This is a genomic window from Variovorax sp. SRS16 (assembly GCF_901827165.1).
GTDB lineage: Bacteria > Pseudomonadota > Gammaproteobacteria > Burkholderiales > Burkholderiaceae_C > Variovorax.
On record NZ_LR594666.1, the window covers coordinates 4,533,769 to 4,587,406 of the forward strand.

At 67.0% G+C, this 53,638-nt stretch carries 58 protein-coding genes (2 of these 58 running past the window's edge); 24 read left to right on the forward strand and 34 right to left on the reverse strand.

Going from position 1 to position 53,638, the window contains the following annotated elements; all coding sequences use genetic code 11:
- The 7 genes in view from pxpA to E5P2_RS21975 are tightly spaced (at most 45 nt apart) and all read right to left on the reverse strand, a layout consistent with a single transcriptional unit that may run on beyond the window.
- Positions 1-145: the start of a 5-oxoprolinase subunit PxpA gene (gene pxpA, locus E5P2_RS21945; RefSeq protein WP_162569266.1), read on the reverse strand. 596 nt of this gene lie to the left of the window's left edge; 145 of the gene's 741 nt are visible here — the first part of the coding sequence; its start codon is at positions 143-145; the stop codon falls past the left edge of the window.
- The gene (locus tag E5P2_RS21950; RefSeq protein ID WP_162569267.1) at positions 135-1,178 is read right to left on the reverse strand and encodes a biotin-dependent carboxyltransferase family protein; all 1,044 of its coding nucleotides are present in this window, start codon (positions 1,176-1,178) and stop codon (positions 135-137) included. Before E5P2_RS21950 ends, pxpA begins: the two co-directional genes overlap by 11 nt.
- The gene (gene pxpB / locus E5P2_RS21955) at positions 1,178-1,837 is read right to left on the reverse strand and encodes a 5-oxoprolinase subunit PxpB (RefSeq protein ID WP_443083523.1); all 660 of its coding nucleotides are present in this window, start codon (positions 1,835-1,837) and stop codon (positions 1,178-1,180) included. Before pxpB ends, E5P2_RS21950 begins: the two co-directional genes overlap by 1 nt.
- Positions 1,834-2,337: a pantetheine-phosphate adenylyltransferase gene (gene coaD / locus E5P2_RS21960; RefSeq protein ID WP_162569268.1), complete on the reverse strand. Its 504-nt coding sequence runs from the start codon at positions 2,335-2,337 to the stop codon at positions 1,834-1,836. The genes pxpB and coaD overlap by 4 nt, the downstream gene beginning before the upstream one ends.
- 45 nt (positions 2,338-2,382) lie before the next feature.
- Positions 2,383-3,033, reverse strand: a complete 651-nt coding sequence (rsmD, locus tag E5P2_RS21965) for a 16S rRNA (guanine(966)-N(2))-methyltransferase RsmD (protein WP_174262686.1) — start codon at positions 3,031-3,033, stop codon at positions 2,383-2,385.
- A 41-nt stretch (positions 3,034-3,074) separates the two neighbouring features.
- Positions 3,075-4,424, reverse strand: a complete 1,350-nt coding sequence (locus tag E5P2_RS21970) for a M16 family metallopeptidase (protein ID WP_162569270.1) — start codon at positions 4,422-4,424, stop codon at positions 3,075-3,077.
- 14 nt (positions 4,425-4,438) lie between these two features.
- On the reverse strand, positions 4,439-5,896 hold the full coding sequence (locus E5P2_RS21975) for a M16 family metallopeptidase (RefSeq protein ID WP_162569271.1): 1,458 nt from the start codon (positions 5,894-5,896) through the stop codon (positions 4,439-4,441).
- A 29-nt stretch (positions 5,897-5,925) separates the two neighbouring features.
- On the opposite strand from E5P2_RS21975, the gene ftsY reads away from it, so the two are divergent.
- Positions 5,926-7,092, forward strand: a complete 1,167-nt coding sequence (ftsY, locus tag E5P2_RS21980; protein WP_162569272.1) for a signal recognition particle-docking protein FtsY — start codon at positions 5,926-5,928, stop codon at positions 7,090-7,092.
- A gap of 11 nt (positions 7,093-7,103) precedes the next feature.
- On the opposite strand, the gene E5P2_RS21985 is transcribed toward ftsY, so the two are convergent.
- Positions 7,104-7,430: an FHA domain-containing protein gene (locus tag E5P2_RS21985; RefSeq protein WP_162569273.1), complete on the reverse strand. Its 327-nt coding sequence runs from the start codon at positions 7,428-7,430 to the stop codon at positions 7,104-7,106.
- A 207-nt stretch (positions 7,431-7,637) separates the two neighbouring features.
- On the opposite strand from E5P2_RS21985, the gene E5P2_RS21990 reads away from it, so the two are divergent.
- Positions 7,638-8,099 (forward strand): Mpo1 family 2-hydroxy fatty acid dioxygenase, encoded by a 462-nt coding sequence (locus E5P2_RS21990; protein ID WP_162569274.1) that lies wholly within the window; start codon positions 7,638-7,640, stop codon positions 8,097-8,099.
- Positions 8,100-8,235: 136 nt separating this feature from the next.
- Positions 8,236-9,177 (forward strand): RNA polymerase sigma factor RpoH, encoded by a 942-nt coding sequence (rpoH, locus tag E5P2_RS21995; RefSeq protein ID WP_162569275.1) that lies wholly within the window; start codon positions 8,236-8,238, stop codon positions 9,175-9,177.
- Positions 9,178-9,229: 52 nt separating this feature from the next.
- On the opposite strand, the gene E5P2_RS22000 is transcribed toward rpoH, so the two are convergent.
- Genes E5P2_RS22000 through E5P2_RS22020 form a run of 5 tightly spaced genes read right to left on the reverse strand, consistent with a single transcriptional unit; the run spans position 9,230 to position 13,399 of the window.
- Positions 9,230-9,850: an SCO family protein gene (locus E5P2_RS22000; protein WP_162569276.1), complete on the reverse strand. Its 621-nt coding sequence runs from the start codon at positions 9,848-9,850 to the stop codon at positions 9,230-9,232.
- Between the two features lie 7 nt (positions 9,851-9,857).
- Positions 9,858-10,763: a heme o synthase gene (gene cyoE / locus E5P2_RS22005; protein ID WP_162569277.1), complete on the reverse strand. Its 906-nt coding sequence runs from the start codon at positions 10,761-10,763 to the stop codon at positions 9,858-9,860.
- The gene (locus tag E5P2_RS22010) at positions 10,760-11,947 is read right to left on the reverse strand and encodes a COX15/CtaA family protein (protein WP_162569278.1); all 1,188 of its coding nucleotides are present in this window, start codon (positions 11,945-11,947) and stop codon (positions 10,760-10,762) included. Before E5P2_RS22010 ends, cyoE begins: the two co-directional genes overlap by 4 nt.
- A 2-nt stretch (positions 11,948-11,949) precedes the next feature.
- Positions 11,950-12,663 (reverse strand): SCO family protein, encoded by a 714-nt coding sequence (locus E5P2_RS22015; RefSeq protein ID WP_162569279.1) that lies wholly within the window; start codon positions 12,661-12,663, stop codon positions 11,950-11,952.
- Positions 12,614-13,399, reverse strand: a complete 786-nt coding sequence (locus E5P2_RS22020; RefSeq protein ID WP_232080800.1) for an SURF1 family protein — start codon at positions 13,397-13,399, stop codon at positions 12,614-12,616. Before E5P2_RS22020 ends, E5P2_RS22015 begins: the two co-directional genes overlap by 50 nt.
- A 27-nt stretch (positions 13,400-13,426) precedes the next feature.
- On the opposite strand from E5P2_RS22020, the gene E5P2_RS22025 reads away from it, so the two are divergent.
- Positions 13,427-13,657 carry a twin transmembrane helix small protein gene (locus E5P2_RS22025; protein WP_162570607.1) on the forward strand — a complete coding sequence of 77 codons (231 nt, stop codon included), beginning with the start codon at positions 13,427-13,429 and terminating at the stop codon, positions 13,655-13,657.
- A 71-nt stretch (positions 13,658-13,728) separates the two neighbouring features.
- Here the strand turns inward: E5P2_RS22025 and E5P2_RS22030 are convergent, their stop codons facing one another.
- The 7 genes from E5P2_RS22030 to E5P2_RS22055 all read right to left on the reverse strand — a co-directional run bounded on the left by E5P2_RS22030 (position 13,729) and on the right by E5P2_RS22055 (position 19,881).
- Complete coding sequence (locus tag E5P2_RS22030; RefSeq protein ID WP_162569281.1) at positions 13,729-14,610, reverse strand: cytochrome c oxidase subunit 3; 882 nt, start codon at positions 14,608-14,610, stop codon at positions 13,729-13,731.
- A 96-nt stretch (positions 14,611-14,706) separates the two neighbouring features.
- Complete coding sequence (locus tag E5P2_RS22035; protein WP_162569282.1) at positions 14,707-15,336, reverse strand: cytochrome c oxidase assembly protein; 630 nt, start codon at positions 15,334-15,336, stop codon at positions 14,707-14,709.
- A 21-nt stretch (positions 15,337-15,357) separates the two neighbouring features.
- The gene (locus E5P2_RS37840; RefSeq protein ID WP_232077209.1) at positions 15,358-15,465 is read right to left on the reverse strand and encodes a cytochrome oxidase small assembly protein; all 108 of its coding nucleotides are present in this window, start codon (positions 15,463-15,465) and stop codon (positions 15,358-15,360) included.
- Positions 15,466-15,477: 12 nt separating this feature from the next.
- Positions 15,478-17,109 carry a cytochrome c oxidase subunit I gene (gene ctaD, locus E5P2_RS22040; protein ID WP_162569283.1) on the reverse strand — a complete coding sequence of 544 codons (1,632 nt, stop codon included), beginning with the start codon at positions 17,107-17,109 and terminating at the stop codon, positions 15,478-15,480.
- Positions 17,110-17,124: 15 nt separating this feature from the next.
- On the reverse strand, positions 17,125-18,300 hold the full coding sequence (gene coxB, locus E5P2_RS22045) for a cytochrome c oxidase subunit II (protein ID WP_162569284.1): 1,176 nt from the start codon (positions 18,298-18,300) through the stop codon (positions 17,125-17,127).
- Between the two features lie 67 nt (positions 18,301-18,367).
- Positions 18,368-18,844, reverse strand: a complete 477-nt coding sequence (locus E5P2_RS22050; RefSeq protein WP_162570608.1) for a DUF2244 domain-containing protein — start codon at positions 18,842-18,844, stop codon at positions 18,368-18,370.
- Positions 18,845-18,966: 122 nt separating this feature from the next.
- Positions 18,967-19,881: a biotin synthase gene (locus E5P2_RS22055; protein ID WP_162569285.1), complete on the reverse strand. Its 915-nt coding sequence runs from the start codon at positions 19,879-19,881 to the stop codon at positions 18,967-18,969.
- A gap of 24 nt (positions 19,882-19,905) precedes the next feature.
- Between E5P2_RS22055 and E5P2_RS22060 the strand changes: the two genes are divergently transcribed.
- The 3 genes from E5P2_RS22060 (at position 19,906) to E5P2_RS22070 (ending at position 21,558) form a co-directional block, all read left to right on the forward strand.
- Positions 19,906-20,622 (forward strand): ComF family protein, encoded by a 717-nt coding sequence (locus E5P2_RS22060; protein ID WP_162569286.1) that lies wholly within the window; start codon positions 19,906-19,908, stop codon positions 20,620-20,622.
- Between the two features lie 28 nt (positions 20,623-20,650).
- On the forward strand, positions 20,651-21,115 hold the full coding sequence (gene trmL / locus E5P2_RS22065) for a tRNA (uridine(34)/cytosine(34)/5-carboxymethylaminomethyluridine(34)-2'-O)-methyltransferase TrmL (RefSeq protein ID WP_162569287.1): 465 nt from the start codon (positions 20,651-20,653) through the stop codon (positions 21,113-21,115).
- A 152-nt stretch (positions 21,116-21,267) separates the two neighbouring features.
- On the forward strand, positions 21,268-21,558 hold the full coding sequence (locus E5P2_RS22070) for a DUF4148 domain-containing protein (protein ID WP_162569288.1): 291 nt from the start codon (positions 21,268-21,270) through the stop codon (positions 21,556-21,558).
- Between the two features lie 13 nt (positions 21,559-21,571).
- Here E5P2_RS22070 and E5P2_RS22075 read toward each other — a convergent pair whose 3' ends face one another.
- Together E5P2_RS22075 and E5P2_RS22080 are read right to left on the reverse strand one after the other, a co-directional pair.
- Positions 21,572-22,030, reverse strand: coding sequence for a MaoC family dehydratase (locus E5P2_RS22075; RefSeq protein WP_162569289.1), 459 nt, complete (start codon positions 22,028-22,030; stop codon positions 21,572-21,574).
- A gap of 8 nt (positions 22,031-22,038) precedes the next feature.
- Positions 22,039-22,659 carry a ParA family protein gene (locus E5P2_RS22080; RefSeq protein ID WP_162569290.1) on the reverse strand — a complete coding sequence of 207 codons (621 nt, stop codon included), beginning with the start codon at positions 22,657-22,659 and terminating at the stop codon, positions 22,039-22,041.
- Between the two features lie 63 nt (positions 22,660-22,722).
- Between E5P2_RS22080 and kefF the strand changes: the two genes are divergently transcribed.
- Both kefF and kefC read left to right on the forward strand, forming a co-directional pair.
- A complete protein-coding gene (gene kefF, locus E5P2_RS22085) occupies positions 22,723-23,361 on the forward strand; it encodes a glutathione-regulated potassium-efflux system oxidoreductase KefF (protein ID WP_162569291.1) in 639 nt (212 codons plus the stop codon).
- Positions 23,362-23,363: 2 nt separating this feature from the next.
- Positions 23,364-25,223 (forward strand): glutathione-regulated potassium-efflux system protein KefC, encoded by a 1,860-nt coding sequence (gene kefC, locus E5P2_RS22090; protein ID WP_162569292.1) that lies wholly within the window; start codon positions 23,364-23,366, stop codon positions 25,221-25,223.
- A gap of 178 nt (positions 25,224-25,401) precedes the next feature.
- On the opposite strand, the gene E5P2_RS22095 is transcribed toward kefC, so the two are convergent.
- Together E5P2_RS22095 and E5P2_RS22100 are read right to left on the reverse strand one after the other, a co-directional pair.
- Positions 25,402-25,785, reverse strand: coding sequence for a DoxX family protein (locus tag E5P2_RS22095; protein ID WP_162569293.1), 384 nt, complete (start codon positions 25,783-25,785; stop codon positions 25,402-25,404).
- Between the two features lie 17 nt (positions 25,786-25,802).
- Complete coding sequence (locus E5P2_RS22100; protein WP_162569294.1) at positions 25,803-26,675, reverse strand: NmrA family NAD(P)-binding protein; 873 nt, start codon at positions 26,673-26,675, stop codon at positions 25,803-25,805.
- A 115-nt stretch (positions 26,676-26,790) separates the two neighbouring features.
- Here E5P2_RS22100 and E5P2_RS22105 point away from each other — a divergent pair, with 115 nt between their 5' ends.
- A complete protein-coding gene (locus tag E5P2_RS22105) occupies positions 26,791-27,258 on the forward strand; it encodes a winged helix-turn-helix transcriptional regulator (RefSeq protein WP_162569295.1) in 468 nt (155 codons plus the stop codon).
- Between the two features lie 146 nt (positions 27,259-27,404).
- Here E5P2_RS22105 and E5P2_RS22110 read toward each other — a convergent pair whose 3' ends face one another.
- Entirely contained in the window at positions 27,405-28,274 is an 870-nt protein-coding gene (locus E5P2_RS22110; protein ID WP_162569296.1) for an amidohydrolase family protein, read from the reverse strand.
- A gap of 116 nt (positions 28,275-28,390) precedes the next feature.
- On the opposite strand from E5P2_RS22110, the gene E5P2_RS22115 reads away from it, so the two are divergent.
- From E5P2_RS22115 to E5P2_RS22160, 10 genes are all read left to right on the forward strand, one after another.
- Positions 28,391-29,164, forward strand: a complete 774-nt coding sequence (locus E5P2_RS22115) for a crotonase/enoyl-CoA hydratase family protein (RefSeq protein WP_162569297.1) — start codon at positions 28,391-28,393, stop codon at positions 29,162-29,164.
- On the forward strand, positions 29,161-31,014 hold the full coding sequence (locus E5P2_RS22120; protein WP_162569298.1) for a feruloyl-CoA synthase: 1,854 nt from the start codon (positions 29,161-29,163) through the stop codon (positions 31,012-31,014). Before E5P2_RS22115 ends, E5P2_RS22120 begins: the two co-directional genes overlap by 4 nt.
- Before the next feature lie 22 nt (positions 31,015-31,036).
- Positions 31,037-31,801 carry an SDR family NAD(P)-dependent oxidoreductase gene (locus E5P2_RS22125; RefSeq protein WP_162569299.1) on the forward strand — a complete coding sequence of 255 codons (765 nt, stop codon included), beginning with the start codon at positions 31,037-31,039 and terminating at the stop codon, positions 31,799-31,801.
- A 57-nt stretch (positions 31,802-31,858) separates the two neighbouring features.
- Positions 31,859-32,995, forward strand: coding sequence for an ABC transporter substrate-binding protein (locus E5P2_RS22130; RefSeq protein ID WP_162569300.1), 1,137 nt, complete (start codon positions 31,859-31,861; stop codon positions 32,993-32,995).
- A 34-nt stretch (positions 32,996-33,029) separates the two neighbouring features.
- Positions 33,030-34,070 carry a branched-chain amino acid ABC transporter permease gene (locus tag E5P2_RS22135; RefSeq protein ID WP_162569301.1) on the forward strand — a complete coding sequence of 347 codons (1,041 nt, stop codon included), beginning with the start codon at positions 33,030-33,032 and terminating at the stop codon, positions 34,068-34,070.
- A 1-nt stretch (position 34,071) separates the two neighbouring features.
- Positions 34,072-35,892: a branched-chain amino acid ABC transporter ATP-binding protein/permease gene (locus E5P2_RS22140; protein ID WP_162569302.1), complete on the forward strand. Its 1,821-nt coding sequence runs from the start codon at positions 34,072-34,074 to the stop codon at positions 35,890-35,892.
- A gap of 1 nt (position 35,893) precedes the next feature.
- Positions 35,894-36,622 (forward strand): ABC transporter ATP-binding protein, encoded by a 729-nt coding sequence (locus E5P2_RS22145; RefSeq protein ID WP_162569303.1) that lies wholly within the window; start codon positions 35,894-35,896, stop codon positions 36,620-36,622.
- Between the two features lie 20 nt (positions 36,623-36,642).
- The gene (locus tag E5P2_RS22150; RefSeq protein ID WP_162569304.1) at positions 36,643-38,373 is read left to right on the forward strand and encodes a tannase/feruloyl esterase family alpha/beta hydrolase; all 1,731 of its coding nucleotides are present in this window, start codon (positions 36,643-36,645) and stop codon (positions 38,371-38,373) included.
- On the forward strand, positions 38,370-40,100 hold the full coding sequence (locus E5P2_RS22155) for an acyl-CoA dehydrogenase family protein (RefSeq protein ID WP_162569305.1): 1,731 nt from the start codon (positions 38,370-38,372) through the stop codon (positions 40,098-40,100). Before E5P2_RS22150 ends, E5P2_RS22155 begins: the two co-directional genes overlap by 4 nt.
- A 106-nt stretch (positions 40,101-40,206) precedes the next feature.
- Entirely contained in the window at positions 40,207-40,689 is a 483-nt protein-coding gene (locus tag E5P2_RS22160; RefSeq protein WP_162569306.1) for a MarR family winged helix-turn-helix transcriptional regulator, read from the forward strand.
- Between the two features lie 27 nt (positions 40,690-40,716).
- On the opposite strand, the gene E5P2_RS22165 is transcribed toward E5P2_RS22160, so the two are convergent.
- Positions 40,717-41,085 carry a hypothetical protein gene (locus E5P2_RS22165; RefSeq protein WP_162569307.1) on the reverse strand — a complete coding sequence of 123 codons (369 nt, stop codon included), beginning with the start codon at positions 41,083-41,085 and terminating at the stop codon, positions 40,717-40,719.
- Positions 41,086-41,164: 79 nt separating this feature from the next.
- A complete protein-coding gene (locus tag E5P2_RS22170; protein ID WP_162569308.1) occupies positions 41,165-41,386 on the reverse strand; it encodes a hypothetical protein in 222 nt (73 codons plus the stop codon).
- Between the two features lie 107 nt (positions 41,387-41,493).
- On the opposite strand from E5P2_RS22170, the gene E5P2_RS37845 reads away from it, so the two are divergent.
- On the forward strand, positions 41,494-42,507 hold the full coding sequence (locus E5P2_RS37845) for a hypothetical protein (protein ID WP_232080801.1): 1,014 nt from the start codon (positions 41,494-41,496) through the stop codon (positions 42,505-42,507).
- Positions 42,508-42,514: 7 nt separating this feature from the next.
- Here E5P2_RS37845 and E5P2_RS22180 read toward each other — a convergent pair whose 3' ends face one another.
- Genes E5P2_RS22180 through E5P2_RS22195 form a run of 4 tightly spaced genes read right to left on the reverse strand, consistent with a single transcriptional unit; the run spans position 42,515 to position 47,581 of the window.
- Complete coding sequence (locus E5P2_RS22180; RefSeq protein WP_162569309.1) at positions 42,515-43,435, reverse strand: hypothetical protein; 921 nt, start codon at positions 43,433-43,435, stop codon at positions 42,515-42,517.
- Complete coding sequence (locus E5P2_RS22185) at positions 43,432-45,390, reverse strand: ORC-CDC6 family AAA ATPase (protein ID WP_162569310.1); 1,959 nt, start codon at positions 45,388-45,390, stop codon at positions 43,432-43,434. Before E5P2_RS22185 ends, E5P2_RS22180 begins: the two co-directional genes overlap by 4 nt.
- Positions 45,390-46,286, reverse strand: a complete 897-nt coding sequence (locus E5P2_RS22190) for a phosphoribosyltransferase-like protein (protein ID WP_162569311.1) — start codon at positions 46,284-46,286, stop codon at positions 45,390-45,392. Before E5P2_RS22190 ends, E5P2_RS22185 begins: the two co-directional genes overlap by 1 nt.
- A gap of 11 nt (positions 46,287-46,297) precedes the next feature.
- Positions 46,298-47,581 (reverse strand): N-6 DNA methylase, encoded by a 1,284-nt coding sequence (locus E5P2_RS22195; protein WP_162569312.1) that lies wholly within the window; start codon positions 47,579-47,581, stop codon positions 46,298-46,300.
- 524 nt (positions 47,582-48,105) lie between these two features.
- Between E5P2_RS22195 and E5P2_RS22200 the strand changes: the two genes are divergently transcribed.
- Positions 48,106-48,441 carry a hypothetical protein gene (locus E5P2_RS22200; RefSeq protein ID WP_162569313.1) on the forward strand — a complete coding sequence of 112 codons (336 nt, stop codon included), beginning with the start codon at positions 48,106-48,108 and terminating at the stop codon, positions 48,439-48,441.
- Positions 48,442-48,467: 26 nt separating this feature from the next.
- On the opposite strand, the gene E5P2_RS22205 is transcribed toward E5P2_RS22200, so the two are convergent.
- Positions 48,468-50,207 carry an OPT/YSL family transporter gene (locus E5P2_RS22205; RefSeq protein WP_232080802.1) on the reverse strand — a complete coding sequence of 580 codons (1,740 nt, stop codon included), beginning with the start codon at positions 50,205-50,207 and terminating at the stop codon, positions 48,468-48,470.
- A gap of 76 nt (positions 50,208-50,283) precedes the next feature.
- Here E5P2_RS22205 and E5P2_RS22210 point away from each other — a divergent pair, with 76 nt between their 5' ends.
- A complete protein-coding gene (locus E5P2_RS22210) occupies positions 50,284-51,246 on the forward strand; it encodes a Bug family tripartite tricarboxylate transporter substrate binding protein (protein WP_162569314.1) in 963 nt (320 codons plus the stop codon).
- 24 nt (positions 51,247-51,270) lie between these two features.
- On the opposite strand, the gene E5P2_RS22215 is transcribed toward E5P2_RS22210, so the two are convergent.
- The gene (locus E5P2_RS22215; protein WP_162569315.1) at positions 51,271-52,110 is read right to left on the reverse strand and encodes an intradiol ring-cleavage dioxygenase; all 840 of its coding nucleotides are present in this window, start codon (positions 52,108-52,110) and stop codon (positions 51,271-51,273) included.
- A gap of 190 nt (positions 52,111-52,300) precedes the next feature.
- On the opposite strand from E5P2_RS22215, the gene E5P2_RS22220 reads away from it, so the two are divergent.
- Positions 52,301-53,230: a LysR family transcriptional regulator gene (locus tag E5P2_RS22220; protein ID WP_162569316.1), complete on the forward strand. Its 930-nt coding sequence runs from the start codon at positions 52,301-52,303 to the stop codon at positions 53,228-53,230.
- A 50-nt stretch (positions 53,231-53,280) separates the two neighbouring features.
- On the opposite strand, the gene E5P2_RS22225 is transcribed toward E5P2_RS22220, so the two are convergent.
- Positions 53,281-53,638, reverse strand: the 3' portion of a protein-coding gene (locus tag E5P2_RS22225) for a maleylacetate reductase (RefSeq protein ID WP_162569317.1). Its footprint extends 713 nt past the window's final position; 358 of the gene's 1,071 nt are visible here — the last part of the coding sequence; its start codon lies beyond the right edge, outside the window — the gene reads right to left on this strand; it ends in the stop codon at positions 53,281-53,283.

Here is a 53,638-nt window from a genome sequence, read left to right on the forward strand (position 1 = left end):
CGATGGCCCATCGCACGCACTGCCGCATGGTGCGCGCGTCGCCGGCATGCCAACCGCAGGCGATGTTGGCCGAACTCACGAGGTCGAGCAGTGCTTCGTCGTTGCCGCAGCCTTCGCCGAGGTCGGCGTTGAGATCAATCTGCATCGCGTTCTCCTTCCCGCGGATTGTGGGCCGGCGGGGTCCAGCCTGCAGACGCGAGGCCTTGCGCGACCTGCGCCAGGTAGCGCTGCTGCGCGTCCCACGCCGCCAGCGCGGCGGCGGCATCGACCTGCACCAGCCGCAGGCGGCCGTTGAGCGGCGCCTGCGCGAGCTTCCAGAGGTCGGCGCGGATGACGACGCCGATGCGCGGATAGCCGCCGGTGGTCTGCGCATCGCCCATCAGGATGATCGGCTGGCCCGAAGGCGGGACCTGGACAGTGCCGGGAATGACCGCCGAGGACAGCATGTCGACGCTGCGCTTGCGCTTGAGTTCCGGGCCTTCGAGCCGGCTGCCCATGCGGTTGCTGCGCGGCGTGATGCGCCAGGCCTCGCGCCACAGCAGATCGCGTGAGGCCACCGTGAATTGCTCGAACTCGGGACCGGGCATCACGCGCAGCGCGATCATGCCGGTGTCGGCGTCGAAACCGCCCTCGGGCGCGCGCACACCGAAGGCGCGGCGCGCCATGCGGGCCGCATCCAGGGCCGGCTTGCCCAGCGGCAGCAGGTCGCCCTTGCGCAGCACGCGGCCTTCGTGACCGCCGAACCCCGCCTTCAGGTCGGTGCTGCGCGAGCCGAGCACCAGCGGTACGTCGATGCCGCCCGCCACAGCCAGCCAGCTGCGCAGGCCCTTCTTGGCACGCCATCGGTTCGCGCTCGCGAGCTTGAGAACCTGGCCGGCCGCGACCGGCACGCTCCAGCAGGGCCAGAGCGGCGCGCCGTCGAGCCGGGCATCGAAATCGTCGCCGGCGAGCGCGATGCGGGTCGCGGTGTCGAAGCGAAGCTCGCAGGCACCCATCGTGAGTTCGAGCCCGGCCGCGCCGTCCGCATTGCCGACCAGCCGATTGGCCAGCGTGAGCGCCAGGGTGTCGAGCGCGCCGCCCGGACAGATGCCCAGTTGACGATGGCCATGCCGGCCCAGATCCTGCACCGAGGCCATCATGCCGGGACGCAGAACGGCGATGCCCGCGGTCGGCGCCATCACGCCTCGAAGCTCTCGACGACGAAGCGCACGCGATCGCCGGGCCGCAGCAGCGTGGGCTCGGCTGCGAGCGGATCGAACAGCGCGCGCGGCGTGCGCCCGATCAGTTGCCAGCCGCCCGGAGAGACCAGCGGATAGATCCCGGTCTGCTCGCCGCCGATGCCGACCGAGCGGGCCGGCACCGCCATGCGCGGTTCGGCGCGCCGCGGCGTCGCGAGTTCGGGCGCGAGGCCGCCCATGAACGCGAAGCCCGGCAGGAAGCCGAGCAGGTACACCACATACGATCCCTGGCTGTGCCGCCGCACGACCTCGGCCGGCGCCAGGCCCGTGTGCGCGGCCACGTCGGCCAGGTCGGGTCCGGCTTCGCCGCCGTAGGCGACCGGGATCTCGATCTCGCGCCCCTCGATCGATGCCGTGGCCAGTTGCGGCCAGGCCGACAGCACCTGCATCTCGAGTTCAACGCCATCGATCTGGCCCGGGTCGAACAACAGGCTGAGGTTGTTCATGCCGGGCAGGACTTCGCGGACGCCGCGCCACTGCACGGCCTCCTGCGCGAGCGCCCAGATCCGCTGCTGCTGCGCCAGTGTCGCCGGCGGCGGCAGTTCGCACAGCAGGGCCGCCTCGCCCAGAGGATGCAGGCGCAGCGCCGGCAGACTCATTCGCGCGCGATGCTGCGCACCTTGGCGAGCAGGCTTTCCTGGACGATCGGCGATACGAACTTGTCGACCTCGCCGCCCAGCATCGCGATCTCGCGCACGAAGGTGCTGGAAATGAACTGGTACTTGTCGCTCGGCGTGAGGAACACGGTCTCGACCTCCGGCATCAGCGAGCGGTTCATGCCGGCGAGCTGGAATTCGTAGTCGAAGTCGGTCACGGCGCGCAGGCCGCGCACCATCGCCTTGCCGCCGCGCGCGACGACGAAATCGCGCAAGAGGCCGGAGAAACTCTCGACCGTGACCTGGTCGCTGAAGGGCCGCACGGCCTGGCGCGCCATGTCGATGCGCTCCTGCAGCGAGAACAGCGCCTTCTTGTGGTGGCCCGCCGCGACGGCGACGATGACCTTGGAGAACAACTGGGTCGCGCGGCGCACCACGTCCTCATGGCCCAGGGTCATGGGGTCGAAAGTGCCGGGGTATACCGCGATCACGTTGCTGGACATGGTGGCTTCCTCCTCGTTCAGCCGATGCGGCCTGGATTCGGCGGATTATGCAGCCGTATCCGCGGCGCTTTGGAGAAGGTGGGCATGCACCGCGCCTGCCTTCAAATGGCGGAAGACGGCCAGGCCCAGCGCGGCCAGCTCCTCATCGGCCCAGCGGCGAGCCGCCTCGAGGTAGATCACGCCCTCGGGGCGCAGCGCCCGCGCGGCGGCGCGCAAGGCCGGCGCGTACAGCGCCTGGTTCTCGAAGGGCGGATCGAGGAAGACCGCGTGCAGGCTGCCGGCCACCGCACGCTCCAGCGCGGTGACGCCGTTGCCGCGCTCGATGCGCACCGCTTCGGCGGCGAGCTTGGCCTTCTGCGTCTGCAACTGCGTGACCAGCGCGGCGTCCTGCTCGCACAGCAGCACCGAGGCGGCACCGCGCGATGCCGCTTCGAGCCCGAGCGCGCCCGTGCCCGCGAAGGCATCGACGCAATGCCAGCCAGGCAGTTCGCCGCCGCCGGCGCCTGCCAGGCTGGCGAGCCAGTTGAAGAGCGTTTCGCGCACCCGGTCCGGCGTGGGGCGCAATCCGGGCTTGTCGGCGACGGCGAGGCGCGTGCGCTTCCATCGGCCGCCGATGATGCGGACGAAATGCGGCGCCTTGGCCAGCCTGGCAGGCGTGACAGGTGCGGCGGCGGGTGTTCTGGGCTTCGGTTTCACGCGCACAGCTTAACGCCATGCGCGCGGCGCGCGACGCCGGTTCAAGGCTTGGCGCCGACGATGACCGTCACCATCCGATCGGGCTGCAGCTTGCGCTGGAACGCGGCCTTGATGTCGGCCACGGTGACGGCGTTCATGCGATCGATCCAGGTGTCGAGGTAGTCGAGCGGCAGGTCGTTCCAGGCGATGTTGGCGATGTTGCCGAGCAGCTTGCGGTTGCTGTCGAGCAGGAGCGGGAAGCCGCCGATCAGGTTGTCCTTGGCAGCCTTGAGCTCGGCCTCGGTCGGTCCGTCGGCGACGAACTTCGCCAGCACCTCGCGCGATACCTTCACCGCTTCGTCCGCCTGGTCGGGCCGGGTCTGGAAGGCGATGCGGAACGCGCCCGCATGCAGGCCGGGCGAGAAGGTGCTGTAGACGCTGTAGGCCAGGCCGCGCTTCTCGCGCACCTGGTCGGTCAGGCGCGACACGAAACCGCCGCCGCCGAGGATGTAGTTGCCGACCGTGAGCGCGAAATGGTCCGGATCGGTGCGCTTGTAGCCGGGCTCGCCGATGAGCACGTGCGTCTGCGCCGAATCGAAGGGAATGCGCTCTTCCTTGGGTGCGGTGAGCGGGGCCACTTCGGGCACGGCGGGCAACGCCGCGCAGGCAGTAGCGTCCGCGGGCGGCAGGCGCGACAGCAGCGTGGTCGCGATGTCCTCGGCCTGCTGCCGCGTGACCGCGCCGACGATGCTGAGCTTGGCGCGGCATGGCACGATCAATCGCTGGTAGCGCTGGCGCATCGCGTCGACGTCGATCCGCGCCAGCGTTTCCTCGGTGGCGTCGAAGCCGTAGGGATGCGTGCCGTAGACGGCCTGCGAGAAGGCGCGGCCGGCGATGGTCGCGGGCTTGGTGTTGGCCTCCTTGATGGCGGCATCCAGGCGCTCGCGCTCGCGCGCCCACACGTCGGCCGGGAATGCCGGCTCGCCGATCTCGCGCGCGGCGAGTTGCACCGCCTTGCCGAGCAGCGCCGGGTCGGACAAGCTGCGCAAGGTGAAGCTCGTGCGGTCGGCACCGGCGCCGACATCGAAATTCGCGCCCAGATCGGCCCAGGCCTCGCCCAGCGCGTTCTGGTCCATCGCGGGATCGCTGCCGCGGGCCAGCACGCCTTTCTCGACCATTTCGGCGCTCACTTCGGCCAGGCCGGACTGCGCTGCCGGATCGCGCCGGCTGCCGGCATCGAAGTCGACTTCCACGTCGACGATCGGCAGGACGCGGGTGGCGGCGAGATAGATCTTCGCGCCATTGGGCAGCGTCCAGTGCTGGATCGGGATGGCGGCCTGGGCGCCCGCGCCAAGAACCGCCGCAGCACCGGCGAACGCCACGCGAAGCACGAGTTGTCTGGGAGTGAACATGAAGAAGCGGCCTTTCAGCGCAGATCGCCGGCCGGCGCTGCGAAACCGCGCGGGCGGCGATGAGGATCGGGCGGCAGCGGCCGCAGGATGGCGACCGTCAGCTGGTCGTCGCCGAAGTACTTCGCGGCCACGGCCTGCACCTGCTCGGCCGTGACGGCCTGCAGTTTCGCGATGATGCGCGTGCTGGCATCGAGCGGCAGGCCCTCCACCCAGTTGCTGCCGAGTTCGCGCGCCTGGGCCATGACCGAGTCGAGCTTGTAGGTTTCGCTGGCAACCCATTGCGTTTTCACGCGGGCCAGCTCGGCGGCCCCGACACCTTCGCGCGCGATGCGCGCCACCTGCGCGCGCAGCGCGACTTCGACGGCCTCGGGGCTCTTGCCGGCGGCTGGCACGCCATCGAGAACGAAGAGCTGCGGGCCGCGGCCGACGAAGCCGGAATACGCCCCGGCCGAATCGGCGACGCGATCAGGGCCCTGCGTCAGCGCGCGGTCGAGCCGCGCACCGGCATAGCCGTCGAGCACGGCGGACAGCACCACCAGCGCATAGGCGTCGCTGTCGCCGTCGAAGGCCTGGCCGCCCGCGATCTGCGGCACGCGGAACGCGAGCGACACGTAGGCCTGCTCGGCCGGCGCCTTGAACTCGACGCGGCGGATGCCGCGCTGCACGGGTTCGGTACGCGGCTTGCGCTCGGGCAGCGCGCGCGCCGGGATGCGGCCGTAGTACTTCTCGGCCATGGCGCGGACCTGCGCCACGTCGACATCGCCAGCAACGACGAGGGCTGCGTTGGCCGGCACGTACCAACGCCGGAAAAAATCGCGAACATCATCCGGCTTCATCGCCTCGAGGTCGCTCATCCAGCCGACGACGGGACGGTGATAGGGCGAGGCGTTGAAGACGGCGGCGTTCTGCTGTTCGTTGAGCAATGCGCGCGGCTGGTCGTCGGTGCGCATGCGGCGCTCTTCCTTGACCACCTCGATCTCGCGCCTGAATTCGTCGTCCGGCCACTGGTTGTTCGCGAAGCGGTCGGATTCCAGCTTCATGACCTGCTCCAACTTGCCGGTCGGGATCTGCTGGTAGAAGCCGGTGTAGTCGCGCGTGGTGAAGGCGTTCTCGCGGCCACCCAGCGCGGCGACGCGGCGGGAGAACTCGCCGGCCTTCAGATCCTTCGTGCCCTTGAACATCATGTGCTCGAGGGCGTGCGCGACGCCGGAGGTGCCGTCGACCTCGTCGACGGCACCGACGCGGACCCAGACCATCTGCACCGCGGTCGGCGCGCGCCGGTCTGGCTTCACGATCAGGGTCATGCCATTGGCCAGCGTGAACTGCTGGGCGGGAACCGGCGCGATGGCGGCCGGTGATGCAACATCGGCGGGCGGAAGATTTTGCGCAAGCGCAGGCAAGGCCCAGAGCGCCATCAGCACCGAGGCCAGCACCGCACCAGACGCAGCGCGGCGTGGCGAAGGGTGTTTCATAGAATGGGTCGGATTGTAAAAAGCTTCCGATGTTCAGTTTCTTCAAGAAAAAACCCCCAGTCGAAGTTGCCGCAACGCCGCAGCCCGAGCCCGCACCGGCACCTGCGCCGACCGAGGCTCGCGTCGAGCCGCCGGCGCCCGCCAAGTCGGTTTTTTCACCGTCCAGCTGGTTCGGGAGCAAGCCGGCACCGACCGAGCCGGTGGTGGCGTCGCCGCCTGTACCCGCACCCGAACCTGTCTTTGTTGCACCGCCCGCGCCACAGGCGCCGGTCGCCGCTGCACCCGAGCCCGAACCCGAGCGCAGCAGCTGGCTCGGCAAGCTCAGGACCGGCCTGCGCAAGACCGGCAGCACCATCACCGCCGCCTTCGTCAATGCGCAGATCGACGACGCGCTGTACGAAGAGCTCGAAGAGGCGCTGCTGATGGCCGATACCGGGGTCAAGGCCACGGAACACCTGCTCGAAGACTTGCGGCGCCGAGTCCGAAGCAACATGGCGACCGAGGCCTCCCAGGTGAAAGGGCTGCTCGCCGATGCGATCACGGATCTGCTGCGGCCGCTGGAAAAGGCATTGGTCATCGGCGAGCACACGCCGACCGTGATCATGGTGGCCGGCGTCAACGGTGCCGGCAAGACCACGTCCATCGGCAAGCTCACCAAGCATCTGGCCAACGAAGGCGCGTCGGTGCTGCTGGCCGCGGCCGACACCTTCCGCGCGGCGGCGCGCGAGCAGCTGCTGGTCTGGGCCGATCGCAACACCGTGGAGATCGTGAGCCAGGAAGGCGGCGATCCCGCGGCAGTGAGCTTCGATGCGGTCAACGCGGGCAAGGCGCGCGGCAAGGACGTGGTGCTGGTCGACACGGCCGGCCGGCTGCCGACCCAGCTCCACCTGATGGACGAGCTGAAGAAGATCAAGCGCGTGGTCAACAAGGCCGACGCCACGGCGCCGCATGAAGTCCTGCTGGTGATCGACGGCAATACCGGCCAGAACGCGCTGGCGCAGGTCAGAGCCTTCGACGAGACCCTGGGCCTGACGGGCCTGGTCGTCACCAAGCTCGATGGCACGGCCAAGGGCGGTGTCCTGTGCGCCATCGCCCGCGAACGGCCGATCCCGGTCTATTTCATCGGCGTGGGCGAGAAGCTGGAAGACCTCGAGACCTTCAAGGCGCGGGAGTTCGCCCAGGCGCTGCTGGGGTAGAGGCGAGCGCCTCAGCCGACCAGGCCGAGCACGCCGGGCCGGCTCTTCACGGGCGCGTCCAGGTAGCGCAGCTCGCAGTCGCCGATGCGGATCGTGTCGTGGTGACGCAGCAGATGGCGATGGATCCGCTCGCCGTTCACGAAGGTGCCGTTGCGACTGTCGAGATCGCAGACGGAAAAGCCGCCGCCTTCGACGGCGGACAGCGCGGCGTGGATGCGGCTGAGCAAGGGCCGGTCGATGACCAGATCGCACTTCGAGGAACGCCCGATGGTCAGCCTGGGGCCGCTCAGATCGATGAGCTTCACGCCACGGGCGGTAATCAGGACCAGCTTGGCCATCCTCTTCTCCGTTGACTGTTGAAATGCCGCCCATCTGCGACAGGCCTTGGTATGACAGTGAATGTGCCGCAAGAGCGAGCGCAGGCGTTAGTAAAAAGTTAACACTTTTGACCTCAAGTGCTCCGCGCCGCCGTTCATGCGGGCTTTGCCCTGGTGCGTGGGGTCTGGCATCATCTTTCGGGCCGCCAGACCGGCCGAGGAGCCCCCATGGAAGCAGCCGCCACGCAGCCGGCCGGGATCGGCCGGAAGATCGATCGCCTGCTCGCCCACTATGGCGAAAGCCACCGCAATCCGACCAACGAAGCCATTCACATGGTCGCCATTCCGGCGATCATGCTGAGCCTCGTGGGCCTGCTGTTCGCGCTCCATCCCTGGGCGGCCTATCTTTTCGTGGCCGCGAGCCTCGTCTACTACGCGACGCTGCGCTCGCCGGCCTTCCTGATCGCCATGCTGGGCGGCACGGTGCTTCTGCTGGCTGCGGTGCACGCGATGGGGGGTCTTGCATTGCCCATTTCCGCCACCATCTTCGTGGTTGCATGGATCTTCCAATTCATCGGGCACAGGATCGAAGGCAGGAAGCCTTCGTTCTTCGAGGACATCCAATACCTCTGGGTCGGGCCGCTGTTCGTGCTTTCCCGCATATTCCAGCGCCTCGGCCTGCGCTGGTAGGCGCTCATCCGCGCCGCGTCGGCTTCTTTCCCGACAGTCTCAGGCTATCGCCTCGATTGAATAGGGGCAGGAACCCCTGGTTTAGCACTCTCTCTAACCGAGTGCTAATATGAGCATGAACGAAGGAGTTTCCCCAATGACAACAGTGTCTGGAGCCTCTGCCAACCAGCTCGCGGTCGCCAATCCCTGGTCGATGGTGCCTCCGCTGGGTAACTTGGACGCCTACATTTCGGCAGCCAACCGCCTGCCCCTGCTGACCCTCGAAGAAGAGCAGGGCTTCGCGCGCCGGCTGCGCGACGACAACGACCTCGAAGCGGCCGGTGCGCTCATCCTTTCGCACCTGCGTCTCGTGGTTTCCATTTCCCGCCAGTACCTGGGCTACGGGCTGCCCCACGGCGACCTGATCCAGGAAGGCAACGTCGGTCTCATGAAGGCCGTGAAGCGCTTCGACCCGGACCAGGGCGTGCGGCTCGTGAGCTATGCCATGCACTGGATCAAGGCCGAGATCCACGAGTACATCCTGAAGAACTGGCGCATGGTCAAGGTCGCGACGACCAAGGCCCAGCGCAAGCTGTTCTTCAATCTGCGTTCGATGAAGCAGAGCTTCAAGGCCGATTCGGCCGCAACCGACGGCGGCACGCACCGCGACACGCTGAGCCCCGACGAGGTGTCGCAAATGGCCACCCGGCTGAACGTGAAGCCCGAGGAAGTGCTCGAGATGGAAACGCGCCTGTCCGGCGGCGACGTGCTGCTCGACCCGAGCCCTTCGGACGACGGCGATGAAGGCTTCGGCCCGATCGCCTATCTGGCCGACGCCACGCAGGAGCCGACGGCTCAGCTCGAGTCGCGCCAGCGCGATCGCCTGTCGACCGACGGTATCTCGACCGCGCTCGAAACGCTGGACGACCGCAGCCGCCGGATCGTGGAAGAGCGCTGGCTGAAGGTCAACGACGACGGCTCGGGCGGGATGACGCTGCACGACCTGGCTGCCGTGTACGGCGTCAGCGCCGAGCGCATCCGCCAGATCGAAGTGGCCGCGATGAAGAAGATGAAGAAGGCGCTGGTCGAATACGCGTAAGACGCGCCCGCTCCCCGACGACAAGCCCGGCCCGCGCCGGGCTTTTTCTTTGTCAGGACGTGGCGAGCAGCGTCTTCACGTCCGCCACCATGGCCGGCACGCCCGCGCCGTAGCGCGTATAGAGGCGCAGGCGCCCCTTCGTGTCGTAGACGAAGCTTGCGGCCGAGTGATCCATCGAGTAGCTCGTCGGCGTCTTGCCCTCGACCTTCTTGTAGTAGACCTTGAAGTCCTTCGTCGTGGCGACCAGTTGCTCGGGCGTGGGGATCAGCGCCACGAAGGTCGGATCGAAAGCGCCCATGTACGCCTTCATGACCTGCGGGGTGTCGCGCGCCGGATCGACCGTGACGAACAGCACCTGCAGCTTGTCGCCGTCGGCACCGAGCTGCTGCTTGACCTGGGCCATCTCGGTCATCGTCGTCGGACAGACGTCGGGGCACTGCGCATAGCCGAAGAACAGCACGACCACCTTGCCCTTGAAGTCGGCCAGCGTGCGCGGCTTGCCGTCGGCATCGGTCAGGGCAAAGTCCTTGGCATAGTCGGCGCCCGTGATGTCGACGGCGTTGAAGCTCGGCTTGGCCTCGCTGCAGGCGGCGAGATTCCCGCCCAGCACGGCCGCGGCGCCCGCCCAGGCTGCCGTCCTGGCGATCCATCGAAGTGCGTCCCGCTTGTTCATCTGTGTGTTACCGGAGATAGTGATCGACCAGCAGCGCCGCGAAAAGAACGCTGAGATGGATCAGTGAAAAGCGAAAGGTCTTGCGCGCGAGCGCATCGGAATAGTTGCGCCACAGTGCGAAGGCGTAGCCGCTGAAGCCGATGCTCACCGCGACTGCGACCGCGAGGTAGAGCCAGCCGCTCATGCCATAAATGAAGGGCATCAGGCAGGCGGCGAACAGGACGAAGGTGTAGAGCAGGATCTGCAGGCGCGTGAATTCGTTGCCATGGGTCACCGGCAGCATCGGCAGGCCGGCCTTGCGGTAGTCCTCGACCCGGTACAGCGCGAGCGCCCAGAAATGCGGCGGCGTCCACAGGAAGATGACGAGAAAAAGGATCAGCGCCTCCGGGCCGACGTCGCCCGTCATGGCGGCCCAGCCCAGCACCGGCGGCATCGCACCCGAGGCGCCGCCGATCACGATGTTCTGCGGCGTGAGCGGCTTCAGGATCACCGTGTAGACCACGGCATAGCCGACGAAGGTGGCGAAGGTCAGCCACATCGTCAGCGGATTCACGCTGAACCACAGCAGCGCCGAGCCCGCCGCACACAGTGCGGCCGAGAAGATCAGCGCCTGCCGGTCGCTCAGCTGCCCGCGGGCGGTCGGCCGCCACGCAGTGCGCTTCATCTTGGCATCGATGCCCTTCTCGACCAGGCAGTTGAACGCCGCCGCCGCGCCGGCCACCAGCCAGATGCCGATGCACGCCAGCAAGCCATGCTGCAGGTCGGCCAGCGTCGGCACGCCAGGCACGGCCAGCACCATGCCGATCAGCGCGCAGAACACGATCAGCTGCACCACGCGCGGCTTGGTGAGGGCGTAGAACTGGCGCAGCACGCCGGCCGTCGTCACGTGATGGGTCGAAGCCGGTGCACTCATGCGATTTCCATGTCGCCGCGACGGGCGCGAGGCGCACTGGCAGTTGCGGCCGTGTGCTCGCGACGGCTTTCGCAAACCGTCCAGGTCAGCACCACCGCGAGCGCGGCTGCACCGCCGGTATGAAGGACGGCGGCGGCGAGCGGCCAACCCAGCAGCACGTTGCCCAGTCCGGTTGCGAGCTGCAACAACGCGAGGCCGGCAAGCCAGCTTGCCTGCGTGCGCAGTGGCGCGACGCGGCGCAAGCGCCACGCGAGCACGCCGATGACGACGAACACGGCATAGGCCATCAGGCGATGCACGTAGTGGATCGCGGTCAGGGCGGAGAAGTCGATCGGCGTGCCGCCGGAAGTTTCACCGAGCGAGCGCCAGATCTCGAAGCCCTGGGCGAAATTCATCGGCGGCCACCAGCTGTTCTGGCAGGTCGGGAACTGCGTGCAGGCGAGCACCGCATAGTTGGTGCTGACCCAACCGCCGAGTACGATCTGCACCGCCAGCATCGCAGTCGCAATGATCAGCAGGCCGCGCAATGCCGACGGCATGGGCGTCGGCAGGCGTTGTGCCGCAGCCTGCTGGTAGCGCACCGCCTGGATGCACAGCAGAGCCAGCAGGACGACCGCGCCGATCAGATGGAGCGTGACGATGGCAGGATAGAGCCGCCAGGTCACGGTCATGGCGCCGAAGGCGCCCTGCAGGCACACCCACGCCAGCGTTGCCGCCGGCCACCATGCACTGAGCGCGCGCTCGTGCGCATGCTCGGCCAGCCGCTGACGCCGCCGCGCGACCCAGGTCGCGATGGCCAGCACGAGGATCAGCACGCCCACGCCCGTGGCCAGGTAGCGATGGACCATCTCGACCCAGGCCTTGCCGTGCGTCACCGGCCCGGTCGGCTGCGCCGCCTGCGCCGCCGCGATCTCGTGCCGGGCGCCCACGGGGCTCGCATTGCCATAGCAACCGGGCCAGTCGGGGCAGCCGAGGCCCGAATCGGTCAGGCGCGTGAAGGCACCGAACAGAGTGAGATCGAAGGTGAGAAACAAGGTCAGCACGGTCAGCGCATGAAGCCGCCGTGCCGAGCGGCTACCGGCATTGCGCCGCCATACCCAGAACAGCGGGCCCAGCGCGACCAGTACGCCCATCGCCATGAGCCAGGCGATCGGTGTGAGGTCGTAGAGCGAGGTCGTGTTCATGGTCAACGGCCCGGTTCGTCCCAGGATGCGGAGGCGCGCAGCAGGCGGTCGAGGTCACGCTTGGCACGGCCGGCGCCGGCCGCATCCATGCGGGCGGGAAAGCGCATCATCCAGTTGCCCATCGGATCGACCACATAGAGATGTTCCGACAGCGCATGGCCTGGCGCCGGGGTCAGCCAACGCGCCAGCTCGGCGGCCGGTACGCGCAGCACGGTCGCGCCATGCAGACCGTTGGCGAGGCGCTCGGGCAGCGGTGCCGAATCGCTGACCAGCCAGACACGGTCGAGCCGCTCCTTCTCGCGCCCCAGGCTTTCGCGCAGCTGGCGCTCCAGATAGAGCTGCTGCTCGCACAGCGCGTCGCATGCCGCGTCGGCCACCACGATCAGGAGCCACTGGCCCTTGAGCGTCGGCAAATGGACCTGGGTGCCGTCGGGCGCGGTCGCCACCAGCTCGGGCAACGGACGCTGCGGATCGATCAGTTCGCCGTACGCATGCCCGCCTTCGGGCCGAACCACGTAGTAGGTGAAGTAGGAGGCGATCACCGGCGCGGCGCAGCACAACCCCACGATGATCATCTTCCATCGCCCGAGCACGGTGCGCCGCTCGACGCCGTCGAGCGCCTGGCGCGGCGACGGCATCGAGTGCACGGTCAGGCCGAGCGGCTCGTCAGCGGCGGCGTGCACGGCGGTAGGGGGCGATGAATTGGAACCAGACATAGAGGAATACGACGAGGCCCGCGAGCCCGAACCACTGGAAAGCATAGCCATAGTGCCGCTCGATACCCAGCGCCGGGGCCGGCCAGTCGCGCTGCAAGCCTTCGGAGGCCGCACCGGTCTGCTGGAGCGAGACATCGGTTCGCAGCGGAAGACCGGTTTCGGCGCGGAACGCTTCGAGATCGAGATTCTGCCGGATCGGCGAAGACCCCACCCCCGCCTGCGTCGGCGCCGCTGCATCGGCCTTGCCCAGATCGAGCAGATGCGCGGGCGGTGGTGCAATCCTGCCGGTCACTTCGACCAGCCCCGAGGGCGTCTCGACCGGCTCCAGGTGGGTTCGGTCGTTGAAGTTGCGCTGGATCCAGCCGCGCTGCACCAGCACCGTCTGATCGCTGCCCTCGAGCGCGAGCGGCGTCAGCACGTAGAAGCCGGGCACGCCGTGCATCTGGCGATTGTCCAGATAGACGGTCTGTTCCTTGAGCCAGAGGCCGCGCAGTTGCACCGGCCGTTGCAGCGACGAAGCGGGCCGGTCAAGCGCAAGAAAGGCCTGCTGGTCGAGCGGCGGCAGGCTCTGCTGCGAGTCGATCTCCGCTTGGATGGCTTCTTTCTGCGCGGCGCGCGAGAGCTGCCAGCGGCCGAGCGAAACGGTGGCCGCGATGGTGAGCACGGCAGCCACGGTGACGAGCCAGAAACGGCCACCTCGCGAGGTGCGCGAAGCCGTCTGAAAGTCGGTGTTCAAACCATGGGGCGGCCCTGGCGGCCGATAATGTGGGTCATGAAATATTTCGTCGCCCTCGCCTTCCTGGGCATTCTGGCGAGCCTCGGATTCGCGCTGTACTTCATGCTGAAGGACGGGCGCGATGGCCGCGCCAAGTCCGGCGGCATGGCGCGCGCGCTCACGGTTCGGATCGGCCTTTCGGTCGTTTTGTTCCTCTGCGTCCTCGTGGCCTGGAAACTCGGCTACATCCAGCCAGGGGGCCTGCCGCTCGGCAAGTAGGTTGTTCTCGTTCCACGAGAACCATGAAAAAAGCGCCTTGCGGCGCTTTTTTGTTTTGCCGTCCCGGATGCTCAAAGCCAATAGACCAGCATGTAGAGGCCGAGCCACACGACGTCGACGAAGTGCCAGTACCACGCGGCGCCCTCGAAGCCGAAATGACGCTCCGGCGTGAAATGGCCGCTGCGCAGCCGCAGCGTGATGAACAGCAGCATCAGCATGCCGATGAACACATGCAGGCCATGGAAGCCGGTCAGCATGAAGAAGGTCGAGCCGTAGGCACCGGAGCTGAGCTTGAGGTTCATCTCGGTGTACAGGTGGTGGTATTCGTAGCCCTGCACGCACAGGAAGCTGAAGCCGAGCGCCACCGTGAGCCACATGAAGCGCACGGCCTGCGCGCGATGATCGGCACGCAAGGCATGGTGGGCGATGGTCAGCGTCACGCCGGAACTCAGCAGCAGCGCCGTGTTGATGGTCGGCAGCCAGAAGGGCCCGACCGTCTGGAAGGGCTCGACGATGTCGGCCGGCGAGCCGGTAGCACCGATCGCCATGGTGGGCCATACGGCCTTGAAATCGGGCCACAGCAAGGCGTTGTCCAGGCTGCCGAGCGCAGGCAGGGCGTGCGTGCGGGTCCACCACAGTGCGGTGAAGAACGCGCCGAAGAACATCACCTCGGAGAAGATGAACCAGCTCATGCTCCAGCGGAACGAGAGATCGACCTTGTGGCCGTACTGGCCGCCTTCGCTTTCGGAGATCGAGCGGCGAAACCAGACGAACAGCGTGCTGAGCCACCACAGCATGCCGATCAGCAGCACCCAGGAACCCCAGTCGTTGCCGTTGACCCACTGGGCCGCACCGAAGATCACGAAGAGCAGCCCGATCGCCGCCATGACCGGGTACGGCGATGGCGCGGGCACGAAGTAATAGGGCGTGGTGCCGTGGGTGGTTGAACTCATATCAGGTCCTGGCTTTCTTCTCTCGATTCAATTCTGCGGGGATGCGTCTTCAGGGGGCGACAACCCATCGGACCCGCCGACGCGCGGCGGCCGTGGTCACGACTTCGGCTCCGCCACGGCAGCATGGGTATCGGCCGCCACGGGCGCTGGCGGTGTCTTGCTTCCGACCTCGAAAAAGGTGTATGACAAGGTGATCGTCTTCACGTCCTTGGAGATCTTCGGATCGATCACGAACGCGACCGGCCACTCCTTCTTCTCGCCGGGATCGAGCGTGTACTGGTTGAAGCAGAAGCACTGGATCTTGTTGAAGTACGGCGCAGCCTGCTGCGGCGCGTAGCTCGGAATGGCCTGCGCCGACATGCGGCGGTTCTGCACGTTCTGGAATTCGTACATCACGGTGTTGAGCTGTCCGGGATGCACCTGCATGGTGTTCAACGCCGGCTTGAAGTCCCACAGGCCGCGCACGTTCGAGTCGAACTCGACAGTGATCGTGCGGCTCATGTCGACCTGCGTGTTGTCGGGCAAACGCACGTCCGCACCGCCGCTGGCGCCCCCAGGCACCTCGAGTTCGGCCCGGGCCAGGATGTTGATCCCGGTCAGCTCGCAGATCGACCGGTAGACCGGCACCAGCGCATAGCCGAACGCGAACATGCCCGCGGCGACGACGACAAGCTTGCCGACCATGCGAAGGTTCTCGCGGCGGATGCGTTGACCGGCGGTAGCCATGATGAATATCCTTCAGCAGTCTCAGTGGACCCAGGCCATCCGCACGATGAAGCCGAGGAAGAAGATCAGCGCGATGGAGGCCAGCGTGAGCCCCATGCGCCGATTGCTTTTCTTTTGTTCAGGCGTCATTGCACGAACGGATCAACCGATGACCTTGGTCGCCGTCGGATCGAGGCGCGGCGGCGTCTCGAAGGTATGGAACGGTGCGGGCGAAGGCACTTCCCATTCGAGGCCCTCGGCAGCTTCCCACGGCTTCTGCGGCGCTTTCTCGCCCTTGCCCCTCATCGTCGGCAGCACGATGAACAGGAAGAAATAGACCTGCGCAAAACCGAAGAAGAACGCACCGATCGACACCACCGCATTGAAGTCGGCGAACTGCATCGGATAGTCGGCGTAGCGCCGCGGCATGCCGGCCAGCCCCAGGAAGTGCATCGGGAAGAAGGTGACGTTGAACGAGATCAGCGACCACCAGAAATGGATCTTGCCGCGCGTTTCGTTGTACATCACGCCGGTCCACTTGGGCGACCAGTAGTAAAAGCCGGAGAACATCGCGAACAGCGAACCGGCCACCAGCACGTAGTGGAAATGGGCCACCACGTAATAGGTGTCCTGCAGCTGTGTATCGATCGGGGCGACCGCGAGGATCAGGCCCGTGAAGCCGCCCATGGTGAACACGAAGATGAAGCCGACCGCGAACAGCATCGACGACTCGAAGGTCATCGAGCCTTGCCACATGGTGGCGATCCAGTTGAAGATCTTCACCGCCGTCGGCACCGCGATCAGCATCGTCGCGTACATGAAGAACAGCTGGCCGGTCAGCGGCATGCCGGTCGTGAACATGTGGTGCGCCCAGACGATGAACGACAGGATCGCGATCGACGAGGTCGCATAGACCATCGAGGCATAGCCGAACAGGCGCTTGCGCGAGAACGCGGGCACGACCTGGCTGATGATGCCGAAGGCCGGCAAGATCATGATGTAGACCTCGGGGTGGCCGAAGAACCAGAAGATGTGCTGGTACATCACCGGGTCGCCACCGCCGGCGGGATTGAAGAAGCTGGTGCCGAAGTGGCGATCGGTCAGCGTCATGGTGATCGCGCCGGCGAGCACCGGCATCACGGCGATCAGCAGGTAGGCGGTGATGAGCCAGGTCCAGCAGAACATCGGCATCTTCATCAGCGTCATGCCGGGTGCGCGCATGTTCAGGATCGTCACGATGATGTTGATCGAACCCATGATCGACGACGCGCCCATGATGTGCATCGCGAAGATGCCGGCATCCATCGACGGGCCCATCTGCAGCGTGAGCGGCGCATAGAGCGTCCATCCCGCGGCCGGCGCACCGCCGGGCATGAAGAACGAGCCGACCAGCATCAGCGCCGCCGGGATCAGCAGCCAGAAGCTGAAGTTGTTCATCCGCGCGAAGGCCATGTCGGCCGCGCCGATCTGCATCGGGATCATCCAGTTCGCGAAGCCCACGAACGCCGGCATGATCGCGCCGAACACCATGATCAGGCCGTGCATGGTCGTGAACTGGTTGAACAGCTCGGGATTGACCAGCTGCAGGCCGGGCTGGAACAGCTCGGCGCGGATCAGCAGCGCGAGCACCCCGCCCGCCATCAGCATCGTGAAGGAGAACAGCAGGTACAGCGTGCCGATGTCCTTGTGGTTGGTCGCGAACACCCAGCGGCGCCAGCCGGTCGGCGCGCCGTGGTGGTCGTCGTGGGCATGATCGCCGGAGGCGTGGCCGTGGGGGTCGAGGACTGCGCTCATGGGGAAATTCCTTGCTTACTTCAACTTGGCGCGTTCCGCCACGATTTCAGACGGCTGGATCAGTTGGCCGGTCTTGTTGGACCAGTTGTTCTTGGTGAAGCTGATCACGGCAGCGATGTCGGTGTCGCTGAGCGTCTTCCAGGACGGCATGCCCTTGTCGACGCGGCCGTTGAGCACGGTGTCGATCTGGTCGGCATGGTTCGCGTCCAGCACGACCGCCGAACCGTCGAGCGGCTTGATCGGGCCGCCGCCCTTGCCGTTCGCCTGGTGGCAGGCCGCGCAATTGGCCGCATAGACCTTTTCCCCGCGCGCCATGATGTCCGGCAGCGTCCAGACCTTGGTCGGGTCGTCCAGCTTGGCCGCCGCTTCCTTGCGCTTGGCGTCCACCCAGGTGGTGTAGTCGGCGGCCGAGACCACCTTCACGTGGATCGGCATGAAGGCGTGCTCCTTGCCGCAGAGCTCCTGGCACTCTCCATAGTAGTCGCCGATCTTCTCGGCGCGGAACCAGGTGTCACGCACGAAGCCGGGGATCGCGTCCTGCTTGAGGCCGAACTGCGGCACGGCAAAGGCGTGGATCACATCGACCGCCGTGGTGATGATCCGGACCTTCTTGTCGACCGGCACCACCATCGGGTTGTCGACCTCGAACAGGTAGTTGTCCGGCACGTTGCCCTTCGCGCCGCTGTTCGAGAATTCGCGATGCGACGGCAGCAGGGTCGAGATGAAGCCGATGCCCGCACCCTCGCCGGTGATGTAGTCGTAGCCCCACTTCCACTGGTAGCCCGTGGTCTTGATGGTGAGGTCGGCATTGGTGGTGTCCTTCTGGGCGACCAGCACCTTGGTGGCCGGCAGCGCCATGAGGATCACGATGATGAAGGGCACGATGGTCCAGATCACTTCGACCACCACCGACTCGTGGAAGTTGGCCGCCTTGTGGCCGACCGACTTGCGGTGCTTCCAGATCGAATAGAACATGACCGCGAACACCGCGATGAAGATGACCGTGCACAGGATCATCATCCCGTTGTGCAGCAGGTACTGCTCTTGCGCGATCTTGGTGACGCCCACCGGCAGGTTCAACTGACGCACCATCGGGCCGCCCGGCAGGTCGTTGACTGCATGCGCAGCGCCACTGAACGCCGCGCCGGCCGCCAACAGCAGATTCGCCGGCTTGTACCAAATGCTCTTCATCGTGTTCACTTCTTCATTTTCCAGTTAACCCACCGGCCCAGCCCGGGTGCCACATCGCCCAGCCGCCTCACGCGCTGCGCAGTGCCATGCGAATTTCGCGCGCCAGCGCCGCACGCAATTCCGGGCGCACATAGCGCCCCACCCTGACCGAACGACCTTGACCCGAGACCTCGATCAGCGAACGATCGCTGTCATGAGGCTCGACCCGCACCTGGTGCGGCAAGAATTCCGTGCGCTCGTAGTGCCCACCGTTTTCGAGCTCGACCACAAGGCGGCCGCCCTGCAGCGCGATCTTTTCGCCGTCGCTCGCGTGCCGTGCGTACAGCAGGAACGCGAAACCCACGGCGGCCAGCTCGAGCCACGCGAACGGCAGCACGAGACGTGCGCCATGCCACCAGAACACGATTCCGATGCCAAGCGACAGCACGCACAGCGACGCGTACAGCCAGCCGAGCTGGCTCGGCGTCACCGAGCAGTTGCGCTTCAGGAACCAGTGGATGCTCTGGCCTGACACAGTGGCAAAACGAAACACGGAATTCGACACGGGCGAGTTCGGCAAATCGGTGCGTCGAAGCGTTGTCAAACCCATTCCTGACAGGCCTCGATCACGGGACAATACCCGGGAGTTCACGCAGCGCCGGATTGTAGCGGGTCGAAGAGCGGCGCTCAGGCGCCGGGCCGCCCGCGCTGCAGCATCGAGCGCATTTCGCGCAGGGACACGGCGCTTTCGGCCGCGAGCGCCACCCGCGGCGCGGGCTTGAACGCATGACCGTAGATGATCTCGAAGGTCAGCGCGATGTGCCCCTTGCCTTCCGCCCCGGGCGCGAACCGGGGCAGCGCTTCGCACAGCGCCTGATGCCAGCGTCGGCCGCGCAATGCGCGAAAGCGCTGCGGATGGAGATTGCGTCCCAGCGTGCGCAGCTCGGCCAGTGCGCGTTCCGCGCTGGGCCAGGTCAGCACGATGTGCTCCATGTCCATCACGGGCTCGGCAAAGCCGGCACCCACCAGCATGTCGCCCCAGTCGTGCATGTCGGTGAACTCGTGACTGGGCGGCGGCCAGCCCGAAGCCTCGTGCAGCAGGCGCAGTTCGCGCAGGGTGTCGGGCCCCAGGCAGGAGAACATCAGGAAGCCGTCGGTCGCGACCAGACGATGCCAGCGCGCAATCAGCGCCTGCGGGTCGGCCGCCATGTGCAGCGCCATGTTGGCCCACAGCAGGTCCACGCCCTCTTCCGGCGGCGCCTCGAAGCGCGGCTGTGGGCCCTGCCAGCGGCGCGCGGTCCACCAGGGCGCCGCCAGCGCACGGCCGGTGACCGGCACCAGCGCCGCCTCGGGCTCGATCACGAACGACTCGGCCGTGCGATAGCGGCGTGACAGCAGCGCATGCGCCTCGAGGCCGCCATGCAGCGGTGCCCAGTCGGCCCAGCGCTTCGGTTGGGCCTTGATCCACTGCAGGCGATCCTCCATGCGGCGGCCGATTTCCTCGTGCAGCCAGGGCGAACCCGCTGCAGGCGCGAGCCGGCTCCAGCGCGCGGCCGCCGTGGCATCGATGGTCGGCGGACGCTGTGCGGGATCGGTGGTCATTAGATCGCTCAGTATATTGAGGGCATGTTCCACCGCGGGTCCGAACGGCCTTTTTCGTCCTTGCTCGAGCGCCTTCCGAGCCAGTGCGCGGTGTGCCGCGCCTGGCCTTCGCAACCGGTGTGCGACGCCTGCGTGGCGCGCTTCGCGCCGCCCACGCCGCGTTGCGCGACCTGCGCTTTGCCGGTGCCGGCGGGTGTGGCGCAATGCGGCGACTGCGTGCTGCATCCGCCGCCGCTCGATGCCTGTCTGGCCGCCTGCGCCTACGTCTGGCCGTGGCCCGAATGCCTTGCGCAGTTCAAGTTCCGCGGCGATGCCGGCCAGGCCGCGCCGCTCGCGACCTTGCTGCGCAGTGCGCCCTGGGTCGAGCCGGCCCTCGAACAGGCCGAGCTCGTGCTGCCGATGCCGCTGGCCCCCGCGCGCCTGCGGCAGCGCGGCTTCAACCAGGCGCACGAACTGGCGCGCCGGCTGGCGCCGCGAAAAGCCGATGCCCGCCTGCTGTTGCGCATCCGGGAGACGACGGCGCAAAGCGGCCTCACGCGGGCCGAGCGGCTTCGGAACCTCAGCGGCGCGTTCGCGCTCGAGCCGCTTCGCGCGCATGCGGTGCAAGGCCGGCGCATCGTCCTGGTCGATGATGTGATGACCAGCGGCGCGTCGCTGTTCGCCGCCGCGCAGGTTCTGCGCACGGGCGGCGCGCAGCACATCACCGCAGTGGTGCTGGCGCGCACCGAGCTCCCCGACTGAACGCCGGGGCCGACCGACAATCGGCGCCATGTTCCACATCGTCCTGGTCGAACCCGAGATTCCGCCCAACACCGGCAACGTGATCAGGCTCGCGGCCAACACCGGCTGCACGCTGCACCTGGTCGAGCCGCTGGGTTTCTCGATGGACGACAGGCTGCTGCGCCGCGCCGGCCTCGACTACCACGAGTACGCCGAGGTCAGGCGCCATGCCGACTGGCAGGCGCTGCTCGACAACGAGCAGCCCGCCGCCGGGCGCATGTTCGCGTTGACCACGCGTGGCTCGCGCTCGGCCTTCGACCTGCGCTTCGCGCCCGGCGACTGGCTGGTGTTCGGCTCCGAGACCCGCGGGCTGCCGCCCGCCTTGCGCGACGGCTTCTTCCCCGAGGCACAGCGCCTGCGGCTGCCGATGCGCGCCGGCCAGCGCAGCCTGAACCTGTCGAACGCGGTGGCTGTGACGGTGTTCGAGGCCTGGCGCCAGAACGGCTTCGGCTGAGGCCCGGCGCAACAAGGCCTCGGCACGAATACGCGTGCAGGTCGCATGGTTCTGCATCCACCGGCCGCGCTCCGGCGTATCCATGACATGCAGGCTCGACACATCCGTTCGAGCCGGCATGCCACCCTTCAACGCATTTCAGGAGCCACGCCATGAACACCCGAACGATCACCTTCGCCGCGCTCGCCACCCTTGCCTTCGCCGGCGCCGCGCAAGCCTACCAAGGTGAACAGAGCCCGCTGCCGCCTGCCCCCTTCCAGTCGACGCTCACGCGTGCGCAGGTCCAGGCCGAAGCGCGCCAGCCGCTGCACATCAGCAACGGCGGCACCGGCGCGATGGGCCTGCGCACCGGCAACGTCGAGCGTGCCCGGGTGCGTGCCACCGCCGTCGAGGCCGCGCGCGAAGGCTCGGCCAACTACGGCACGCTCGGCATGCCGATGTGATGCGCGCGCCGGATCAGGGGTAGCGCCGCACCACCGACTCCGCCACGCAGGCGGGCTTGGGGGCGCCCTCGATCTCGATGCTCGTTTCCCAGGTCATCTGCACGCCCTGGTCGGCGATGGGTTCGGCGCCGAGCAGCTTCATGCGCGCGCGCAGCCTGCTGCCGACCCGCACCGGCGACATGAAGCGCACCCGATTGAGGCCGTAGTTGACGCCCATGCGCGACTCGACCACCTCGATCGCCGACTCGAAGAACTTCGGCAGCAGCGACAGCGTCAGGAAGCCATGCGCGATGGACGCGCCGAACGGCCCCGCCTTGGCGCGTTCGACGTCGACGTGGATCCACTGATGGTCGCCGGTCGCCTCGGCGAACTGATTGACCTGCTGCTGGGTGACGGTGAGCCAGTCGCTCACCGCGACCTCCTGGCCGACGCAAGCGGCCAGATCCTGAAGGGTCTGGAATGTCTTTTTCATGGTTTCACTCAGGTATCGAGCCACTCGCACAAGGGCTGCCATTGCTCGAGGTCGCGCTGCGCGCGGCCCGGCGCGATGTCGAACAGCGTGAGGCCGCGCGCCGCGAGCTGCACGTAGATCTGCGCGTCGCGCAGCTCGCCCAGCACCGGCACGCCGAGGCCGGCGACGAATTCGCGCAGCCGGTCGGCCGCCAGCGTGCGCGCATCCACGCGCATGCCGACGACGCCGATCTGCGTCTTGCCCGCGTTGCGGTGACTGAGCAGCTTGTCGAGGAAGTCGCGCGTGGCGTAGATGTCGAAGATGCTGGGCTGCAGCGGCACCAGCACCTTGTCGGCCAGCGCCACCACCTCCTTGAAGCGCGAGCCATGCAGCCCGGCCGGCGTGTCGAGCACCGCATGCGTGGTGCCGCGCGGCGGCCGCACCACGCTGCTGTCGCCCGAAGCTTCCCAGGTCGTGATCGGCCGCGCCTGCGGCGGCCGCAGGCCGAGCCACAGCCGCGCGGACTGCTGGCGATCGACATCGCCCAGCATCACCGCATGGCCGCGGCTCGCGAAATAGCCTGCAACCTGCGTTGCAAGCGTCGATTTGCCGACCCCTCCCTTCGGATTGGCGACCAGAACCACGGGCATGTGAAACTCCTCGCAGGCTGAAGACAGGCGCCATGGTAGCCGCGCATGCGCTATGTTCGTGGCATGCCTACGACCAACAGCCCGGGAAACGACCCTCGCATCTACCTGATCGCGGCGCATCCGCACTGGCGCGACTCGCGCGTCAACCTGCCATTGCTGAAGGCGGCGCAGGGTATACCCGGTGTCGACGTCAACGATCTCTACGAGAGCTACCCCGACTACCTGATCAACGTCGAGGCCGAGCAGGCCCGGCTGGCCCGCGCCGAGCTGCTGGTGCTGCTGCATCCGATCCAGTGGTATTCGATGCCGGCGCTGCAGAAGCTCTGGATCGACGAGGTGTTCGCCTATGGCTGGGCCTACGGTCCCGGCGGCAAGGCGCTCGAAGGCAAGGACTGCTGGCTGGTCGCGACCACCGGCGGCCCCGAGGCGAGCTACCACCCGCAAAGCTACAACCGCTATTTCTTCGACGCCTTCCTGCCGCCCTACGAGCAGACCGCCGCGCTCTGCGGCATGCGCTTCCTGCCACCGCTCCTGTTCCACGGCGCGCGCAGCGCACCCCGCAGCGAGGTGACGGCGCACGTCGAGGTCTTCCGGCAGCGCCTCGCGTCCTATCCCGACTGGCCCGAGCTGGAAGACCTCGAAGGCTGTCCCGCCTGCGTGGTGCCCGAGGCCGACCGCCCCGTCGAACGCGAGGAGGCCTGAGCATGGAGCACGCCCCGGCCTGGCTTGTCAATTCGCTGATCTACCTCGGCGCCGCCGTGCTGGTCGTGCCGCTGTCCAAGGCGCTCGGCCTCGGCTCGATCATCGGCTACCTCGCGGCCGGCATCGCGATCGGCCCCTGGGGCCTGGGGCTGGTCACCAACGTCGAGGACATCCTGCACTTCGCCGAGTTCGGCGTGGTGCTGATGCTGTTCCTGGTCGGGCTCGAACTCGAACCCAAGCGCCTGTGGAACCTGCGCCGCCCGATCTTCGGCTGGGGCTCGGGCCAGGTGCTGGCCTGCGCGGCCGTGCTGTTCCTGGCCGGCTGGGCCGGCGGCGCGAGCTGGCGCGTCGCGCTGGTCGCGGCGCTCGGCCTGGCCCTGTCGTCGACCGCGATCGCGCTGCAAGTCTTCGGCGAGCGCAACCTGCTGCGCACCGCGAGCGGACAGGCCGGCTTCTCGATCCTGCTGTTCCAGGACGTGGCCGCGATCCCGATCCTGGCGCTGCTGCCGGTGCTGGCGGTGGGTTCGGTCACCGGCTCGGCCATCACCGGGCTCGACCGCGCGCTCGAAACGCTGAAGATCGTCGCCGTCATCGGCGGCATCGTGCTCGGCGGCCGGCTGGCGCTGCGCCCGCTCTTGCGCTGGATCGCGCGCAGCAACACGCCCGAGATCTTCACTGCGGCGTCGCTGCTGTTGGTGGTGGCGATCGCGGCGCTGATGCAGTTCATCGGTCTCTCGATGGCGCTGGGTGCCTTCCTCGCCGGCGTGCTGCTGGCCGAGAGCGAATACCGGCGCGAACTCGAAACCGACATCGAGCCCTTCAAGGGCTTGCTGCTCGGCCTCTTCTTCATCGCGGTCGGCATGAGCATCGACTTCGGTGTGCTGCTCCGGCAGCCGGGCCTGATGGTGCTGGTGGTGATCGGCTTCATGCTGTTCAAGTTCGTCGTCATCTACGCCATCGCCAAGGTGATGGGCCTGCCCTACCAGGAGCGGCCGGTGTTCACGCTGCTGCTGGCGCAGGGCGGCGAGTTCGCCTTCGTCGTGTTCCAGGCCGCCGGCCCCGAGGTGCTGCCGCCCGGTGTCGCCTCGTTCCTGATCGGTGCGGTGGCGCTGTCGATGCTGGTCTCGCCGCTCTTGCTGGTGGTGATCGACAAATGGATCCTGCCGCACTACAGCGCGCACCACGTCGTGACGATGGAAGAGATCTCGGAGCAGCAGGACGCCAAGGTCGTGATCTGCGGTTTCGGCCGCTACGGCCAGATCGTCGGCCGCATGCTGGGCTCGCAAGGCATGCAGGTCACGGTGCTCGACCACGATCCGGACACCATCGAGTCGCTGCGCGCATTCGGCTTTCGCGTGTTCTACGGCGATGCCACGCGGCTCGACCTGCTGCGCACCGCCGGCGCCGGCACGGCCAAGGTGCTGGTGGTCGCGGTCGACGACATCGAGCAGTCGCTGGCCATCGTCGACCTCGCGCGCGAGCATTTCCCCGACGCGAAGATCGTCGCGCGCGCACGCAACGTCGGGCACCTCTACCAGCTGCTCGACCGCAACGTGGAGTACGTCGAGCGCGAGCTGTTCGAATCCTCGTTGCGCAGCGCGCGCTCGGTGCTCGAGGTGCTGGGCTGGCCGGCGCACGAGGCGCGCCAGGCCGCGATGCGCTTTCGCGTGCGCAACATCCAGCTCATGCGCGAGATCTATCCGCACTACAAGGACCGCGCGAAGGTCATCGCGGTGGCCAAGGAAGGACGCCAGCAGTTCCAGGAGCAGATCTCGCGCGAGCGCGCGGAGCGCAAGGAGCGCGCGGGCCGCGACTGGGACCGGCTCGAGGAGGAGCGGATCGAGGAAGAGCAGATCCCCTGAGGCCTTGTCTTGCTCCCTCTCCCTCTGGGAGAGGGTTGGGGTGAGGGCGCCCGGGCCTTTGCCTTGCGCGTTGCGTTTGATCGAAGGCCGGAGCCGGGACTCGCCCCGGCGGGCGACTCACCTTTTTTGTCTCGCCAAAAGAAGCGACGCCGCCAGCGTGCCGGATGCAAGACAGCCTTTAGACGGCGGGAGTCGTGTCAGTCATCCCTGAGTCGGAGAGCCGCTTGCGCCAGGTAATCCAGCCGACGAAAATCGAAAGTGCCGCCACGACGAATGGGGGCGCCGCGTGCCCATATTCGCCGTGGATCGTGACGGTCCCGAGTGCCGCCAACATGACAGCGCAGCCGAGCGCGGAGCCCAGGAGGCGGCTCGGTGCCCTGGCCAGCAGAATGGCGGTGGTGAGTTCCAGTGACCCGGTCACAAAATGGAACCAATGCGGATATCCCCACCTCAGGTATTCCTCGTCGATAGATTGCGGGGCAAAAATATTGCTGAGTGACCCCACGACGAAAAACGCGGCGAGAGCCAGAGGCAAGACTTGGCGCCAAGTAGTCTTAGACATTGATCGGTCCTTCGGAACTACTTCGTGGTGGCGTTTTTTGCCGCCGCGAAGACATCGCCGGGTGACGTCGTGCCTGCGACGTGCTCCGTACCTTCGACCCCGACGTCCATCCAGCCCGAGTTGACCGCCTCGTACATCGCTTCGGCCTGTCCTGTCCGTCCCTTCGGGATGCCAAACTGCTCGAACGCCGCCGACCACCCGGCCCGCGGAACGGCAAAGGCTTTGACGTCGCGCTGAAGGACCTTGCCCAATTGCGCGGCGACTTCATCGGCGCTGACCATCGAACCGAGCTCGATGACTCGCTGCCCCGACCACGCCGGCCCGGTCAGGAGCGTCGCCACCTCGGCGCCGATGTCGTTGGTCGCGACCATGGTTGATTTTCGGTTGGTCGGGTTGTAGAAGACGGGGAGCGTGCCGGCCTGGGCGACATGCAGGCCGAAAAGAAAGTTTTCGAAAAAGCCGCCAGCGCGCACGAAGGCGATTGGCGATGTCAGATTGCGAAAGCCGCGCTCCAGCAACGACAGCGCCGTGATCATCCCCAGCCCGTGGGATTTGTGCGCCCCCATCGACGACAACGCGACGACGCGCGGCGGCGCGGCCTCGGTCAGCGCCTTGGCGAAGTTTGCAATGACGCCCTTGGCTTCCTTGAAATCCGGCGAAGGGGCCCAAACGGCCGGCAACATGACAAACGCGCCGTCGACGCCGTCGAGCGCCCGCGCGATGGCGTCCGCATCGTTCCAATCGCCGGCAACCAGTTCGACGCCCTGGGCCGCCCAACTGGCCGCCTTTGCGCGGTCGCGAACCAGCGCGCGTACTTCCTTGCCCTGCGCCAACAAATGCCTTGCCGTCGAGCCGCCGACTTGTCCCGTGATTCCCATGACTAAAAACATGCGTGTTCTCCTGACCCATAGGGTCTACAATTGAGGGTAGGTCTACTGTAGAGACCTTGGTCCTGCGTCACAAGGAGGCAGTTTCAAGTAACCAGGAGAGGCGAGGGGAACCCGGATGAGCACCGCATCGAGCGCGATCGAGAGATTCAGCCGTTTTCAAACGGACGACGCCCAGTCGGTTGACGCGGTGCACTGCCCAGTGCGAGACGTGCTCGACCGCATCGGCGACAAATGGAGCATCCTGATGATCATGACCCTCGCGACGCGGTCGCAGCGCTTCAGCGAGCTTCACCGCGCCGTACGCGACATTTCCAAGCGCATGCTCACCCAGACCCTGCGCGATCTGGAACGCGACGGACTGATTACCCGTCACGTCTTTCCCACCAAGCCCCCGAGTGTTGAATATCGTCTGACCCCTCTAGGCCGATCGCTGCTAGACCCGATGGCGGGTCTGATCGATTGGGCCGACCGTCGTTATTCCGATATCCATGACGCGCGTGCCCGCTTTGACGGCGCGCCGCGGGATGTACCGGGTTCGGTTGTTAGCGGGTCTGCTGCGCGCTTCGCGGACGATGCTCCATAGTCCGAGCGAATCGAAGTCATCGATAAGGGCGGAGGTCGCCGGGGCGAATTCCCGGCCAACGGCCTCTGATCAAACGCAACGCACAGTTCAAAGGCCCGAAAGCCCCCTCGCCAACCCACCCCCGGAGGGGGAGGGAGCAAGAGAAATCACTGCGAATCCAGCTTCAGCAACCGCACCGCATTGCCCTTCAGAATGCCCGGCACCACCTCCGGCTTGAAGCCCGCGTCCTCGAAATCCTTGAGCCAGCGATCCGGCGTGATCAGCGGGTAGTCGCTCGCGAACAGCACGCGGTCCTTCAGCAGCGTGTTGGCGTATTGCACCAGTTGCTTCGGAAAATACTTCGGGCTCCAGCCCGACAGGTCGATCCACACGTTCGGCTTGTGCGTGGCGACCGACAGCGCCTCGTCCTGCCACGGAAAGCTCGGGTGCGCCATCACGATCTGCATGTCGGGAAAGTCGATCGCGACATCGTCGAGGTGCATCGGATTGCTGTACTCCAGCCGCAACCCGCCGCCGCAGCGCATGCCCGAACCGATGCCGCTGTGGCCGGTGTGGAACACGGCCGGCAGCGCGTACTCGTTGATCACCTCGTAGATCGGCCACGCCATCCGGTCGTAGGGATGAAAGCCCTGCACCGTCGGATGGAACTTGAAGCCCTTCACGCCGTGCTCCTCGATCAGCCGCCGCGCCTCGCGCGCGCCCATCTTTCCCTTGTGCGGATCGATGCTGGCGAAGGCAATCATGATGTCGCTGTTCTTCTGAGCCGCCTCGGCGATCTCCTCGTTCGGGATCCGGCGCCGGCCCATGTTCGACTCGGCGTCCACCATGAACATCACCAGCCCGATCCTGCGTTCGCGGTAGTAGTCGATGCTCTCCTGGATGGTCGGGCGGCGGCCCGACTTGAAGTACTTGTCGGCCGCGCGGTCGTACTCCTCGCCATAGTTGTCGAAGGGATTCCAGCAGCTCACCTCGGCATGCGTGTGGGTGTCGATCGCGATCAGGTTCTGGTGGTCCATGGCGTGTCTTCCGAAAAGGTTGTCGACTAAGGGTAAGTCCGCATGCCGGAGGCTTCACTCCAGCTTGAATTGGTTATTTTTCATAACCATAATCCATCAAGCCCCGGAAAGCAATCATGACCCACACCGACATCCAGCTCGAACTCAGGGGCGACATCGCGATCGTCCGTCTCGCACGTGCCGGCAAGCGCAATGCGCTGTCCGACGCGCTCATCCTCGCGCTGCGCGACACCTTCCAGAATCTGCCCGACACCGTGCGCGCCGCGGTGATCGACGGCGAGGGCCCGCACTTCTGCGCCGGCCTCGATCTGTCGGAACTGAAGGAGCGCGATGCCGGCCAGGGCCTGCACCACTCGCGCATGTGGCATGCGGCGCTCGACCACGTGCAGCAGGGCCCGGTGCCGGTGGTCGCGGCGCTGCACGGCGCGGTGGTCGGCGGCGGCCTCGAACTGGCGAGCGCCTGCCACATCCGCGTGGCCGACACCACCACCTTCTATGCGCTGCCCGAAGGCTCGCGCGGCATCTTCGTCGGCGGCGGCGGCTCGGTGCGCATCCCCAAGCTGATCGGCGTCGCGCGCATGACCGACATGATGCTGACCGGCCGCGTCTACAACGCCGAGGACGGCGAGCGCGCCGGCTTCGCGCAGTACCTGGTGCCCGAAGGCACCGCCTTCGACCGCGCGATCGAACTCGCGCAGCGCATCGCGACCAACGCGCCGCTGACCAACTACGCATTGATGCACGCGCTGCCGCGCATCGCCGAACAGACGGCCGATCACGGCTTCTTCACCGAGGCGCTGATCTCCGGCATCGCGCAGAGCGCGCCCGAAGCCAAGGAACGCGTGCGCGATTTCCTCGAGGGACGCGCAGGCAAGGTCACCAAGGGATGAGCTCGATCAAGTACCGGCCGCTCGCCTTCGGCGTGACGCGCGCCGTGCTGCGCGAAGGCGCGCCCGGCGTGCGCTACCTGCAAGCCGAGATCGCGCTCGCGCCCTACGGCGAGCGCATGACGGACCGCCTCGCGCACTGGGCCGAAGTCGCGCCCGACCGCACCTTCATCGCGCGCCGCGAACGCAGGCCCGACGGCAGCACCGGCGACTGGCTGCGCCTGAGTTACGCCGATGCCTTGAAGCAGGCGCGCAGCATCGCGCAGGCCCTGCTCGACCGCAAACTGAGCGCCGAACGCCCGGTCGCGATCCTGAGCGAGAACGGCATCGAGCATGCCTTGATCGCACTCGGCTGCCTCTACGCCGGCGTGCCCTTCTGCCCGGTGTCGCCGCCCTACTCGATCGTGAGCCAGGACTTCGAGAAACTGCGCCACGTGCTGGACACGCTCACGCCCGGCCTGGTGTTCGCCGCCGACGCGGGACGCTTCGCGCGCGCCATCGCCGCCGCGGTGCCGGCCGACGTCGAGGTCGTGATCGCCGAGGGCCGGCTCGAAGGCCGTGCGACGACCTCCTTCGCCGAACTCGCCGCCACGCCGGCCACGCCCGCGGTCGATGCCGCGATGCGCGCCACCGGCCCCGACACCATCACCAAGTTCCTCTTCACCTCGGGCTCGACCAAGCTGCCCAAGGCGGTGATCAACACCCACCGCATGTGGTGCGCCAACCAGCAGCAGCTGCGGCATTCGATTCCCGCACTGGGCGACGAGCCGCCGGTGCTGGTCGACTGGCTGCCGTGGAACCACACCTTCGGCGGCAACCACAACGTCGGCATCGTGCTCGACAACGGCGGCACGCTCTACATCGACGACGGCAAGCCGACGCCCGCGGGCATGGCCGAGACGCTGCGCAACCTGCGCGAGATCGCGCCCACCATCTACTTCAACGTGCCGACCGGCTTCGAGGCGATCGCGCAGGCGATGGAAACCGACGAGGTGCTGCGCCGCAACCTGCTGTCGCGCGTGAAGATGTTCTTCTATTCCGGCGCCGCGCTCTCGCAGCCGGTGTGGGACAGCCTGCACCGCACGCAGGAGCGCGAGGTCGGCGAGCGCATCGTGATGGGCACCGGCCTCGGCATGACCGAGTCCGGCCCCTTCGCGCTCTACATCACCAGCCCCGACGTGAAGTCCGGCGACATCGGCCTGCCGGCCCCCGGCATCGAGATCAAGCTGATCGAGGTCGACGGCAAGACCGAGGTGCGCTACCGCGGCCCCAACATCACGCCCGGCTATTGGCGCGCACCCGAGGCCACGGCCGAAGCCTTCGACGAGGAAGGCTTCTTCGCGACCGGCGACGCGGTGACGTGGATCGACGAGGCCGACATCCACCGCGGCCTGCGCTTCGACGGCCGCATCGCCGAAGACTTCAAGCTCGCGACCGGCACCTTCGTCAGCGTCGGCCCGCTGCGCGCGAAGATCATTGCGGCCGGCGCGCCCTACATCCAGGACGTGGTGCTGACCGGCATCAACCTGAAGGAAGTCGGGGCGCTGATCTTTCCGACGCAGAAGGTGCGCGCCCTCGCCGGCCTCGCGCCCGATGCCACGCTGCGCGAGGTGCTGGCCAGCGCTCCCGTGCGTGCCCATTTCCAGCAGGTGCTCGACACGCTGGCCGCCGCCAGCACCGGCAGCGCCAACCGCATCGCGCGCGCGCATCTCGTGAGCGAGGCGCCATCGATCGACAAGGGCGAGGTGACCGACAAGGGCTCGATCAACCAGCGCGCGGTGCTCAGGCACCGCGCCGCCGAGGTCGATGCGCTGCATGCCGGCACGCTGCCTTTCATCCTGCAGCCCCGATAGACACGGACCCGAGGAGACAAGCATGAAGATCGAAGCACAGCCCGCGCTCGTGACCGGCGGCGCATCCGGCCTCGGCGAGGCCACGGCGCGCGAACTGGCGCGGCTGGGCGCGCGCGTCGCGGTGCTCGATGTCAATGCGGCGCAGGCCGAGAAGGTCGCGGCCGAGATCGGCGGCATCGCCTGCGTCTGCGACATCACGAATGCAGACAGCGTCAACGCCGCGCTCGACAAGGCGGCCGCGGCGCACGGCCCCGCACGCATCCTGATGAACGTCGCCGGCATCGGCAGCGCCAAGCGCATCGTCGGCAAGGACGGCAGCCCGGCGCCGCTGGAAGACTTCGTGCGCGTCGTCCACGTCAACCTGATCGGCGCCTACAACATGGCGCGGCTCTATGCAGCGCGCTGCGTCAAGCTCGATCCGATCGACGGCGGCGAACGCGGCGTGATGATGTTCACCGCTTCGGTCGCGGCCTTCGACGGCCAGGTCGGCCAGCAGGCCTACAGCGCCTCGAAGGGCGGCCTGGTCGGCATGACGCTGCCGATGGCGCGCGACCTCGCGCAGCATGGCATCCGCGTCTGCACGATCGCGCCCGGCCTGTTCGCGACGCCGCTGCTCAAGGAATTGCCCGAGGCCGTGCAGCAGTCGCTGGCGGCGTCGATCCCGTTCCCGCCGCGCCTGGGCAAGCCCTCCGAGTTCGCCGAGCTGGCTTGCCAGATCGTGACCAACGGCCACCTCAACGGCGAGGTGATCCGGCTCGACGGCGCCTTGCGGATGGCGCCGCGCTGAGCCGGCGCGACCGATAGCGCACCCCTTTCCCGTTCGCCCCTCCTGGAGACAAGCCTCATGAAATTCAAGACCACCCTCCTCGCCGCCGCGCTCGCGCTCGGCCTTTTCGGCGCCGCGCATGCCGACATCACGGTCGGCGTCGTGCTGCCGCTCACGGGTCCGGGATCGGGCCTCGGCATTCCGGTCAAGAACCAGATCGCGCTCTGGCCCAAGACGCTGGCCGGCGAGAACCTCAAGGTGACCGTGCTCGACGATGCCACCGATCCGACCACCGGCGTCAAGGACACGCAGCGCCTGGTCACCGAGGACAAGGTCGACATCATCATCGGCTCGGCCGCCACGCCGGTCGCGATTCCGATGGCCGACGTGGCCGCCGAATCGGGCACGGTGCAGCTCGCGGTGTCGCCGGCCGGCCTGCCGCCCGGCAAGGACAAGTGGACCTTCCGGCTGCCGCAGTCCAACGACGTGATGGCCTACGCCGTGGTGCAGCACATGAAGAAGCAGAAGATCAAGACCATCGGCTTCCTCGGCTACACCGACGCGTACGGCGAACTGTGGCTCAAGGCGCTGACGGCCGAGGCCGACAAGAACGGCATGAAGATCGTCGCCACCGAGCGCTTCGGCCGCGCCGACACCAGCGTCACGGCGCAGGTGCTCAAGCTCACCTCGGCCAACCCGGACGCGATCCTCATCGTCGCCTCGGGCAGCGGCGCCGGCATGCCGCAGAAGGCAGTGATGGAGCGCGGCTACAAGGGCAAGGTCTACCAGACGCATGCCGCCGCCACGCAGGACCTGATGCGCACCGCGGGCAAGGATGCCGACGGCACCTTCGTGGTCTCGGGCCCGGCCACCGTCGCCGAGCAGTTGCCCGACAGCCATCCGTCCAAGCAGCAGGCGGTCGCCTTCGTGCAGCAGTACGAGAAGGCCTACGGCCCGGGCTCGCGCAACCAGTTCGCGGGCCATGGCGCCGACGCGCTCACCGTGCTCGAGAAGGCGGTGCCGATCGCGCTCAAGAAGGCCAAGCCCGGCACGCCCGAATTCCGCGCCGCGCTGCGCGATGCCTTCGAGACCATGGGCCGCACCGTGCTCGCACACGGCGTGCTCAACTGGAGCGCGCAGGACCACTGGGGCTACACCAACGAAACCGGCGTGATGCTCAAGGTCGTGGACGGCAAGTTCAAGGTCGAGCAGTAAGCACCGCGACGACGCGCCGCACCGAAGCCCCGCCATGGATTTCTCGATCGCCGGCATCCTGACGCTGGACGGACTCACCAACGGGGCGATCTACGCGCTGCTGGGCATGGGCATCGTGCTCGTGTTCACGGTGACGCGCGTCATCTTCATTCCGCAGGGCGAGTTCGTCGCCTATGGCGCGCTCACGCTGGCCATCTTCCAGACCGGCAAGGTGCCGGGCACGGTGTGGCTGCTGCTGATCCTGGCTGCGGTCGCGGCGGCGATGGAGCTGGTCACGACCTGGCGCCATCGCGGCCGCGCGGCGCCGGCCTTCATGGCCGCGCTGCGCACCTTCGCGCTGCCGGCCGTGGTGTGCGCGATATCGATCTGGGCCGGACCGCGCAACCTGCCGCTGCTGGTGCAGGCCCTGCTCACGCTGTGCATCGTCACCGCCTTCGGGCCGCTGGTCTATCGCGTGGCTTATCAATCGCTGGCGGGCGCGAGCTCGCTGGTGCTGCTGATCGTCTCGGTCGGCGTGCACTTCGCGATGACCGGGCTCGGGCTGCTGTTCTTCGGCGCCGAGGGCTTTCGCAATCCGCCGTTCTGGGGCGATCGCTTTTCACTCGGGCCGCTCAATCTCAGCGGGCAGACGCTGATCATCTTCGTCGCCTCGGCGGCATTGATCGTCGGGCTGTGGCTCTTCTTCGAGCGCAGCCTGTTCGGCAAGGCCTTGCGCGCCACCGCGGTCAACCGGCTCGGCGCGCGGCTGATGGGGATCTCGACGCAGGCGGCCGGGCAGCTGACCTTTGCGATGGCGGCGCTGATCGGCGCGCTGTCGGGGCTCCTGATCGGGCCGACCACCACGATCTTCTACGACTCGGGTTTCATCATCGGCCTCAAGGGCTTCGTGGCCGGCGTGATCGGCGGGCTCGCGAGCTATCCGGGCGCGCTGCTCGGCGCGCTGGCAGTCGGCGTGATCGAGTCCTTCGGCTCGTTCTGGGCGAGCTCGTTCAAGGAAGTGATCGTGTTCACCATCATCCTGCCGGTGCTGTTGTGGCGCTCGCTGCGCAGCGGCCATTCGGACGAGGAACACTGACATGGAAGCGCTCGTGAATCCGGCGACGCCCGCGGCCATCCCGGCCCCGCGCAGAAGCAGCCTGCGCACCTGGGGACCGCTCGGGCTGGTGCTGCTGCTGATCGCGCTGCCGCTGCTGCCCCTGCCCGACTTCTGGATCATCCAGCTCAACTACATCGGCATCTACACGCTGCCGGTGCTGGGCCTGGTGCTGCTGACCGGCGTCGGCGGCCTGACCTCCTTCGGTCAGGCGGCCTTCGTCGGCATCGGCGCCTATACCACCGCCTACCTGTCGGTGAACTTCGGCCTCTCGCCCTGGCTCACGCTCTTCATCGGCCTCGCGCTGACGGGCCTGAGCGCCGCGATCATCGGCGCGATCACGCTGCGTATGTCGGGCCACTACCTGCCGCTGGCCACGATCGCGTGGGCGCTCTCGCTCTACTACCTGATGGGCAACGTCGATGCGCTCGGCAAGTACGACGGCATCCTCGGCGTCAAGGGCCTGTCGCTGTTCGGCTTCGAGTTCGGCCAGCAGCGCCTGTTCTACGCCGTGGTGTGGACGCTGGCGGCCGCCGCCTCCTTCGCCGTGATCCGGCTGCTCGACTCGCGCAGCGGGCGCGCCATCCGCGCACTGGCCGGCGGCTCGCAGATGGCCGAGGCCATGGGCGTGGACACATTGCGCCACAAGGTCGGCATCTTCGTGTTCGCGGCCTTGCTGGCTTCGGTGTCCGGCTGGCTCTTCGCGCACTTCCAGCGCACGGTGAACCCCTCTCCCTTCGGCATCAAGATGGGCATCGAGTACCTCTTCATGGTGGTGCTGGGCGGCGCCGCGCACGTGTGGGGCGCGATCGCCGGCGCGGGCGTGGTGAAGGTGCTCGAGGACCAGTTGCAGGTGCTCCTGCCCAAGCTCATCGGCACCAGCGGCAACTACGAGCTGATCGTGTTCGGCATCATGATCGTGCTGGTGCTCAAGTACCTGCCCGACGGGCTTTGGGCCTTCGTCGACCGGCGGCTGCCGCGGCCCTTCCGCGCGGTCGACTGGCACGACGCGGCCGAGCTGCCGGCGCGTGCCAAGCCGGCCGCCGGCGAGGTGGTGCTCGACGTGCAGGCGATCCGCAAGACCTTCGGCGGCCTGGTGGCGGTCAACGGCATCAGCTTCCAGACGCGCGCCGGCCAGATCGTCGGCCTGATCGGGCCGAACGGCGCCGGCAAGTCGACCACCTTCAACCTCGTGACCGGCGTGCTCGGGCTGTCGGGCGGCGCGGTGCGTTTTCGCGGCGAGCCGATCGGCGGGCTGTCCTCGCGCGCCATCGCGCAGCGCGGCGTGTCGCGCACCTTCCAGCACGTGAAGATGGTGCCCGACATGACGGTGCTCGAGAACGTCGCGCTCGGCGCTCACCTGCGCGGCCATCGCGGCCCGATCGCCGCGATGCTGCGCACCGACCGCGGCGAGGAGCGCCGGCTGCTGCGCGAGGCCGAGCGCCAGCTGCGCCGCGTCGGCATGGGCGATCAACTCCACGAGATCGCGGGCAACCTCGCGATGGGCCAGCAGCGCCTGCTGGAGATCGCGCGCGCGCTGTGCGCCGACCCCGCGCTGCTGCTGCTCGACGAGCCGGCTGCCGGCCTGCGCCACAAGGAGAAGCAGGCGCTGGCCGAGGTGCTGCGCACGCTGCGCGGCGAGGGCATGAGCATCCTGCTGGTCGAGCACGACATGGGCCTGGTGATGGACATCTGCGAGCACATCGTGGTGATGGAGTTCGGCACCCATCTGATGGAAGGCACGCCGACCGAGGTGCAGCAGAGCCCGAAGGTGCGCGCGGCCTACCTCGGAACGGAACACTGACATGACGACCCCCTTGCTTCGCATCCACGGCCTGCGTGCCGGCTACGGCCGCGCCGAGGTGCTGCACGGCATCGACCTGCAGGCCGGCGAGGGCAGCGTGGTGACCGTGATCGGCCCCAACGGCGCCGGCAAGTCGACGCTGCTCAATGCGCTGATGGGCGTGCTGCCTTCGAAGGGCGCGATCGACTACAAGGGCCAGCCGATCGGTGGCCTGTCGCTGGAAGAACGCGTGATGCTCGGCATCGCGCTGGTGCCCGAGAAGCGCGAGCTCTTCGGCACCATGCCGGTCGAAGACAACCTGGTGCTCGGCGCCTTCCGCCAGGTGCGGCTGCGCAACCGCGGATGGCGCGACCAGCTCGAGCAGGTCTACACGCTCTTTCCGCGCCTGAAGGAGCGGCGCATGCAGCTGGCGGGCACGCTCTCGGGCGGCGAACGGCAGATGCTCGCGGTCGGCCGCGCGCTGATGTCGAAGCCGACGCTGCTCATGCTCGACGAACCCAGCCTCGGCCTCGCGCCGCTGGTGGTGCAGGAGATCTTCCGCACCGTGAGCGCATTGCGCGCGACCGGCGTGACGCTGCTGCTGGTCGAGCAGAACGCACGCGCCGCGCTCGAAGTGGCGGACCACGGCTATGTGCTCGAGATGGGCAGCGTGAGCGTCGAAGGCGAGGCACGCCAGCTCGCGGGCGACTCGCGTGTGGTCGACACCTACCTCGGCGCCGCGCGCGCCTGACCCCGCGTCAAGGAGACGAGATGAAGACGACCCCGACGAAGAAGCTGTCGATCGCCGCCGTGGCGCTCGGCGTCGCCGCGCTGCTCGCAGCCTGTGCCGGTGCGGGCCGTTCGGGCGCCGCGCTGCCGCAGCTCGCGCCGGCACGCCCTGGTGCGTTGTTGTCGTGCACCGACCTCGCAGCCAAGGCCGCGCTGCCGGGCACCGTCTACACGGCCGTCTCGCAAGTGCCGGCCGGCGCCATCGCGGTCGGCAGCGCGAGCATGCAGGCGCCCGCCCACTGCCTGGTGCAGGGCCGCATGAACGAACGCGTGAGCCCGGTCGACGGCAACACCTATGCGATCGGCTTCGAGATGCGGTTGCCGCTCGCGTGGAACGGCCGCTTCTTCTACCAGGCCAATGGCGGCCTCGACGGCGTGGTGGTGCCGGCGCTGGGCGGCATCGGCGGCGGCGGGCCGGCGAGCAGCGCATTGCAGATGGGCTTTGCCGTGATCAGCGCCGATGCCGGCCATGCGGGCGCGCTCGGGCCGCGCTTCGGCCTCGATCCGCAGGCCCGGCTCGACTATGGCTACAACGCGGTCGCGCAGCTCACGCCGATGGCGAAGAACCTGATCGCCAAGGCCTATGGCCGCGGCCCCGACCGCTCCTATTTCGGCGGCTGCTCCAACGGCGGCCGGCATGCGATGGTGGCCGCGGCGCGCTCGGCCGATCAGTACGACGGCATCCTCGCCGGCGACCCCGGCTACAACCTGCCGCGCGCCGCGGTGGCGCAGCTCTATGGCGCGCAGCAGTATGCGAAGGTCGCGAGTGCGAACACGCCGGCCGGGCTGCCCGATCTGCAGACCGCTTTCACGCCGGCGGAGATGCGGCTGGTCGCCGACCGCGTGCTCGCGAAGTGCGATGCGCTCGATGGCCTGGCCGACGGCATCGTGGCTGACACCAAGACCTGCCGCACGCGCTTCCACATCGAAACCGACGTGCCCACCTGCACCGGCGCGCGCGATGGTCAGTGCCTGAGCGCGCCGCAGAAGAGCGCGCTGGCCCACGTGTTCGACGGCGCGCGCAACAGCGCAGGGCAACCGATCTACAGCAGCTTCCCCTTCGATGCGGGCGTGGCCGGCAGCAACTGGCGCGACTGGAAGTTCGTGAGCCCGCCGACGCGCGATGCCGGCGCGGTGGGCTTCATCTTCACGGCGCCGCCGCTCGACAAGCGGCCCGGCGGCCTGCCCTTCGCGCTCGGCTTCGACATGGACCGCGATGCGCCGTTGATCGATGCGGCCAGCGGCCTCTACCGTGAATCGGCGATGGCCTTCATGGCGCCGCCCGATGCTGACCATCTGACGACGCTGCGCGACCGCGGCGCCAAGATGATGGTCTATCACGGCACCAGCGATCCGGTGTTCTCCTCGGACGACACGGCCGCATGGTACGAACGGCTGCAGGCCGCGAACGGCGGCGATGCCTCGGCCTTCGCGCGCTACTTCCCGGTGCCCGGCATGAACCATTGCGCGGGCGGTCCGGCCACCGATCAGTTCGACATGCTGAGCGCGCTGGTCGCCTGGGTCGAGCAGGGCCAGGCACCGCAGACGGTGACCGCGAGTGCGCGCGGACCGGGCAGCGCCATCGTCAATACCGAAGTACCGGCCGACTGGTCGCCGCAGCGCACGCGTCCGCTGTGCCCCTATCCGCGCGTGGCGATCTACACGGGCGGCAATCCCGAGAGCGCCGCCAGCTTTGCCTGCCGCACGCCATGAACTACCAACCCCGACCCGATGAAGCGCGCTTCCTGCTGAACGCGGTGCTCGATGCGCCGGCGCGGCTGCGTGCGCTCGCGCCCTTTGCCGAAGTCGACGATGCGTTGCAGACGCAAGTGCTCGACGAGGCCGGCAAGTTCGTCGCCGAGCTGATCGCGCCGCTGAACCGCATGGGCGACGAGATCGGGTGCCGCTTTGCCGATGGTGAAGTCATCACGCCGCCCGGTTTTCGGGACGCCTACAAGGCCTTCGTCGAGGGCGGCTGGCCCACCTTGTCGGTCGCGCCCGAGGATGGCGGCCAGGGCCTGCCCGCGCTGCTGGAAGCGATCCTCTTCGAGTGGCTCAGCGCCGCCAACCACGGCTTCACGATGGCGCCCGGCTTGTTGCATGGCGCCTACGAATGCCTGAAGCACCACGGCAGCGAGGCGCTGAAGGCACGCTACCTGCCGAAGATCGCCAGCGGCGAATGGCTGCCCACGATGTGCCTCACCGAAGCGCAGGCGGGCAGCGACCTCGGCCAGGTGCGCACGCGCGCGGTGGTGCAAGCGGACGGCAGCGTGCGCGTGACGGGCGGCAAGATCTTCATCTCCAGCGGCGAGCACGACCTGAGCGAGAACATCGTCCATCTCGTGCTGTGCCGGCTGCCGGATGCGCCGGCCGGGCCCAAGGGCCTGTCGCTGGCGCTGGTGCCCAAGCGCCTGCCCGACGGCACGCGCAACGCGGTGCACTGCGAACGCATCGAGGAGAAGATGGGCCTGCACGGCAGCGCAACCTGCACGATGCGCTTCGACGCGGCGACCGGCTGGCTGATCGGCGAGGCGAACCGCGGGCTGGCCGCGATGTTCGTGATGATGAACGCGGCGCGGCTGCATGTCGCGCTGCAGGGCATCGGCCTGCTCGACGCGGCCTGGCAGAAGGCCGAGGCCTATGCGCACGAACGGCGCCAGATGCGCGCGCCCGGCCCGGAACCGGCCAGCCGCGGCGGCGAAGCGGCCGACCTGATCGCCGAGCATCCGGCGATGCGCCGCATCCTCGACACGCAGCGCGCCTGGATCGACGGCGCGCGCCTGATCGCCTACCGCACCGCCGTGCAGCTCGATGTCGCGCGACATGACAGCGACAGCAAGACGCGCGAGCGCGCGCAGCGCTGGTGCGCGCTGGTCACGCCGGTGCTCAAGGCCGCGTGCACGCAGCAGGCCTTCCACGGCGCGAGCGACTGCCTGCAGGTCTTCGGCGGCCACGGCTATGTGCGCGAATCGGGCATCGAGCAGGTGCTGCGCGATGCGCGCGTGACCATGATCTACGAAGGCACCAACGAGATCCAGGCGATCGACCTGCTGGTGCGCAAGGTGCTGCCCGACGGCGGCGCCGGCATGTCGGCGCTGCTGGTCGAATTGCGCGACGAGCTCGATGCCTCGCGCGAAGCCGAGGCCGACGTGCAGCGCCGCCTCGCGCAGCTGCGCTACCTCGGCACCACGCTGGCGATGGCGGCACCGGCCGATGCCGTACTGCCCTTCGAGGTGGCCGACGACTACCTGCGCGTGGTGATGCTGGCGATGCTGGCCTGGGCCTGGGCGCGCATCGAGCGCGCGTCGCCCGCGGGCGATGCGCGCTGGTCGCGTCCCGCCGCGGCCTTCCGCCGCTGGGTGCTGCCGGAGTTCGAGCTGCGCCTGGGCATCGTCAAGCGCGCCTGCGAGGCGGTGAGCGCGCGCCAGGCCGCTGCATGAGCGCAGCGCCGGGCCGCCCCAAGCAAGCTCGCACCGCAGCCCGCAGGGCGGAGGTTCTCATACGCAACGACGCGCACGATCCGCACAACGCAGTTACGCTCGCGTCATGGCCGACTCCCGCAAGAAATCCCCGCTGCCCGTGGCTGCGATCGCGCCGCGCTCCGAGCGGCTCGATACGCACGTGCTAGAGGCTTTCGTCGGTTACAACGCGCGCCGTGCCTGGCTCACGGTGACGGCGGTGTTCGCCGAGCGCATGGCGGTCTACGGCCTCAAGCAGGCCGACTTCTCGGTGCTCTCGCTGCTGGCGCACAACCCGGGCGCGACCTCGCGCCAGCTGTGCGCCACGCTCGACATCCTGCCGCCCAACCTGGTGAGCCTGATCGCCGCCATGGACGGCCGCGGCCTGATCGAGCGCCGCCCGCATCCGCACGACGGCCGCGCGGTCGGCCTGCACCTGACGCCGGCCGGCGAGGCGCTGGTGCACGATGCCGAGCGCACGGTGGTGGAGCTCGAGGCCGATGCGAGCGCCCGCCTCACGCCGCGCGAGCGCGAGACGCTGATCCGGCTGCTGAAGAAGGTCTACCAGTAGGTCCGCGGACCTCGGTCACCGCAGCCCTCAGAAGCGCTCGGTGAGGATCAGCACGGCATGCGCCGCGCCGACCATCGCGGCCGGGTCGGGGTAGTAGAGCTGGCCATCGAGGTCGTTGCGCGAGAAGGCATTGCGTGCCTCGTGGTAGCTGGCGCGCGCGGCGTCGAAGGTCTCGCGCCGCCAGCTCGGCTGCACGGCTTCGAGGCGGGCCCAGTGTTCGGGCGTGAGCGTCGGACCCAACGGAACGGGCGCATCGCGCTCGCGCAGCAGCAGTTCGCGCGCCTCGTGCGTGACGGGGTCGAAGGCCAGAAGCTGGTCGCGCCTGCGTGCGAGGACGTTGGAAAGAAGGGTGGCGGCGAAAAGGCTGAGAAGGGCAAGGCCGATCGCGGTGTCCATGGCGTATCAGGAACGAACGTTGAGCGAAAGAGGAGGACTCCGAGTGTCGCTCAAACTTTCACCCGCTGTCATCAGGATTTCACCAGAACTTCCACCATGGCGAGTTGACGCAGGACCCGGCCGGCGGCAGCGGCTGCAGGCCGGTGTCGCGGATGCGGCGGCGCTGCTCGGCTTCGAGCGCGCGGGCCATGCGATGCGCGAGCTGATCGCCCTGCATGGCGCGGATGCGCCACTCGGCCGCGAGGTTCTGCAACTCGGAATCTTCGAGGTGGGCGGGCGTCGTCGTCAACGGGTCGGACATGCTGAAATTCTGCCCACGCGAGAGGATGGCGGCAATCGTAGAGCTTTGCATTACATCGGCGGGCGTGGGTCCTGGTCGAGGGTGTTCCGGTGGACTGGATTTTGTGCATGTCAGGGCCTCGTCAGAACCGCTCAGGGCGAGCGCTCGCGTACGGCGCATCGCGCCAGACCTATCGCTCCAACTACAACGGCTTCATCGCCGGACGCCATGGCGTGATCAGTTTCGCGGGCACGAACACGGTGCGCGTCTACGTCCCCTTCGCGGGCGTCGTGGCGGGTGCACCGCGTGCGGCATCGTCTCGTGCGACGATGCGCTGGCGCCGCGTAGCCTGCATGCTGCTGGCCGCTTTGGCCATCGCCGGCTGCGCGGCGGGTCGCGTGCAGCACCGGGTTTCGTTGAAGGACATCGTCTGGCAGGAGCCGGCTGCCAACACTAGTACCGCAAGTTCCAGTGCCTGGTTAGGACTGAGTGCCGTCATTGAGACTTGGCACTCAATGACCGCTGCCGTCAGCACCGGTCATTCGAAGGTTCGCGGGACAGCTGGCCGCAACGCCTCCGGGACCGGCCTGTGGCATTTGGAACGGCCAACGCCGCCTGCTGATCGAAAGCGTCGCCGCCGCAGTACATTTCGGCTACCCGTCCAAACACATATGGCCTTCAGGCGTTGTCGGAGAAACAGAATGAGTGACCCCACCTTTGCCCGGCGTATCGCCTTGATGAACGCGATGTACAAGTTGCCGGCTCAAGATACCCCGGTGCTACCGGCTGACCCTGCAAATCGCCTGCGCAAGTTCAAGGCAACGCTCCTTGACGAGGTAAACGAAATTGACGACATCGTCGAGGCCTGCGAGAGAAAAAATGAACCGATCGATGTCTTGGTCGCCGTGGCTGACCTTCTGGGCGACGTCATCGTGTACTGCCGCTCGGAAGCGCTCAAGTTCGGGCTACCGCTCGAAGATGTGCTGGCAGTCATCATGGACAGCAACGAGAGCAAGCTGGGCGCGGATGGAAAGCCCATCTACGACGCCAATGGAAAGTTCCTGAAGGGCCCGAACTACTGGAAGCCCGAGCCCAAGCTCAAGGAGCTGCTTCAGGCGGCGATTGCTGGCGCGAAGAGCTGATTAGCCTTCAGGAGCCCGATTCGGACTGGACCGCCGTGCTACGGTCAACCGTTACCGTGAAGCGGTGCCAGAGGTCGGTTCCGGTGGAGCGCTTCTTCTTGCGACGGGGATGGTCGAAAAGCAGGCCGACTTGTTCCGGATACACACTCGCGAAGATCGCCGAGGCAATGCCGCATGGCTTAGGGCCGATGGGCGCGATAAACATGCGCTTGTCATCACTCAGGGCTGCACGTGTGCGCTCCAGACATTCGAACGCAGCTTCGGGGTCATTGGCCGAGCAGTAGTCCAGCTGCAGTCCGTGCTGGTCCAGCGCGGGCAAGTGCGGGATGATGGCGTCTAACTCCCATCCCGGGTGATAGGCCGGGATCCCGAAGACCAACTTGAGGTCTTTGGAGGCGATCATCTGGTGCTCTTCAAGCGCGCGGTCGAGCCGCTCTGGCTCGAATCCGAGGAAGAAGACACCGGCTTCAATCTCATCGCTGGTGAGATCGACGATGGCGTTCGGGATTGGTGTGTAGCCGCGAGTCGGCTCGGACAGGACGAACTGGTCACCACCGGGACTTGCGCGCTGGTACTGTGCGGGCTCGACGTAGATGATGTCAATCGAGGTCGCACCGCTGGCTAGCAGCGCATTCGTGGCACAGAACAGTTCCGCAAAGCCCAGCGTAGTGGCCTCGAGCACCACCTTGTCCCGATCAAAGCCGCTGAGCAGTTCTGACGCTAGGTCGCTGGACTTGGTTTCGGTGCCCACTGTCAGGGACATATCGTCGACGCCGTAGCCGAGCATCACGCGCGCCGACTCAGGCGCACAGCCGCAGGCCAGTTGCCCGCGATCGTCAAGCTGCTCGCCGTGCAGCAGCACGATGTCCTCAGGAAGTTCGAGGTCGGCGGCGCTGATGCCTGATTTCGAGAAGAACTTGACCTTCATGACAGCAGCAGGCCGAGCTGCACTGCATCGGCATCAGGCAATTGGCGCGCTAACCCACGGGCCAGTTCGCGGTAGTCCGTCTCATTGCCCATGATAAGGATGTGAAACTGCTCGACGGAGATTTCCAGCTTGCGCTTGCGGCGGTAGCTGATCTGGAAATAAGGCGCGTAGATAGGATTGAGCTGGTAGTCGACGATATCCAGACCCACACCGGACTTGGACTTGGTTTCCTGCTGCTCGACAAGAATGCCAAAGCGCAAGGCTTCAGCGATGAATTCATGCTCCTTGGCCTGCAGCGCCCGCCCACCGGAATTGATTGTGAATTGGTTCTGTTCGGGCTCGCTCATTGCCGGGCTTGCCTGCAGCGCTCTGAAGATGCTCCCAAGCCGCAGCACGAAAACCCGCAGCTGCTCACCAAAGCGACCAAAGGTGCGGATTTCCTTGATCAGCTGCTCCGAGGCGTCGTAAGCGGCGCGGCACTGAATATCGACCGAGTATGGCGCCTCAGGCTCGTCCCGCAAATCTGCGACCTCGAGGGTTTTGTAGCAAAGGATCAGGAAATTCCGCAGGTTGTTGTTGGCCATGGTGACCAGCGTGTCGAAGCCGCTATACAGCGGACACTCACGAGCGAATGGGCGGTAAAGCTCCAAGATGGAGCCGAACAAGTTGTTGTGCACCCAGGTCGTGTCGAATGACCCCTTGCGCTCCGTCGAGAAGCACTTGAGTTCCGCCAACACCGCTTCGGGCACCAACGCTTCCCGGTTGAGCAGCGCCGGAAGCGTGACCAGGGCCTCCGGGGCCGCACCTTCGAACAAGAAGTCATCAGCCGACAGCTTGCTCGCGCGGTCCTTCAGTGCCTTGTTGATCTTGCGGGTCAATATTTCCTTGAGCGTGGACACCTGCAAGGCGTTGGTGGCGATTTGCCGGTCCGAGGTCTCGGGGAAAAGCTTGCGCATGGTCCCGATGACTTCCTTCTGGTATGCCGGCCGCTGGCGTTCAGCCAATCGGTCATGAGACCGAACCATGTCAAGGCGAGGACTGGTCGCGAGCTTCGCGGCAATGTCCAAGTTGCCTAGAAACACCTCAGCAAAAAATGGGGTCGCCTTGCTGATCTCTAGGAAGTTGTCGAGGTCCAAGAGCCGATAGTCGTGCGTGGCGTTGATCGACTCCGGGCCTGACGTCTGGTTGTCCGATGGATGCTCCTTTGACGTGAAGCTGACGATCAGCGGACGCTGACTGTGCTTCAGAAACGCGTTGAGCACATGCCGCTGGTAAGGTACGAGGTTCTCGACCTCATCGACATAGACAAAGAGAGACAGCGTCGCCAGCTCCGGCCGAGCGCGGAGATCGCCAATCAATGACAGGACGAAATGGCGGCCGGGTGGCAGCACCGGACGCTCCATGGCCTTGACGTTGGAGACCCATGTGGTGAACTTGCGCCGTAGGGATTCCAGATGCCGGAGCAGGTCGCCTGCGCCAGTCGGTGCTCCGTCCATGTAGTCCGCTGCGCTCGGGAAGACTAATGAAGCCATCGTCGCCTCGTCAAAATCCTGGAAGACGCTTAGCGCAATGGCGTTGACCGCATTCAGGAGCTCGATGGCGATGACCAGACCAAAGTAGCTTTCGAAGACCACGCTCCATTCGCCCTCCTCGACGCCACGATGGTTGAGCGAGCTGCAGAACTGCGTGTCGACGCGCCAGTAGATGCCTACGTGGTCAATCTCGCTAGCAGGAATCTTTCCGCGACGCTTTGAGAAGGCCGTGTGGTAGTCGAAGTACTTCAGCAGCATGGTCTTGCCGCAGCCGCGCTTGCCGGTGATGTACACGGACTTCGTCGCGCTCGCCAACGCCAGTTGGTCGAAGTAGGGCGGGATAAAAAACTCTCCCCACACGTCGGCTTCATGCTCCTCGGCACGCGTCTTGGCCAACAGGGAAGCATCGATTTGCATGGTCATCAGAATCCCCTATCGACGAGCGGCTGCCACGTAGGGGAGGTGTCCCAGAGCAGTTGGATGGAATCGTCGGGCACGCCGTGCTCAAACGCGACTAGCGCACCGATGCCGCCGTAGCCGCCGGCACCGTTGCCCTTTTCGAAGGGCTGGTTGCGCCTGTGAACCTCGTTGTACACGTCGCTCGGCAACGTCTCATAGCGCCATTGTCTAGTTTCCACCCACTTCTGGCATAGGGATGCAAAGCACATCTCCGGTGCCAGCATTTCGCCGTAGAAGATCGGCACCGTTGGAAACTCGTCCTTGAGCGCCTTGCACGCCGTCTCATGAGCCATAGATACGGCGATGGCCACGCGCTTGCAAGAGAAGTCGACATCCCAGTTTCTCAGGAAGTTGCACAGCTGCATCCCGGTGTAGGTGCCGTCGTCGACCACGATAAACCGCTCGTCGGGTCGCAGCACTCTGATATCCGACGGAAAGTGCTTCTCGATCCGGTATTGCTGATTGATGAGGCGAGCCACCAGCTCGCCGCTCCTTCCGGGAGGCACCAATCCCAGCGTTGCCAGTGATGGCGGACCACAGGAAATGCTTAGGCCGGTGCTCCCCTTTAGTGCATCCCTCCAAGCGACCGCGCCTTGCGATCCCTGCTGTTCCACAAAGTGAATCGTTGCCTGTTTGAGCGCCTGACGCATCGACGACATGAATTGCTCGTTGGTGCGAAAGATCAGGTTGCGCAAGACTAGCCAAGCGAGGGTCTTTTCGGCCGGAGACTGGAACTGCTTGACCCACTTTTTGATCCGCTCAACGGTCAGGGGCTCACGTACACCCGTGCGGCTCAACCAGTGCACGGCGCGCTCGACTGCGAGTTGATCGAAGCCACCGAATTGAGGGTTCTGCGACATCGTTGGGGCGATCAGAAGTGAATGTCGAACAGATTGCTCTTTGACATGAACCTTGCGGCGACACCGTGGGCTGCCGAACCGAGGGCTAGCCGACCCATCTCGCTTTCGAGAAAACGGTAGAGCTTTTCGCGATGGTCGTCGGCTGCGCGCAGAGCAAAGATGCAGTCGCTGATCACGCATGGCCCATGGACCACAAGAGCGACTTGGTCCGCAAGCGACCGGCCGACGCGAGCGACCAAGATGTCTCCGGGGACGGCAAGTCGGGCGTCATGGGCCACCCGCTGAGCCGTACGAGCGTCGAGCGCGAAGCGCCTTGGCACGATACGCACGGCTTGCTCGCCCATGGGCTTCGCAAAGTCGCCTAGGTGGAACACAGGCTTCGGAAACGAAGGTATGGCCGATGAACAGATGCTTCCGCGCACGACAGCGGTCAGCACTTGGCGGAAGGACGTCGGCAATGGGCTTTCACAACTGCGGTGAGCAGACACTTGACTTGCCGCGTGGAACGCGTAGTCGAGCCGCTTAACGGCGGCGTCCTGACCAACGTGGATCGCCGCGCTAAGCCGGCCGTCGGTGCCCATCTGTTTAAGTGAAACCTCGCCGGTTTCCCCAGCGCTCTTTGTCAACACAGCGAGATAGGTCTGTGCCTCCGTACCCTTAAACACCCCACGTGGAAGCTGGACGACCTGCTGAACGAAGTGCTGACGCAACAACGTCTGCCGGACGCGGCTGAACCGCTCCGCCGTCACCAGTCCGTCTGGAAGAATCAGGCCGAGCTTGCCGTTGTTCCGCAGCAGACGTAAGTTCTGGGCGAGGAAGAGCAAATCTGCGCCAGCATCGAAAAGCGAGAGAAGGGCACCTGACAGGCCTGCATCCTCCAAAATCTTGCCGAAGTCCGACCTCCACCTAGGCCGGATGTACGGCGGATTGCAGACGGCAACGTCCACTGTTCCGAGCTTCAATCCGATTCGATCCGACAGTGCCTCGTCTAGAACATCATGGACGAAGTGGGTGTGCTTGAGGCGCGGAGTGGTGTCGCTAGCGTCCAGACGCCTAGGCGCGCGGCAGTCGACGTCCACGGTGACAAGCTTGGCATCCTGCCAGCGGTTCGCCGCAGCGCTGGAGAGCGAACCGGATCCCGACCCCAGTTCCAGCAACAGCTTCGGCTGGGGTGCCTCGATCCCATCGATCAGCGACCGGCTTACCAAAGGCGAGGTGTAGTAGCGCCCCCACGGGTCGGATGTCTGACTTGGTCTTGAAAGGCAACGTGGCAGACTACCGACTGACGCTGTCATCTTTGCGCCCTCTTTAACGCCGTTCTATGCAGGAGATGCACCGACTCAGCGCCGTTGCTCCGATAGCAAGTGTAACGGCGTGCCACAAACGCGACGGGCTGCGTTGCAAATCATGTCCGACGAACATCAACTGCCCTGAGTGCGTGCGCGCACGGCCGGGGATCTACCGTGGTCCGCGATGCAAAAAGCGCGCGGCGGCCAGGCGGCGAAGGACGCGCCCGTCTGTCTCAATGCGGTGCTCAAGAGCGCTCGGGTTGAGACAGACGGGCGCATCTGGAGCCGCGGACTTGCATGACTGGGACCTATGCATGGCGGCGGTGTGCATGCCGGAGGCACTTCGGCGACGAGATGTGTTAGCGAGCAGAAGTCTCCCGCTACTACCGCTCGCTATACTCCGCCCGTCACGCCCCCCAGGCGCGACCGGGATTGGTCTCCCGCCAGCACCTCTGCGACGCAAGCCGCAGCGTGAACTTGAGCGTTGTCTGTGGCTTGCGGATCCGCAACCCGCACCCCTGGAGCCATCGATGGCTGACCCTGACCACGGTCCCGCGCACACCCCGAAGCCCAACTCGGACAGTACCGCAAATCCATTCGATCGCAGACCTAAGCTCGCGGCCTCACTCGCGGCACGCGTCATCGCCAACGTCGATGCGTTGAATCAGATCCTTCACGCCATCACCTGCGCCAATCAACTCGTCACCGTCGCCCGCCAATTCCGCGACGCCGCAAACCCCATCTCTCCCAATGACCTGAACGCCCTGTTCAACGTCCTGAACTCGGAATTCAAACGCCGCCTTCGAATCGCCGAAGCCGCCGTCGCCGCCATGCCGAAAGCGCCCACAACCCCGAAGGCCTCGTGAATGCAAACCTCGACGCCTCACCGCACTCAACTCACCACCGCCAACAGACTGACAACGCCGATCCCAAGCGCCGCCAACGCATCCCCCGCAATCAGCCCTCCACCGAACAGCGAAGCCCCACTCATCCCTTCCGGCACATCGTCTCGCGTGGGTGCACGCGTCCCCCAAAGGCTGCCCGCCACCCCACCCGCCGCAAACCACATCGAAGTCCCCAACCCCACAAACCCACCAAACGACAACGCATAAGGCGAAGGCAACAAGATCGCATCGAGCACAAACCCGCGCGGCCGCACCCACTTGCGCAGCACTTCGATCACCAGCCCGATCGCAATGCCCACCGCGATGGCCGTGCGCTGATAGGGCAAGTCCTCCGTCAAACTGCGCAGCACGCCGACGAACTTGTACGTCATCGCCGAGCCCCATTCGGCCGGCTGCTGGTCGGCCCTCAGCACCGTCTGGTCCTGCAGCAGCACCGGATAGGCCGCCATGAAGAGCCGCGCGAAAACCACCGCCAGCATCGCGCCCACGACGATGCCGAGCACCTGGTAGCGAAACTGCACGACGCGCGATGTGCCCAGCCGCCAGCCGGTGGAGCGGTCCTGCTGCATGTCGCAAGCCACGCTGGTCGCCACCAGCAGCACGGCGCCGGCCATCAGGCCCACGCCGGGGTCGCGCAGGCCGAGGGCGGCGAGGATGACGACGGTCACGACGAAGGCGGACGAGATCGGATTCGAATCGCTGACGCCGACCGAGATGCCGTTGATCAGCGCGAAGACGAAGACCAGCCCCACCGCCACCACGAGGTAGAACACGGGCTGTCCCAGCAGCCAATGGCCGCAGGCCACGGTGGCCGCCGACCAGCACAGCACCCACAGCACGAGCCGCGTGCTGTTGATGCGCCGCCAGCCGTCGTTTTCGATGGCAGCTCGCGGCGTGGCGGCCGCAGCCACTCGCCGCTTCATGCCCGACAGCGCGCGCACGAAGATCAGCGCCATGTCCACCAGCGCCGCGCCCATGATGGTTCCGAGCGCGATGAGGAACATGATCTTGCGCGGCGGGTCGGCGGCCTGCAGCCAGCCGATCGAGACGAAGTAGGGATGCAGCGCGACGCCGATCAGGCCCGCGATGGCCGCGGGGATGCCGATGCGTGCGCCGACGACGAGGCCCGCGCCGAAGGTGGATGCCGAGAACCCGCTCATGCCGAGCAAGGGCCATCGCGCGGCGCCCAGTCCCGTCATCAGGCCGAGCGCGATGCCGCCGCCGAGCTGGCGCACCGAGCGCCGCAGCAACGAAGGGTCGGTCAATGCGCGCAGGATGTTCGCGACCGCCAGGCCGGAAGGGAAGGCCAGCCGCATGCGGTCGACCAGCACCGGCGTGTAGAGCATGCCCACACCGACCCCGAGCATGCCGACGCACGCGAGGTACAGGACCATCCGCCAGGCCGGCGGCTGCGGCAAGCCCATCCACGCCATGGCCTGCAGCAGCACGCCGAGCCCGCTCATGCTGGCGACCGAGGCGGCGGCCGTCTGGATGTAGTTGGCGCCGTGGCGCCCGCTCGCGCCGTAGCCCGCGGTGACGGCGGAGCCGAGCAGGCCCGCGAGCACCTGGCCGCCGACGAAGAAGCCGAGCGAGAAGTTCATGTAGGCCGCGGTCACGCCGGCCAGCGGCCCCAGCACGAGCATGCCCGTGCCCGCCAGCAGAAGGTGGTAGCGCCAGCCGCCCTCGACGGGCAGCCAGCGCCAGCGGGGCGCGGGATGTGGATCCATGGGTGCGGATGATCTCGCACTCCCGGCCATCGGCTCGGGAGGACAATCGGCCCAACACCAGAGGAGACGACTTGCAATGAAACCCATCCACTTGTTGTTTGCGCTGGGCCTCGCCCTGGCGGCCGCGCAGGCTTCGCACGCACAAGGCAACTGGCCCGAAAGGCCGGTGCACATCGTCGTGCCTCAGCCGCCGGGCGGCCCCAGCGACATCGTGCTGCGCAGCGCCATCGAGAAGATGCAGCCGGTCCTGAAGCAGCCGCTGATCGTCGACAACAAGCCGGGCGCGGCGGGCAACCTCGGCGCCATCGAGGTCGCTCGCGCAGCACCCGACGGCCAGACGTGGCTGTGGACGACCGACACGCTGCTGACCGTGAACCCGAACGTCTATCCGAAGCTCGGCTTCAAGCCCGAGGACCTGGTGCCCGTGATGCGCGCCAGCGCATTCAGCCAGACGCTGGTGTGCAACCCCGGGCTCGGCCTGAAAACGGTGGCCGATCTCGTGCGGCGCGCCAAGTCCCGGCCCATGAGCTACGCCTCCGGGGGTGCCGGGTCGCCAGGGCATCTCAGCAGCGAGCTGTTCAAGAACGTCGCCGGGATCGAGATGACCCACATACCGTACAAGGGCCCCGCCCCTGCCATGCAGGACGTGATGGGCGGCCAGGTCGACTGCGGCTTCCTGGCCGGCCCGACCGTGCTGCCGCAAGTGCGCGCGGGCAAACTCGTGGCGCTGGCGGTCTCGGGCGCGCAGCGCTCGCCCTTGTTGCCCGACGTGCCCACGGTCGCCGAGGCCGGCTACCCCGGTTTCGATGCGACCTTCTCGCTGGTCCTCTTCGCGCCGAAGGGCACGCCGAAGCCCATCGTCGACACGATGTTCAAGGCACTCGATGCGGCGTTGAAGGATCCCGGCGTCGCCGAGCGGCTGCGCCAGAGCGACCAGGCCGTGGTCGCCGACTCGCCGGGCGACAGCGCCGCACGTCTCGCGGCCGATGCCAGGACCTGGGGCGCCGTGGTCAAGCGCATCGGCCTGCAGCTCGACTGAGGCCGGCCGCCGTCGGCGCGGGCACTAGGCAGACGCCTTCGCGGAGTTCAACACGAAGTCGTAGTCGAGTCGCCAGCCGCCGTCGGGGCTCTGCGTCCACGGCGCGATCAGCGACTGGCGCACGCCGAACACCGCGTCCGAATCGAGGTACTGATCGCCGTCGCGGAACACGTGGGTGATCAGGGTCTCGTAGCCGGGCGCCTCGATCATGAAATGCAGATGGGCCGGCCGCCACGGATGGCGCTTCGTCGCGCGCAGCATGTCGCCGACCGGGCCGTCGGTCGGGATCGGGTAGGCCTCGGCCAGCACGCTGCGGAAGTGGAACTCGCCGCGCGGCCCGCTGCGCAGCTGGCCGCGGCCCTGGGCGTGCGTGAGCGCCGGGTTCTGCACGTCGTAGTGGCCTTCCGAGTCGGCCTGCCAGACGTTGATGACCGCGTCGGCGATCGGCTCGCCGTCGATGCCGCGCACCGTGCCCGTGACCTGGCAGGGCTCGCCGGCCGCGCCGTTCGCCACGTCGTCGCCGTGCGCGTAGTGCGGCGCGCCTTCGACGTAGAAAGGACCGAACACCGTCGACTCGGTGCAGCCCGCGGGCTTGTCGTTGTTCATCGCGACCACCAGCATCGACAGACCGAGCACGTCCGAGGCGAGGATGAACTCCTGCCGCTTGTCGTCGCACTTGTGGCCGGTCGCGGTGAGGAACTGGATGCCCTGGAACCACTCGGCCTCAGTGAGATGCACATCGCGCGCGAAGGCGTGCAGGTGCTGCACCAGGCTGGTCATGATCTCGCGCAGCCGCGGGTCCGGCGTGTCGGCCAGGCGTGCGATGACGGCCTGGGTGATGTTGTCCTGATCGACGTTGCGCATGGGGTGTCTCCTGGGTTCGCGGCCGTGGCCTTCTTTCTGTTCGTGCGACTCTAGGCCTTGAAGGCCCGCAGGTGAAGCGCGCCGCTGCAAATGATTTTTCCGGCCGGCGGAACGGTCGGGGGGCGGCTGCGCCACAATGCCCGCGGCCGCCCTGCGACGCCGGCGGCCGCCCAAAGGAGACACCGACACGATGGACCGCTGGACAGAAATCGCGCTCTTCGTTCAGATCGCCGAGGCCGGCAGCCTGAGCCGCGCCGCCGAGTCGCTCGGCCTGTCGAACGCGGCCGCGAGCCGACACCTGAGCGCGCTCGAGGCGCGGCTGGGCGCACGCCTGGTCGAGCGCAACACGCGGCGGCTCTACCTCACCGACACCGGCCGGGCGTTCTGCGCGCGCGCGAAGACCATCCTGGCCGATCTGGAGGACGCCGAGTCGGCTGCCAATGCGACCGCGCTGCAGCCCACCGGCACGCTGCGCGTGACGGCATCGCTGTCTTTCGCGATCCATCACATCGCGCCGCTGCTGCGCGAATACACCGAGCGCTATCCCGAGGTGACGGTGCACGTGGAAGCGGCCAACCGCTACTTCGACCTGATCGACAACAACATTGACGTGGCGATTCGCACGCGCGAGTTCGAGCCCGATTCCAACGTCAGCATCCGCCGTCTCGGCCAGACGCGCCGCATCCTCGCGGCTTCGCCGCGCTACTTCGCGCGCCACGGCTTTCCGAAGACGCTCGACGAACTGCAGCGGCACAAGCTCCTGATCTACACCTACGCGAACAACCCGAACACGCTGAGCTTCACGAAGGACAGGCAGACCGAAACGCTGGCCGTCAAAGGATTGCTGGAGTCGAACGACGGCCAGGTGCTGCGCGCCGCCGCGCTCGACGACATGGGCATCCTGGTGCAGCCGACCTACATCCTCTACGAGGACATCGTCGCCGGCCGGCTGGTGCCGACGCTCGACGACTGGGATCTGCCGCGCCTGACCATCAACCTCGCCTATCCGAGCCGCAAGCACCTGTCGGCCAAGGTGCGCAGCTTCATCGACTTCATCGCGGCGCACTTCGCGCGCATGGACTACGAGCGCAAATGGACGGCGCGCTTCGGCGCGCGCTGAGCGGCCGGACGGGGCCGAGGTGCAGCGCGCGGAAGGCGCGTCCGCTCGGCTCAGCCGGCGGGCGGCCGCGCGCCTTCCCACGCCGCCTGCAGCAGCGCGCGGATCGCGCCGCGCTCCAGCGGGCGCGGGTTCGGGTACCGGGCCTGCAGTGCGCGCTCGCAGGCGAGGTCGAGGTCGGCGGCCTTCATGCCGATGTCGCGCAAGGCAATCGGCGCGCCGTTGTCGCGCGCCAGGTCGTAGACCGCCTGCGGCGCAGCCGGCGCGCCGAGCGCCTGCGCGATGCGGCGCATGGCCTCGGGCGCGGCCGCTGCGTTGTAGGCCAGCGCATGGGGCAGCACGATGGTGTGGGTTTCCGCATGCGGCAGGTTGAAGCTGCCGCCGAGCGTGTGGCACAGCTTGTGGTGCAGC

What these genes read in the sequence shown, in the direction of transcription:
- E5P2_RS22110 (WP_162569296.1), bottom strand. Translation starts at nt 28,274, where the DNA reads ATGGACCACCAGAACCTGATCGCGATCGACACCCACACGCATGCCGAG.
- trmL (WP_162569287.1), top strand. Translation starts at nt 20,651, where the DNA reads ATGTTCCACATCGTCCTGGTCGAACCCGAGATTCCGCCCAACACCGGC.
- E5P2_RS22125 (WP_162569299.1), top strand. Translation starts at nt 31,037, where the DNA reads ATGAAGATCGAAGCACAGCCCGCGCTCGTGACCGGCGGCGCATCCGGC.
- E5P2_RS22055 (WP_162569285.1), bottom strand. Translation starts at nt 19,881, where the DNA reads ATGACCACCGATCCCGCACAGCGTCCGCCGACCATCGATGCCACGGCG.
- E5P2_RS22185 (WP_162569310.1), bottom strand. Translation starts at nt 45,390, where the DNA reads ATGACCATGCAAATCGATGCTTCCCTGTTGGCCAAGACGCGTGCCGAG.
- E5P2_RS22145 (WP_162569303.1), top strand. Translation starts at nt 35,894, where the DNA reads ATGACGACCCCCTTGCTTCGCATCCACGGCCTGCGTGCCGGCTACGGC.
- E5P2_RS22200 (WP_162569313.1), top strand. Translation starts at nt 48,106, where the DNA reads ATGGCTGACCCTGACCACGGTCCCGCGCACACCCCGAAGCCCAACTCG.
- E5P2_RS22150 (WP_162569304.1), top strand. Translation starts at nt 36,643, where the DNA reads ATGAAGACGACCCCGACGAAGAAGCTGTCGATCGCCGCCGTGGCGCTC.
- E5P2_RS22000 (WP_162569276.1), bottom strand. Translation starts at nt 9,850, where the DNA reads ATGAACAAGCGGGACGCACTTCGATGGATCGCCAGGACGGCAGCCTGG.
- E5P2_RS22165 (WP_162569307.1), bottom strand. Translation starts at nt 41,085, where the DNA reads ATGGACACCGCGATCGGCCTTGCCCTTCTCAGCCTTTTCGCCGCCACC.
- E5P2_RS22155 (WP_162569305.1), top strand. Translation starts at nt 38,370, where the DNA reads ATGAACTACCAACCCCGACCCGATGAAGCGCGCTTCCTGCTGAACGCG.
- E5P2_RS22035 (WP_162569282.1), bottom strand. Translation starts at nt 15,336, where the DNA reads ATGGCTACCGCCGGTCAACGCATCCGCCGCGAGAACCTTCGCATGGTC.
- E5P2_RS22205 (WP_232080802.1), bottom strand. Translation starts at nt 50,207, where the DNA reads ATGGATCCACATCCCGCGCCCCGCTGGCGCTGGCTGCCCGTCGAGGGC.
- E5P2_RS22100 (WP_162569294.1), bottom strand. Translation starts at nt 26,675, where the DNA reads ATGTTTTTAGTCATGGGAATCACGGGACAAGTCGGCGGCTCGACGGCA.
- E5P2_RS21985 (WP_162569273.1), bottom strand. Translation starts at nt 7,430, where the DNA reads ATGGCCAAGCTGGTCCTGATTACCGCCCGTGGCGTGAAGCTCATCGAT.
- E5P2_RS22095 (WP_162569293.1), bottom strand. Translation starts at nt 25,785, where the DNA reads ATGTCTAAGACTACTTGGCGCCAAGTCTTGCCTCTGGCTCTCGCCGCG.
- E5P2_RS22120 (WP_162569298.1), top strand. Translation starts at nt 29,161, where the DNA reads ATGAGCTCGATCAAGTACCGGCCGCTCGCCTTCGGCGTGACGCGCGCC.
- E5P2_RS22170 (WP_162569308.1), bottom strand. Translation starts at nt 41,386, where the DNA reads ATGTCCGACCCGTTGACGACGACGCCCGCCCACCTCGAAGATTCCGAG.
- E5P2_RS22025 (WP_162570607.1), top strand. Translation starts at nt 13,427, where the DNA reads ATGTGGGTCATGAAATATTTCGTCGCCCTCGCCTTCCTGGGCATTCTG.
- E5P2_RS22215 (WP_162569315.1), bottom strand. Translation starts at nt 52,110, where the DNA reads ATGCGCAACGTCGATCAGGACAACATCACCCAGGCCGTCATCGCACGC.
- kefF (WP_162569291.1), top strand. Translation starts at nt 22,723, where the DNA reads ATGCCTACGACCAACAGCCCGGGAAACGACCCTCGCATCTACCTGATC.
- E5P2_RS22210 (WP_162569314.1), top strand. Translation starts at nt 50,284, where the DNA reads ATGAAACCCATCCACTTGTTGTTTGCGCTGGGCCTCGCCCTGGCGGCC.
- E5P2_RS22010 (WP_162569278.1), bottom strand. Translation starts at nt 11,947, where the DNA reads ATGAACACGACCTCGCTCTACGACCTCACACCGATCGCCTGGCTCATG.
- E5P2_RS22135 (WP_162569301.1), top strand. Translation starts at nt 33,030, where the DNA reads ATGGATTTCTCGATCGCCGGCATCCTGACGCTGGACGGACTCACCAAC.
- coaD (WP_162569268.1), bottom strand. Translation starts at nt 2,337, where the DNA reads ATGTCCAGCAACGTGATCGCGGTATACCCCGGCACTTTCGACCCCATG.
- rpoH (WP_162569275.1), top strand. Translation starts at nt 8,236, where the DNA reads ATGACAACAGTGTCTGGAGCCTCTGCCAACCAGCTCGCGGTCGCCAAT.
- ftsY (WP_162569272.1), top strand. Translation starts at nt 5,926, where the DNA reads ATGTTCAGTTTCTTCAAGAAAAAACCCCCAGTCGAAGTTGCCGCAACG.
- ctaD (WP_162569283.1), bottom strand. Translation starts at nt 17,109, where the DNA reads ATGAGCGCAGTCCTCGACCCCCACGGCCACGCCTCCGGCGATCATGCC.
- E5P2_RS22015 (WP_162569279.1), bottom strand. Translation starts at nt 12,663, where the DNA reads ATGTCTGGTTCCAATTCATCGCCCCCTACCGCCGTGCACGCCGCCGCT.
- E5P2_RS22080 (WP_162569290.1), bottom strand. Translation starts at nt 22,659, where the DNA reads ATGCCCGTGGTTCTGGTCGCCAATCCGAAGGGAGGGGTCGGCAAATCG.
- E5P2_RS22220 (WP_162569316.1), top strand. Translation starts at nt 52,301, where the DNA reads ATGGACCGCTGGACAGAAATCGCGCTCTTCGTTCAGATCGCCGAGGCC.
- E5P2_RS22075 (WP_162569289.1), bottom strand. Translation starts at nt 22,030, where the DNA reads ATGAAAAAGACATTCCAGACCCTTCAGGATCTGGCCGCTTGCGTCGGC.
- E5P2_RS37845 (WP_232080801.1), top strand. Translation starts at nt 41,494, where the DNA reads ATGTCAGGGCCTCGTCAGAACCGCTCAGGGCGAGCGCTCGCGTACGGC.
- E5P2_RS22140 (WP_162569302.1), top strand. Translation starts at nt 34,072, where the DNA reads ATGGAAGCGCTCGTGAATCCGGCGACGCCCGCGGCCATCCCGGCCCCG.
- E5P2_RS22115 (WP_162569297.1), top strand. Translation starts at nt 28,391, where the DNA reads ATGACCCACACCGACATCCAGCTCGAACTCAGGGGCGACATCGCGATC.
- E5P2_RS22030 (WP_162569281.1), bottom strand. Translation starts at nt 14,610, where the DNA reads ATGAGTTCAACCACCCACGGCACCACGCCCTATTACTTCGTGCCCGCG.
- E5P2_RS22105 (WP_162569295.1), top strand. Translation starts at nt 26,791, where the DNA reads ATGAGCACCGCATCGAGCGCGATCGAGAGATTCAGCCGTTTTCAAACG.
- E5P2_RS22180 (WP_162569309.1), bottom strand. Translation starts at nt 43,435, where the DNA reads ATGAAGGTCAAGTTCTTCTCGAAATCAGGCATCAGCGCCGCCGACCTC.
- E5P2_RS21970 (WP_162569270.1), bottom strand. Translation starts at nt 4,424, where the DNA reads ATGTTCACTCCCAGACAACTCGTGCTTCGCGTGGCGTTCGCCGGTGCT.
- E5P2_RS21975 (WP_162569271.1), bottom strand. Translation starts at nt 5,896, where the DNA reads ATGAAACACCCTTCGCCACGCCGCGCTGCGTCTGGTGCGGTGCTGGCC.
- E5P2_RS21950 (WP_162569267.1), bottom strand. Translation starts at nt 1,178, where the DNA reads ATGGCGCCGACCGCGGGCATCGCCGTTCTGCGTCCCGGCATGATGGCC.
- E5P2_RS21990 (WP_162569274.1), top strand. Translation starts at nt 7,638, where the DNA reads ATGGAAGCAGCCGCCACGCAGCCGGCCGGGATCGGCCGGAAGATCGAT.
- E5P2_RS22060 (WP_162569286.1), top strand. Translation starts at nt 19,906, where the DNA reads ATGTTCCACCGCGGGTCCGAACGGCCTTTTTCGTCCTTGCTCGAGCGC.
- E5P2_RS22160 (WP_162569306.1), top strand. Translation starts at nt 40,207, where the DNA reads ATGGCCGACTCCCGCAAGAAATCCCCGCTGCCCGTGGCTGCGATCGCG.
- pxpB (WP_443083523.1), bottom strand. Translation starts at nt 1,837, where the DNA reads ATGAGTCTGCCGGCGCTGCGCCTGCATCCTCTGGGCGAGGCGGCCCTG.
- coxB (WP_162569284.1), bottom strand. Translation starts at nt 18,300, where the DNA reads ATGAAGAGCATTTGGTACAAGCCGGCGAATCTGCTGTTGGCGGCCGGC.
- E5P2_RS22130 (WP_162569300.1), top strand. Translation starts at nt 31,859, where the DNA reads ATGAAATTCAAGACCACCCTCCTCGCCGCCGCGCTCGCGCTCGGCCTT.
- E5P2_RS22195 (WP_162569312.1), bottom strand. Translation starts at nt 47,581, where the DNA reads ATGACAGCGTCAGTCGGTAGTCTGCCACGTTGCCTTTCAAGACCAAGT.
- E5P2_RS22190 (WP_162569311.1), bottom strand. Translation starts at nt 46,286, where the DNA reads ATGTCGCAGAACCCTCAATTCGGTGGCTTCGATCAACTCGCAGTCGAG.
- E5P2_RS37840 (WP_232077209.1), bottom strand. Translation starts at nt 15,465, where the DNA reads ATGACGCCTGAACAAAAGAAAAGCAATCGGCGCATGGGGCTCACGCTG.
- cyoE (WP_162569277.1), bottom strand. Translation starts at nt 10,763, where the DNA reads ATGAGTGCACCGGCTTCGACCCATCACGTGACGACGGCCGGCGTGCTG.
- kefC (WP_162569292.1), top strand. Translation starts at nt 23,364, where the DNA reads ATGGAGCACGCCCCGGCCTGGCTTGTCAATTCGCTGATCTACCTCGGC.
- E5P2_RS22070 (WP_162569288.1), top strand. Translation starts at nt 21,268, where the DNA reads ATGAACACCCGAACGATCACCTTCGCCGCGCTCGCCACCCTTGCCTTC.